We start from the raw sequence: 55,406 nt of genomic DNA on the forward strand, positions 1-55,406 counted from the left end.
CATGGCATGGCAGGCAGGCTACAGGCTTTTTGAAAAAAAAAAAAAAAAAAAAACATGGCATGGCACCAGAGGAAGTTCAAGAACGACTCCAACTGGGTCCACTGGTTGTAGGCGGCGCCGACGGGGACGCTGCCACGTCGACGGTCTCGATTACCTGGGGCATTGCTTCTCCTCGTGCGTTCTCGGTGCTGGGGCTCGGATCGCGCGTTCGATCCGAGAGCCCGGGTCCCGGATGGGGACGGCATGAGTCGATGTGCGGCTGCGCCACCGACAGGAACGCACAGCTCACCATCCCTCGGGGATCGAAAAGGTCCAGCATCCGCTGGACGAACGCGCGCGACCACGACGCGTAGACGCGCGACGCCTGCGCGGCATCCGGATCGCCAAGGTCGATGACGCTCTCGCGGGGAACGGCACGGAGAGGGCTGAAGAGGAGCGATCCCGTCTGTCACGCGGTTGAGCAGGCGCGCGTGCCGGGCCGCCACGGCCCGCCACGGCGCGGGGATGACGCTCCCCGCAGCGGGACCTCGGGGACGAGCACGCGGGCGCCCTCGGGCAGCCCCTGGCACAGGTCGTCGATGGCGAGGCTGCTGCCAGGCGCGCGGCGCCCTGCGGCGTCAGCCGGATGTCGCGACGCCGACCATCAGCAGGACGACGTCGACGCCGGCGAGCAGGGCGCGGTCGCGTACCGTGCCGGTGGCCGTGTGGATCGTGAGGTCGGCGAAGGGGCGCGTCGACCATCGACGCCGCGGCCCGTGCGCCGGGCGAGCTGACGCGAGAAGTGCCCCGCCATGCCGAGCTCGTGCGAGAGCACGCCGAACCCGACGGCCGTCGCCTCACCGATGACGAGGACGCGCTGCGGGGACTCGCCGGGGACGACGCCGGTTCCCGCGTCGCGGGGGAAGACGGTGCTGCGGAGGCCGCGCGGAGCGCCTGGTACTGCACGAAGATCGCGGGCCGGAGCACGGCCTGCACGACACGTCGGATGCGTCCCGTCATGATCCGCACCCCCGGCTCGTCGACGCGCCCAGCGTACCCGCGCTCAGACGCCGCGGGCGCGGAGGAACGGCATGGGGGAGGTGGCGACGCCGCCCTGCCGGATCTCGAAGTGCAGGTGGCAGCCGGCGGACAGGCCGGCGCTGCCGACGGCGCCGATCTGCTGGCCGGCCTGGACCGTCTGCCCGGTGCGCACCATGACGCCGTACGAGTACATGTGGCCGTAGACGCTGGTGATGCTGCCACCGTGGTTCAGGGTGATCGCGTTGCCGAAGCCGCTGGATCCGCCCGCGAACTGCACGGTGCCGGAGGCCGTGGCGTAGATGGGCGTCCCTGCATCCGGCGCCGAAGTCGTCGCCCGCGTGGAGGCGCCAGTAGCCGAGGATCGGGTGCAGGCGCATCCCGTACGACTGGTACGAGCCGTAGCTGCGGATGGGCATGGTCCAGCCGGATGCCGACGGCTGGCCGCCGGAGGACGGCGGGCGCGGCGCGTTCGCCGGCGGTCGCGCGGCGGCGTTCGCGGCGGCGGCGGCAGCCGCGGCAGCGGCACGGGCGTCGGCCTGGCGGCGCGCCTCCGCGGCCGCCTCCTCCTGCCGCTTCCGCTCGCCGATGGCGTAGCCCTCCTCGACGGAGATGTGGGAGTCGCGCAGGCGGCGAAGGCCTGCGCCTGCAGCTCGGAGCTGCGGGCCTGCTGCTCGGCGAGGGCCTGATCGGCGCGGGCCTGCGTGGCGACGCCTCCTGGAGCTTCGCCTCCGCGTCGGCGGCGAGGACCGCGAGCGCGTCCTTCGCGACCGAGGCCTGCTTGCCGAGCGACTCGGCGGTGCGGGCCGCCGTGACGGCGGCGGTGAACGCGGTGTCCTGGCGGTTGGCGAGCTTGGTGGCGGTGCCCATGCGGGACAGGAGCGCGTCGGCGTCCTCGCCGCCGCTCGTGAGCAGGCGGAGGGAGACGTCGCCTCCGCCCCCGCCGCTGCGGGCGAGCTGGGCGACGAGGCGGCCGACCTGGCGCTTGGCCGCGTCGGCATCGGCCTGGGCGCGCTCGGCCTTGGACTGCAGCGCCTGCAGCTCGCCGGTGGCCCGGTCGAGCTCGTCCACGGCGGCGGCGTGCTCGTCGGCGCGCTGGAGGGCCAGGGCGTTCGCGGCCTCGACCTCGGCGGCGCGGCCGGAGCACGAGGGAGGTGATGCGCGTGACCTGCTCGGCGGTGGCCTGCTCGCTCGAGCGGGCGGCCTGCACCTCCGACCAGGTGGGGTACTCCTCCGCGGCCTGCGCGGACGGGACCCCGAGCCCCAGGAGGAGGCCGGATGCGGCGAGCGCGGCGGCCAGTCGGAGGCGCGGCGCGGCGATCGCCCGCGGGCGTCCGGGGACGCGGCGGGGGGTGCGAGCGGTGCGGGAGATGGCGGGCCTCGTCGAGGTCGGTGGAGCGCGGATCCTCCGACGCTAACCGAAATCATCAGGAACACCACCATCGACTTTTGTTTCCGCAGGCGAGGAAACCCGGCCGTTCGCAGGTTCCCGGACGTAGCCTGGGCGCGCGCTCCACCCAGGCGCCGCGGCCCCGGCCGCACCCGACAGTCGCCCCGGCGACCCGCACGGACGGCGGCACGCGCATGGGCATCGACCCGAGAGCATCATCGAGGGCGCCGGCGTCTGGGGCCTGGTCGTCGTGTGCGCGATCGTCTTCGCGGAGAGCGGCCTGCTCGTCGGCTTCTTCCTGCCGGGCGACACGCTCCTCTTCTTCACGGGCGTCCTCACGTACACGGGCGCCATCGCACTCCCCATCCCGCTCGTCGTCCTCCTCGTGCTCGCCGCGGCGTTCCTCGGCGACCAGCTCGGCTTCGCGATCGGGAGGTCGGCCGGGCCTCGCGTCTTCGAGCGGAAGGACTCCGGGCTCTTCAGCCGGCGGAACGTGGATCGCACGCAGGGCTTCTTCGACCGGTTCGGCAGCTGGGCCGTGACGCTCGCGCGCTTCGTGCCCGTCGTCCGCACCTTCGCGCCCGTCGCCGCGGGCGTCGGCCGCATGCGCTACGCGCGCTTCGCGGCCTTCAACGCCCTCGGGGCCGCCGCCTGGACGGTCCTCGTGATCGGGCTCGGCTTCGGCCTCGCCGGCATCCCGGGCGTCGCCGACGTCGTGGGCCGCTACATGGACGTCGTCCTCGTGGCGATCGCGGCGATCAGCGTCGGCGGCATCCTCCTCACGCTGCTCCGTCAGCGTCGGCGGGCCGCCGCGCACGACGCCGACGGACGCCGCACCGGCGCGTGAGCGCCTCGCGGCGACCCTAGGATCGGGCGGCAGGACGACCGCCGTCCGGTCAGGAGCGCGCATGACGGTCATCGAGGCGCCGGGCGGCCGTGCTCAGGCACGCGGAGCGGGGATCGTGACCGCGGTCGTCGGCTTCGCCGGCACCTCCGCCGTGGTCCTCACCGGGCTCACCGCGGTCGGGGCGTCGCCCTCGCAGGCCGCGTCGGGGCTGCTGGCGCTGTGCGTCACGCAGGGGCTCGGCACGGTCCTCCTCGCCCATCGCTTCCGCCGGCCCATCACCCTGTCCTGGTCGACGCCGGGAGCGGCGCTCCTCATCGGCTCCGGCGCGGTCGAGGGCGGCTGGGCCGCGGCGGTGGGGGCGTTCGTCGTCTGCGGGATCCTCGTGCTCGCGACCGCCCTCTGGCCTCTGCTCGGGCGCCTGGTGCGCCTCATCCCCGCCAGCGTCGCCGCCGCGATGCTCGCCGGCGTGCTCCTCCCCCTGTGCGTCGCGACGGTCACGGCGGCCGTCGCGACGCCCCTCGTGGTGCTCCCGGTGGTGCTCGCGTGGCTCGCCGCCGCCCGCTGGGCGCCGCGCTGGGCGGCCCCGACGGCCCTGGCCGCCGCCCTCGTGGTGGTCGGCGTCGCGCTCGCCGTCGCCGGACCCGCGCCCGGGTCGACGCTCGACGCCGCGCACCTGCTGCCGCGGATCGAGCTGACGGCGCCCGTGTTCACGGTGACCGCGGCGGTCACGCTGGGGATCCCGCTGTTCGTCGTCACCATGGCGTCGCAGAACCTGCCGGGCGTCGCGGTGCTCGCGAGCTTCGGCTACGAGACGCCGTGGCGCGCCGCGATGGCGACCACCGCCGCCGCGACCCTCGTGAGCGCGCCCCTCGGCGGCCACGTCGTGAACCTCGCCGCGCTGTCCGCCGCGCTGTCGGCGGCGCCCTCCGCGCATCCGGATCCCGACGAGCGGTGGCGCGCGGCCAGCACGGCCGGGTGGACGAACCTCGTGCTGGGCCTCGCGTCGGCGGCGCTCGCGACTGTGATCGTCGCCGGACCCGCGGGCGTCGTCGCGGCCGCCGCCGGGCTCGCGCTCGCGCCCTCGCTCGCATCGAGCCTCGCGTCGGCGGTGCGGGATCCCGGCGCGCACCTGCCCGCGATCGCGACCTTCGTCGTGGCGGCCTCCGGGATCACCGTCGGTGGCCTGGGGCGGCCTTCTGCGCGCTCGTCGCGGGCGTGCTGGTGCACCTCGCCCTCCGACCGCGCCGGGCACCGCGTGCCAGACTCGATCGACACGAGGAGCGAGACCCCGCATGAGCCACGACCCCACCTCCGCGCCCGCGCCGGACTCCGCCGCCGCGCCCCGCGACACCGAGCTGCAGAGCACGACCTGGACCCTGGTGCTCGCGCTGAGCGCCGAGCAGGTCTCGGGCGACGGCACGCGGTCCGCCCGCCTGGCCGAGGCGCAGGGCGCGTTCGAGCGATCCGCCGCCCGCCGAGCACGTCGTCGTCCGCTGGACCCGCGAGGTCGGCCGCATGATGACGGAGGAGACGCGGCTCTGGACGCGGTGGGAGCTGTTCACGCCCACGGTGGCGACGCCGCTGAAGCTCTGGTCGGAGGGCTACGTCGACGAGGCGTGGTTCGCCGAGCGCCTCGAGGACGACCCGTTCGTGCCCGTCGTCATGAAGGCGCCCGAGGGCCGGGCGGGGGTCGGGGCGTGAAGGTCCTCGTCACCGGATCCCGCGGCAAGGTCGGCCGCGCCGCTGTCGAGGCGCTCGTCGCCGCCGGGCACGACGTCACGGGGGTCGACCTCGTGCGTCCCGTCTTCGACGCGGGCGTCGTCGTCCCCGGCCGCTACGTCATGGCGGACCTCACCGACCAGGGCGCCGCGTTCGCGGTCGTCGCCGGGATGGACGCCGTCGTGCACGTGGCCGCGATCCCCCAGCCCACCGGCAACCCCGCCCACGTGGTGCTGCAGACGAACCTCATGTCGACGTTCCACCTCATCGAGGCCGCCGTGCGCCTCGGCGTCCCGCGCTTCGTCAACATCTCCAGCGAGAGCATCGTCGGCAACTTCTTCCCCGAGCGGCCGTTCCTCCCCGACTACGCGCCCGTCGACGAGGACCACCCGCTGCACCCGCAGGACCCGTACGCCCTGTCGAAGGCCTTCGGCGAGCAGCTGATGGACGCCGCCGTGCGCCGCTCCGACATCCGCGTCGTCTCGCTCCGCCCGAGCACGGTGCACAACGACGACAACTACGCGACGAACCTCGGGCCCCAGGTGCGCGACGCGTCCGTGCTCACCGCGAACCTGTGGAGCTACATCGACGCGGACGACCTGGCCGATGCGGATCGTGCTGTCGGTCGCCTCCGACCTGCCGGGCCACGAGGTCTTCTACATCGCGGCGGCCGACAACGCGGGCGGCCACGACTTCGCCGCCGAGCTGCGCCGCCACTACGGCGACGCGATCGAGCTGCGGCCGCTGGAGCGCGTCGACTCGTCCGGCATCTCCACCGCGAAGGCGCGCCGCCTCCTCGGCTGGGAGCCCACGCGCAGCTGGCGCGACCACCTCGACGCGGACGGGAACGCCCTGCCGCGCTGAGCGCATCCCGGTCGGTGCCCGGTAGGACGGACCTCCTGTCGGGCGGGGGACCGTCATGCGGAATGCGGCCGATCGGCTCGCGCGCACCGCTCACCGACGGCTGCCGACCCTCCCCGCGACGGGACGCGGGGACGGCGACGCCGGGGTCAGCCCTGCCTCTGCCAGACCGAGCCGTTCACGCACCCCTTCCATACGGAGTCGACCTTCGCCGACCTCATCGTCGTGTCGAGGCGCGGCTGGGTGAGCGCCTCGATGGTGCAGCTCGGTACGACCCCGAAGGAGATGGTCCGGAGATCCCGGAGAAGCTGACGTAGTTGTCCCCGGCGTGCAGGGGCTCGCACTCGTTCCGGCCTGACGTCCAGTCGAAGAGGAGGATTCCCCGACCCGTCCGGGTCCCACCGTCCACAGAGCGCGGATGCCCCGACCTCGACCGTCCCGCCGGTCGGCATCGGGCCCGGGCCGCCGGCGCCGCACGGGAGGCCGCTCCCGGTCCTCGACGGGACCTCGCCGCGCCCCGCGCCGGTACGCTCACCAGGTGAGCAGCGCCGGGGATCCCATCGACCCGGGTCCCGTGCACCCCGGGTCCGCGGCCGGCACCACCCCGGCCGGCGTCGAGGCCGCGATCGCCGCCTCCCCGACCGTGCCGGTCGCCGCGTCGAGCACCCGCACGACCGCCACGGGCGCCGCGCTCCAGGTCGGGACCATCGTGAGCGTCAGCCTCGGATCGTCGCTCGCCGGGCTCGCCATCCCCGTCGTCGGCGCCGTGCTCGTCGTCGCCGCGCGCCAGGTGATCATGGCGGCGCTCGTGCTTCCCGTGGCCCGGCCCCGCATCCTCCGCATGACCCGCGCACAGCTCGTGCCCGCCGTACTGCTCGGCCTCTCGCTGTCCCTCATGAACCTCTCCTACTACGCGGCCGTCGACCGGCTCGGCCTGGGCATCGCGGCGACCATCGAGTTCCTCGGGCCCCTGTCCATCGCGCTCATCGCCGCACGCCGTCTGCTCGACGCCGTGTGCGCGCTCGTCGCCGCAGCGGGCGTCGTCGTGCTCACCGGGCTCGAAGGCCGGATCGACCCCTTCGGGCTGATCTGCGCAGCCACCGCCGCGGTGTCCTGGGCGGCGTACATCGTGTTCACCCGCCGGGTGGCGGAGCGCCTGACCGGGCTCTCGGGCATCGCCGTCGCGAGCCTCGTGAGCCTCGTCGTGCTCGTGCCGTGGGCGCTCGCCACGCTGGACGTCACCGCGCTCGACTGGCAGGTGGTCGGCCTGCTCGCCGCCATCGGGCTGCTCTCCTCGGCGGTGCCGTACTCGCTCGACACGGTGATCCTCCGCCGCATCACGCCGCGCCTGTTCGCCGTGCTCACGAGCCTCAGCCCGGTGGTGGCCGCCGTCCTCGGCGTCATCGTGCTGCAGGAGACGCTGACGCCCGTGCAGCTGGGGGCGATCGTGGTCGTCTGCACCGCGGCCGGCGTCGCCATCGCGACCCGGGCTCCGGCGGCTCCGGCAACTCCGGCGGCTCCGACTGCTCCGTGACGCGCACAGCCCCCGCGGCCGGTCCAGGACCGGGAAGCGGGGGCTGTCTCCTCGTCGGACGCGGACGCGGCCGCGGGGCGTCGCCGGAGGATCAGCTGACGCGGTGCACGCGCGGGTCCTTCGCGCCGTAGCCGGGAACGCGGTAGGGCCGTTCGTCAGGCCCAACGTTCCCCGTTGTGGACGGTGAAGGGCGACCGAGCGAAGGTGTAGCCCGTGATCCTGTCGGTGCAGTTGTTCACGAAGGTGATGGTCGCGCCGTAGGCCGTGCTCCTGTTGGTGATGGGCACCTTCCACGTGAGCGTGTTGTGGGCGGGCCATCTCACGTCCTTGCACGTCGTGACCCCGGTCGCCTTCGACGTGACGAGGGCGCCGCCGACGTCGCCCGTCTCGTCGCCGACGTAGAGGTCGATGGAGCCCACGCGGAGCGGGACCGCGGCGCTCACCTCGCCCGAGCCGTGGACCCCGGCCGCCTGCGCCGGCGATGCGGCCGCCATGGAGGCGAGGGAGAGGAGGACGGCGCCGACGGCGAGCGCGGTGCGCCGGCGCCAGCGCTTCGCGGAGGGTGCGGGGGTGGGGGACATGGGGACCTTCCGAGTCGGGACAGCAGGGTGCACATCCGTGCACGTGACCTGAACGATAGGTCTCCCACGTCAGATGGGGATCCCATCGTCCACAGCCGGACGAGCGGTGCGCCCTCGCTGTCGGCGTCAGCACCAGGCAGGTGCTCCGCATGGCGACGGCCCCCGCTGCCCGGCCCGTGGAGGGCGGGGAGCGGGGGCCGTCGCGGACGGATCCGGTCAGCCCCGCAAGCGATGCGACCCCGTGATGTTGCTGAAGTACGTCTCTCCCGCCGACGCGACCAGGAGGGGATCATCGACCGTCCTCAGCTTCGCTAACGGGGCAGAACAGCTGTTGACTACGCCGAAGTAGATGCTGGTGAAGCCGGAGGGGAACCGGACGGCGTTCCAGCCCGTGCTCGCCGGGATGCAGGACACCTGCCTGCCCGCGATAGTCATGATGCCGGTGTAGCCCAGTGAGGGAGCGATGTAGACGTCGATGCCGTCCCAGTGACCGGGGTGGAACGACCCCTCGGGCGCCGCCTGGGCGGGCGACGCCACGGCGACGGAGGACAGGGCGAGGAGAGCGGCACCCGCCACCGTGCTGACGCGACGGAGGCGGCGGCGGGCGCTGGTGCGGGGCACGGCAGATGACATGGGGACCTTCCTGATGGAGGACCGGCACGATCGTGGCGGACGCGGAGAGCGTAGGTGCACGCCGTCGCCACGGGCGGCGTCGCTGCACAGGCACCGGGAGGCGGCGTGGCCGGGCCGATCCCGACGCGGCTCCCGGCTCCCCGCCCCGGCACCCGAGGCGCCGATGCCGTCCGACCCGGGAGCGGCGTCAGCGCGCCCCCAGCTCCACGAGCACCTCGGCGAGCTGGCCGACGGCCCAGACGAGGTCCTCCTCCTCGACCACGATGGGCGGCGCGAGGCGGATCGTCGAGCCGTGCGTGTCCTTCGCGAGCACTCCGCGGTGGGCGAGCCGCTCGCACACGTCGCGGCCCGTGGCGAGCGCGCCGGGTCGATGTCGATGCCGGCCCACAAGCCCCGGCCGCGCACCTCGAGCACGCCGTGCCCGACGAGGTCCGCGAGGCGCGCGTGCAGCACCGCGCCGAGTCGACGGGCCCGCTCCTGCGGCTCGCCCGTCGCGAGCATGTCGACGACCGCGTGGCCGACGGCCGCGGCCAGGGGGTTGCCGCCGAACGTCGAGCCGTGCTGCCCCGGCTGGATGACGCCCAGCACGTCCGCGTCGCCGACGACTGCGGAGACGGGCACGATGCCGCCGCCGAGCGCCTTGCCGAGGAGGTACAGGTCGGGCACGACGCCCGCGTTGTCGCACTCGAACGTCGCGCCCGTGCGGCCGAGGCCCGACTGGATCTCGTCGGCGATGAACAGCACGCGCTCCCGCGTGCAGATCCGCCGCACGTCCGGGAGGAACGACTCGGGCGGGACGACGATGCCGGCCTCGCCCTGGATCGGCTCCACGAGGACGGCGACGGTGTCCTCGTCGATCGCGGCCTCGAGCGCCGCGGCGTCGCCGTAGGGGACGGTGACGAAGCCGGGCGTGAACGGACCGAAGTCGGCGCGCGCCTCCTCGTCGTCGCTGAAGCTCACGATGGTGGTGGTGCGGCCGTGGAAGTTCCCGGCCATCACGATGATCTTTGCGCGGCCCGCGGCCACGCCCTTCACGCGGTACCCCCAGGCGCGGGCGACCTTGATGCCGGACTCCACGGCCTCCGCGCCCGTGTTCATCGGCAGGACCATGTCCTTGCCGGCGAGCTCGGCGAGAGCTGTGACGAAGGGCCCCAGCTTGTCGTTGTGGAACGCGCGGCTCGTGAGCGTGATCCTCCCGAGCTGCTCGGTCGCGGCCCGCACGAGGTCCGGGTGGGAGTGGCCGAAGTTCACGGCCGAGTAGGCGGCGAGGCAGTCGAGGAGGCGCCGGCCGTCGAGGTCGGTGACCCAGGCGCCCTGGCCGGAGGCGACCACGACGGGCAGCGGGTGGTAGTTGTGCGCGGCGTGCGCCTCCTCGGCGTGGATCGCGCGGGATCCCGCGTCGGACGCGGCGGGGCGGTCGATGGTGTCGGTCATGTCCTCATCCGTCCCGGTCGTCACTGCCGCAGCTCGAGCGTGCAGCACTTCACGCCGCCCCCGCCGAGCAGCAGCTCGGACAGGTCGACGCCGATGGGCTCGTAGCCGCGCTCCCGCAGCGACGCCGCGAAGCCGACCGCCTTCTCGGCGATCACGACGTGGTAGCCGTCGCTGTAGGAGTTGAGGCCGAGGATCGACGCGTCGGTCGCGCTGACCTCCACGGCGTCCGGGTAGCGGCGCTCGATCTCGTCGAGGCTGGCCGAGTCGAACGCGCTCGGCAGGTAGGCGATGTTCTCGTCGTCGAGCACCGCGATCGCGGTGTCCAGGTGGTAGAACGACGGGTCGACGAGGCGCAGGGTGACGACCTCGCGGTCGAAGATCCGGGCCACCTCGGCGTGGCTGGTGCTGTCGCTGCGGAAGCCCGTGCCCGCGAGGATCGTGTCGCCCACGAGGAGGATGTCCCCCTCGCCCTCGTTGACCTGCTCGGGCACGCGCACGTCGAAGCCGGCGTCGCGGAACCAGTCCATGTAGGCCGGGCCCTCGGGCTGCCGCTCCGGGTGCTGGAAGCTCGCGCCGTAGGCGATGCCGTCCAGGGTGAAGCCGCCGTTGGCGGCGTAGACCATGTCCGGGAGGCCCGCGATGCCGTCGATGAGGTCGACCTGGAAGCCGAGCCCGACGTAGGCGTCGTGCAGCGTCTGCCACTGGCGCACGGCGAGCGAGGTGTCCGTCGGGACGGCGGGGTCCATCCAGGGGTTGATCCGGTAGACCACGTCGAAGTGGTCCGGACGGCACATGAGCACGCGGCGGGCGGACGGCGTGCGGCCGGTCCCGGTCGGGGTCTCGCGGGAGAGGGTGGAGGGCATGGTGCTCCTGCTTCGTGCGGCGCGCCTCGCGGCGCGGTCGTGGAGGCGGACGATGTCCCAGAGCCCCGAGGGGACGCCTTCCGGACAGCCTGGCAGGCGCATCACGCCCGTTCGAGGGATGCGGGCGCGGATTCCGCGCGTCAGGGCCCCGTCCGGCGCACGATCCCGCCGTAGGCTCGACGCATGGACAACCTCGACCACCGGATCATCGACCTCCTCCGCCAGAACGGCCGCGCCGGGTACGGCGACATCGGCGGGACGGTGGGCCTCTCGGCCAGCGCGGTGAAGCGCCGGGTCGACCGGCTGGTCGCCGACGGCGTGATCCGCGGCTTCACCATCCAGGTGGACCCGGCCGTCGACGGCCTGAGCACCGAGGCCTACGTGGAGCTGTTCTGCCGCGGGACGGTCGCCCCCGACGAGCTGCGCCGGATCCTGCAGGGCGTCCCCGAGGTGGTCGACGCGGGGACCGTCACGGGCGATGCGGACGCGATCGTCCGCATCCGCTCCCGCGACATCCCGAGCCTCGAGGACGCGCTCGAGAAGGTGCGCCTCGCTCCGAACGTCGACCACACCCGCAGTGCCATCGTGCTGTCGCGGCTGGTGAACCGGACGCTGGAGTAGCGGGCGTCGCCCTGCCGTCGGCTAGGCGAAGAGCGCGACCAGGATCACGACGAAGATGACCACGAAGAGCGCCGGGAGGGCGTAGCGCACGAGGTTCGTGAGGCCCTCGGCGGCGATGATCGCGCGGGCCGCGTGCGAGGCGGCGCCGGAGTCGCGGAGGTCGCGCGAGATCGCGATGGCCTGCGAGGTGACGGAGAACTGGATGGCGGCGCCCATCGCGCCCGTCGCCAGGAGGATGAGGGCGGCCGCGAGCCGCGTGCCGAGGTCGGCGTCGGCGAGGCCGGTGCGCAGCAGGAACACGGTGGCGGTCAGCAGGAAGACCGGGCCCAGCTGGCTCGTGATGAGCTGCTTGCGGGCACGGGACCACATGGTGATCAGCTCGAGCTCGGACATTCGGGGCCTCCCATCGGCGGCCGGTGCGCGCCTCTCTCCCCCATCCTCCCCTGCCGACGCCGCCGCATGCACGCGCCGCGCATGTCGCGCCGTGCGGCGGGAGGCCGGTGGATAGCCTCGGCGCATGGACCCCGAGCCCGGCTACCGCATCGACCCGGGCTCCGCGACCCCGCCCTACGAGCAGCTCCGGGCGGAGATCGCGCGGCGGGCGGTCGACGGCGAGCTGAGCGTGGGCGCGCGGCTGCCCACGGTGCGGGCGCTCGCGGAGCAGACCGGGGTCGCCGTCAACACCGTCGCCCGGGCGTACCGGGAGCTCGAGGGCGACGGGGTCATCGAGACGCGCGGGCGCGCGGGATCGTTCGTCGCCGCCCAGGACGACGTGCCCGCGTCGCTGCGGGCGGCCGCGGTCGCGTACGCGGGGCTCGCCGGACGGCTGGGCGTCCCCGCGGCGGAGGCACGGCGCGTGGTCGACGAGGCGCTCGCCGCCGGGCGGCCCACCGGGCGGCCCTCCGGCTGATCCGCCGACCGCCTCCCCGGCACCCTCCGGGCGACGACGCCGGGTCGCCGCGCGTCCACCTCCCGTTCACCCGGAGGCCCGACAGTACGGACGCCGCCCCCGCCGAACGGAGACCCCATGCCCGACCCCTCCCCGGAGGCGGCGACGCCCGAGGTCGCCGCCGCGCAGCGGGCGCTCGACCGGGCCGACGCGGTCACGCCGGCGCGCACGCTCGTCGACGTCCTCCGCGCCACGGTCGCCACGCACCCCGACGCGTCCGCCATCGAGGACGGCGACGGCGCCCTCAGCTACCGCGAGCTCATGGCGCGCGTCGTGCAGGTCGCGGCGTCGCTGCGCGCGGCGGGGGTCGCCACCGGGGACCGGGTCGGGATCCGCATGCCGTCCGGATCCCGCGACCTCGACGTCACCGTGCTCGGCGTGCTCGCGGCGGGCGCCGCCTACGTGCCCGTGGACGCCGACGACCCGGAGGAGCGCGCCCGTCTCGTGTTCGGGGAGGCGCGCGTCGCGGGCGTCGTGACGGGCACGGGCGAGTTCACGCCCCAGGTCCCGGACGCGGCGGACGCCGCGGCGCCCGCCGCGGCCCTCCGCGTGCTGCCGGCCGCCGCCGCGCACGCCTCCACGTCCGCGCTGCCGCTCGTCGCCCCGCCCGCCCCGGAGGACGACGCGTGGATCATCTTCACCTCGGGATCCACCGGCACCCCCAAGGGCGTCGCCGTCACCCACCGCTCGGCCGCCGCGTTCGTCGACGCCGAGGCACGCCTCTTCCTGCGCGACGAGCCGATCGGCCCCGGCGACCGCGTGCTCGCCGGCCTCTCGGTGGCGTTCGACGCCAGCTGCGAGGAGATGTGGCTCGCGCGGCGCCACGGCGCCTGCCTCGTGCCCGCGCCGCGGAGCCTCGTGCGGAGCGGCATGGACCTCGGGCCGTGGCTCATCACGCACGGCGTCACCGTCGTGTCCACCGTGCCGACGCTCGCCGCGCTGTGGCCCGCGGAGTCGCTCGAGAACGTGCGCCTCCTCATCTTCGGCGGCGAGGCCTGCCCGCCGGAGCTCGCCGAGCGCCTCGCCACCGACGGGCGCGAGGTCTGGAACACCTACGGCCCGACCGAGGCCACCGTCGTCGCGTGCGCCGCGCCGCTCGGCGGCCCGGGCCCCGTGCGCATCGGCCTGCCGCTCGACGGCTGGACGCTCGCCGTCGTCGACGCGGACGGCGCGCGCGTGCCCGAGGGCGGGGTGGGCGAGCTGATCATCGGCGGCGTCGGGCTCGCGCGGTACCTGGATCCGGCGAAGGACGCGGAGAAGTACGCCCCCTTCCCCGCGCTCGGCTGGGACCGCGCCTACCGCTCGGGCGACCTCGTGCGCTTCGAGGAGGCGGGCCTCGTCTTCCAGGGGCGCGCCGACGACCAGGTGAAGGTCGGCGGCCGCCGCATCGAGCTGGGCGAGATCGAGGCGGCGCTGCAGGCGCTCGACGACGTTCACGGCGCCGCGGTCGCCGTGCGCACCACGGGCGCGGGCAACCCGGTGCTCGTCGGCTACGTCGTGCCGCGCGATGCGACGGCCTTCTCCCGCGAGGATGCCGTCCGTCGCCTCCGCGCCGCCCTCCCGGCCGCCCTCGTGCCGCTCCTCGGCGTCGTCGACGCCCTGCCCACCCGCACCTCCGGCAAGGTCGACCGCGCCGCCCTCCCCTGGCCGCTGCCCGGGGCGACGGGCGACGAGGGCGCCGGCCTCGACGCCGAGCTGCGGCCGCTCGCGGAGATGTGGTCGGCGGCGCTCGGCACGCCGGTGGCGAGCGCCGACGCGGACTTCTTCGACCTGGGCGGCGGATCGCTCTCGGCGGCCCTCCTCGTGGCCCGGATCCGCACGCTCGACCCGGAGTTCACCGTCGCCGACGTCTACGCGCATCCGCGCCTCGGCGCCATGCACGCGGCCATCGCGGGACGCGCGCCGCGGGCCGAGCGCACCCGGCCGCGCGTGGACGTGCGGCCGACGCCGCGGCGCGCGCAGTGGATCCAGACCCTCCTCGGCGTCCCGCTCCTCGCGCTCCAGAGCCTCCGCTGGCTCGCGCTCCTGCTCACGGGCTCCGCCCTGCTGCACCCGCTGGGCGGCTTCGACGCACTGCCCGTGGTGTCATGGTGGCTGCTCGCGCCCGGGCTCCTCGTGTTCGCGACGCCCTTCGGCCGCATGGCGATCGCCGCGGCCGCCGCCCGCCTCCTCCTCCGGGGCCTCGAGCCCGGCGACCACCCGCGCGGCGGCCGGTGGCACCTGCGGATCTGGCTGGCCGAGCAGGTCGCGCAGCAGATCGGCGCGGTCGGGCTGGCCGGCGCGCCGTGGATCGCGTACTACGCCCGCGCTCTCGGCGCCCGCATCGCCGACGACGTGGACCTGCACACGCTCCCGCCGGTCACGGGCATGCTCCGCATCGGCCGCGGCGCCTCCGTCGAGCCCGAGGTCGACCTGTCCGGGTACTGGATCGACGGCGACACCGTGCGCGTCGGCGCGATCCGCATCGGGGCCGGATCGACGGTCGGCACGCGCTCGACGCTCCTGCCGGGCACCCGCATCGGGAAGGGCGCGGAGATCGCGCCCGGGTCCGCCGTGTTCGGGCGCGTCCCCGCCGGCCAGCGCTGGGCCGGCTCCCCCGCCGCGCGCGAGGGCCGGGCCCTGCGTCTGGTGGCCCGAGCACCGGCCGCCGCGGAACACGCGCTGGGTCGCGGCGTACGGGGTCGCCTCGGTGGCGACCGCGCTCGTGCCGGTGGTCGGCTTCGCGGCCGGCGGTGGGATCCTCGCGGCCGCGATCCGCGGGTCCGCCGACCTCGCGGACGTCGGGTGGCGGGGCCTCGGCGCGCTCGTGCCCGCCGTGCTCCTCACCGGCCTGGTGCTGGCGCTCCTGGTCGTCGCCGCGGTGCGCCTCCTCGGCCTCGGCGTGACCGAGGGCGTGCACGCCGTGCGGAGCCGCGTGGGCTGGCAGCTGTGGTCGACAGAGCGCCTGCTCGACCTCGCGCGGACGCTGCTGTTCCCCCTCTACGCGGGTCTCTTCACGCCCGTCTGGCTGCGGCTCCTCGGCGCCCGCGTCGGCAAGGACGTGGAGGCCTCGACCGTGCTCCTCATCCCCGCCATGACGACGATCCGCGACGGCGCCTTCCTCGCGGACGACACGCTCGTGGCCGGCTACGAGCTCGGCGGCGGGTGGATGCGCGTCGCCCGCGCGGAGATCGGCCAGCGGGCGTTCCTCGGCAACTCGGGTATGGCGGGCCCCGGCCACCGGGTGCCGAAGGACGGCCTCGTCGCCGTGCTCTCGGCGGCGCCCACGAAGTCGAAGGCCGGGGTCGTCGTGGCTCGGCTCCCCGCCCGTCCGGCTCCGGCGCACGGTCGCCGCCGCCGACGACTCCCGCACGTTCCGCCCGCCCGCCCGCCTCCGGGTCGCCCGGATCCTGTGGGAGCTGCTGCGGGTCGTGCCCGTGATCGTCACCTGCGCGATCGGCTGGGCCGTGCTCGTGACGCTGGCCGCGCTGACGGCGGCGTGGGGCCCGCTCGTCGCGTTTCTGCTCGGCGGCGTCGTGCTGCTCGCGGCCGGGGCGGTCGCGGCGGGCGTCTCGACGGCGGCCAAGTGGATCCTCATCGGCCGCGTCCGCGCGGCGGAGCACCCGCTGTGGTCGTCGTTCGTGTGGCGCAGCGAGGTGTCGGACGTCTTCACCGAGATGGTCGCGGCGCCGTGGTTCGCGTCGTCCGCGGCCGGGACGCCGGCGCTCGTCTGGTGGCTGCGGAGCCTCGGCGCGCGCATCGGGTCCGGGGTCTGGTGCGACTCGCACTGGCTGCCGGAGGCGGACCTCGTGACGCTCGGCCGTGCATCCACGATCAACCGCGGGTGCGTCGTGCAGACGCATCTGTTCCATGATCGGATCATGAGCATGGACACCGTCACCCTCGACGCCGGTGCGACCCTCGGGCCGCACAGCGTCATCCTCCCCGCGGCGCGCATCGCCCGCGAGGCGACCGTCGGCCCCGCGAGCCTCGTGATGCGCGGGGAGCTGGTGCCGGAGTCGAGCCGCTGGAGCGGCAACCCCATCGGCCCGTGGCGCGAGGTGACGCTCGGGCGGTACCTTCCCGCCGAGGCGGCGGCCGGCGCGGCGACCGCCGGTCGCCGGTGAGGGCCGCGGCGGGCCCGTCCTCCGGCGACGACTACACCCCCGAGGTCGGATCCTCCGCGTACGCGGTCGACCGCTACGACCTCGACCTCGACTACCGCGTCGCCCGCAACCGGTTGAAGGCGCGCGCCGTCATCACGGCCGTGGCCCGCGAGCCGCTCCCCCGGTTCGAGCTCGACCTCACGGGCCTCCGCGCGGGCGACGTGCGCGTCGACGGCCGCCGAGAGACCCGGCACGTGCAGCGCGGCGGGCGCCTCGTCGTCACCCCGGCCGAGCCCATCGCCGCGGGCGCGTCCTTCACGGTCGAGGTCGCCTACTCCGGCGAGCCCGGGCCGCGCCGCACCGTCTGGGGCGACCTCGGCTGGGAGGAGCTCGGCGACGGCGTGCTCGTCGCGTCGCAGCCGAGCGGGGCCTCCACCTGGTTCCCCTGCAACGACCGGCCGGATGACCGGGCCGCGTTCCGGATCCGCGTCGCCTGCGAGGTCGACTACTCCGTCATCGCGAGCGGCCGGCTCCTCTCCCGCGTCGAGCGCTCCGGTCGCGCCACCTGGACCTACGCGCAGGACGCGCCGACCGCGCCCTACCTCGCGACCGTGCAGATCGGCCGGTACACCGAGCGGCGGGTGCCCGCCGGATCGACCGAGGCCGCGCTCGCGTACCCGCGTCCGCGGGAGGCGCGCGTGCTGCAGGACCTCGCGGAGGTGCCGCGCATGATGGCGTTCTTCGAGACGCTGTTCGGGCCGTACCCGTTCGACGAGTACCGGGTCGTGGTCACCGACGACGAGCTGGAGATCCCGCTGGAGGCGCAGGCCATGGCCGTGCTCGGCTCGAACCACGCCGACGGCACGGGCGCGTCGGAGCGGCTCGTCGCGCACGAGCTCGCGCACCAGTGGTTCGGCAACCGCGTGGGCCTCGCATCCTGGCGCCACATCTGGCTCAACGAGGGCTTCGCCTGCTACGCCGAGTGGCTGTGGTCGGAGGAGTCCGGCGGGCCGACGGCCGACCACCTGGCACGCCAGCACCACGCGCGCCTCGAGCGCGACGGCACGCAGCTCGGCATCGGGGATCCCGGGCCCGAGTCGATGTTCGACGACGTCGTCTACAAGCGCGGCGCCCTCGCGGTGCACGCGCTGCGGCTGACGCTCGGCGAGCGAGGGTGGCGGGACCTGATGCTCCGCTGGACGGATCCCGAATGGACTGCGCCGCGCACGACCGCCGACCTCGTGGTCGCGGCCGGCGACGCGGGCGCGCTGCTCCGCGCATGGCTGGCGGACGGGCCGCTGCCGGCGCTGCCACGGATCGGGCGGCGCTGAGGCGGCAATCGGATCAGAACCCGAACCCGCCATCGACGTTATACTCGAGTTCGATGTATAACGACGATGGCCGCCCTGCGAGCCTCTCGCTCAGTCCGTACACGCCGGGCTCCATCCCCGCGGGCCTGCCCGGCCGAGCGGAGAAGCTGCAGCAGTTCCGGGAAGCCGCTCAGCGGGTGAGCGCAGACGGTCAGTTCGTCCCTCGCGTCCAGGTCGACCATGGTCCTCGGGGCATCGGCAAGACCTCGCTCCTCCGGGAGGCGCAGCGCATCTTCGGCGGCTACGGGGTCCGGACCGTGTTGATCACCGCCGATCCGAACGAGGACCTGGTGCACTCGCTGCTCGGCGAGCTCAAGCAGGTCGTGGAAGCGGCACCCGTCTTCGTCGGACTGCGCTCGAGTCCATCGACTCGGCGACGGTGACAGTGGGTGCGCCCGGGATCGCGCAGGTGGGCGTGACCCTCACCGCTCCCGGGAGGACGCGTACCGCGGCCTCCGCGAAGGGGCTCCAGCTCGCCCTCCGTGCCGCCCTCGCCTCGGTCGTGCACGACGGTGACGCCGGGATCGTCATCCTGATCGACGAGATCCAAGAATCGGATCCCGAGGAGCCTGCGGACCATCGCCTACGCATGGCAGGAGATGAACCCCCTCCGGCCCTTCGATCCCGAGCAGCCCCGGACCGCGCTCTTCGCCGTGGGCCTCCCCGGCGCGCCCACGAAGATCAACAGGGCGGTGACGTTCAGCGAGCGCTTCCGGTTCCAGCCGATGCACGGGCTGTCCGCTGCCGGTGCGCGGGAGGCGCTCGAGGGTCACGGCCGCGGCGGCCGGAGTCCGATGGGACGCAGCCGCGATCGACCGCGGAGCCGCCGAATCGGGCGGGTACCCGTACAAGGTCCAGTTGATCGGAGACGCGTGTTGGCGAGCTGCCGCCCACCGGCTGGACCGTGAGGGGCTCGCGCCGGACGACGTGATCACGCTCGCCGACCTGCGAGAGGCGCTGCCCGCCGTGGAGTCGGAGATGCGCACGCTCTTCACCGCCCGATGGCGTGGGGCGAGCCCCCGGCAACAGGACATGCTGGTCGCCATCGCGCGGCTCGGCGGAGAGGACGTGAAGCGGGCGTCCCTCGCCGATGCGCTCGGCACCACCACGAGGGCCATCTCGGTCCCCCGGCAGAAGCTCCTGGACAAGGGCCTCGTCGACGCGAACAAGCACGGGCACCTGTCGTTCACGGTCCCCGGGTTCACGGAGTTCGTCATCGACCAGGCGGAGAACGAATGACGCGCGCATCCCGATGAGACGAGCGCGCCCTCGAGACGCCCGGTCGTCGGAGGGCGGTGGGCGCGCGCCGCTCGGGATCACCGGCATCCTGTTGGGCCAGCGCTGCCACCCGATCCGCCCCGAGCTCCAGGTCCCGCACCCGGTAGCGCGCCTCCTCTCCGTCGATCCACGCGGTCACCCCCGTCGCTTCGGCCTCGAAGCGGACGAGCGCCGGATCGACGAGCAGCCCGCGACCGTCGGCCTTGAGCACGGCCTCGATCCGCACCCACCGCGCCAGCGTCGTGCCGGGCGGCGCCTCCCGGCCGCGCTGCTCCGCGTCGATCCCGATCGGCCCGCGCCCGCTCACCGCGACGACGACCGCGTCGCCCGCGTGCGCGACGCTCGCGTGCAGGGCGTCGAGGGCGCGGGATCCGCCGAGCACCGGCCGCCCGTGCGGCCCGCCGCAGGTCGCGCACCGGGCGCGCACGGTGACGTCGGCGGCGTCGGCGCCCACCAGCTCCGCGGCGAGCGCCCGGAGCGCGTCCCGTCCGGCGGCGGTGCGGGCGGCCCGGTCGGCCGTCGCGTCCACGTGCACGGCCGCGACCCGGACCGCGCCGTCCCCGGGCCTCACGACGCTCCAGCGCGGGTGGTCCGCGCCGAGGTCTCGTCCATCCGCCCATCGTGACAGGAGGGAGGACGTTCGCGTGCTGTCCACCCGGCCGCCTTCCGCCGTGACGCCCGCGCGTGCCACAGTCGGGCATGGTCAGGTGGATCAGGAACTCCGTCATCGGTCTCGTGGTGGTCGCCCTGCTCGGCGGGGCGCTCGTGCTCGCCGGCTGGACGGTCTCGGAGACGCACTTCGCGCGGCCCGACGCGGGCTTCGACCGGGAGGTGGCGCGCCTGGAGGCGCTGCCCGGCGCGCGGGTGACCTCCAGCGAACGCTGGGTGGAGGCGCCCACGTTCTCCGAGCCGCAGGCGCGCGTGGACGTCGAGGTCGCCGCGGCGGACCTCCCGGGCATGCTGGCCGCCACCTGCGCCGCCGAGTACCCCGGCCCGGTCGCGTGGTCGCTGGTCGTCGACGCCGGTGCGTCCACCACGGTGATCGTGAACGACGACATCCCCGCCACGGGCTCCCGCTGCCTCGACGTCGGCTTCGACGTCGCCGGCATCGTCGAGGCGGCCGGTGCCCTCGTCCCGGGCGTCGACCTGCAGCCGGTCCTCCGGGAGGACGGCAGCCTCGCGCTCGTCGCGGTCGACCTCGAGGGCCGCGACATCGCCGGCTCCCTCCCGCTCGTCGCGCACGCCGACGACCTGCGCGACGCCGCCGGCCTCGACGCGGACCGGACCGTGCAGATCGACACCATGGCCCTGGGGATCGCGATCGGGCCGGGCGAGCACGATCGCTGGCGGGCGCTGGTCGACGGGCTCGTCACCGAGGACGGGGTGACCCAGCTCTCCGCCGACGATGCGGACTCGCAGACGGACGGCGTCGCGAAGGTGCAGGTCGCCGTGCCCGCCGCGGCGCACGACGCGGTCGAGGCGCGGATCCGGGCGTCGGGGCTGCCCGTCGCCGATCACCCCGTGCGGTTCCTGCCCGATGACGGACGGGAGACGACGGAGGGCTAGCCCGCGTCGCGGGACGGGTCGACCCCTGCCGCGCAGCGCCGCGTCAGCCCAGCTCGCGCACCAGCCACTCGTCCGTCTCGGTCGCCTGCCGCGTGCGGCCGGCATCGTCCACGTACTCGTACGCGCTCGTCGTCACCTCACCCGTGCCGCGGTACCCCAGGCGCTCGTACAGCGCCCGGGCGCGCGGGTTGTCGAGCGCGACCCCGACCGCGAGGAGGCCGCGCGAGCGCGCGGACCTCGACCCCCGTCCGCACCTAGATGACCGCCTCGCTCCAGTCGTCCGGGTTGCCGAAGCGGTGCGCGGTGATGCTGATGGCCTGCTCGCGCAGGAAGGTCAGCATCTCCACGCGACCGGCCGCGGTCACCTCGTCGGCGAAGACGGCCACGTCGGGCGTGCCGCGGAGCGCGTCCGAGAGCGCCCGCGCCTCGACGAGGCGCGAGCCGCGGGCGGCGACGAGGCGCACGCGCTCCGTCGCGATGCCGGAGGAGGAGACGCGGGCGAGCCACGCGTCGTCGGTCTCGATGGTCACGTGCACGCTCGGCAGGTCGTCGAGCACCTGGCCGAGGCCCGCGGGCAGGATCCCCGGCACCGACACGTGCATCTCCGCGCGCGCCAGCCGCCCCGCCGCGAGCACCCTCAGGAGCTCCGCGAGCGAGCCCGACTCGGTGAGCCGCACCGTGACCGGCAGCGGACGGTAGCGGAACAGGTTGCGCTCCACGCCGAGGTCGCTGGGGTCCTTCACCTGCCCGAACTCCTCGTGCCACGCCACCGCGTCGCTGAGCGCCGACCGGCGGACCAGGTCGAAGTCCTCGTAGCGGATGGCGGGCTGCGCCGACTCGATGAGCTCGGTGACCCGCGGCGACAGGCCGCGCAGGTGCAGGGAGCTCGAGTGCCGGCCCGCGTCGGAGACCCAGGAGCCGAGGCCCATGAGGTAGTTCGGGCCGCCCGCCTTGGTGCCGGATCCGACCGAGGAGCGCTTCCAGCCGCCGAACGGCTGGCGCTGCACGATGGCGCCCGTGATCCCGCGGTTGACGTACAGGTTCCCCGCCTCGACGGTCTCGAGCCACTGCTCGAGCTCCCGCGCGTCGAGGCTGTGCAGCCCCGCGGTGAGGCCGTACGGGATGGCGTTCTGGAAGCGGATGGCCTCCGCGAGGTTCCGCGCGCGCATGACGCCGAGCACGGGCCCGAAGAACTCGGTGAGGTGGAAGTACGACCCCGGCTGCACGCGGTCGCGCACGCCCGGGGACCACAGGCGGCCGGTCTCGTCCATCTGCTCGGGCTCGACGAGCCACCTCTCCCCGACGCCCAGCTGGGTGAGGGCGTGCTTGAGCTTGCCCGCGGCGGGCTCGATGATCGGGCCCATCTGCGTGGTGGGATCCGACGGGTATCCGACGCGCAGCGACGACACCGCGTCGGTCAGCTGCGTGAGGAACCGGCGCGACCTCCCGACCGAGCCCACGAGGATCACGAGGCTCGCCGCCGAGCACTTCTGGCCGGCGTGGCCGAACGCGCTCCTCACGACGTCGGCCGCGGCCAGGTCGAGGTCGGCGCTGGGCGTGACGATGATGGCGTTCTTGCCGCTGGTCTCCGCGAGGAGCGGGAGGTCGCTCTTCCAGGAGCGGAAGACCTCGGCGGTCTCGTAGCCGCCGGTGAGGATCACGCGGTCGACGGCCGGGTGGGAGATGAGGTGCTCGCCGAACTCGGCCTCGCCCGCGTCGACGAGCGCGAGCAGCTCGCGCGGCACGCCGGCCTCGCGGAGCGCCTCGACGAGCACCGCGCCGGAGCGGCGGGCCTGCCCGGCGGGCTTCACGACCACGCCGCTGCCGGCGGCGAGGGCCGCGAGCATGCTGCCGGCGGGGATGGCGACGGGGAAGTTCCACGGCGGCGCGACGACGGTGACGCGCGACGGCACGAACCGGGCGCCCTGCACGCGGTCGAGGTCGCGGGCGCGCTCGGCGTAGTAGTGGGCGAAGTCCACGGCCTCGCTGACCTCGGGGTCGGCCTCGGCGATGGTCTTGCCGGTCTCGGACGCCATGACCTCGATGAGGCGCGCGCGGTTGCGCTCGAGGGCGACGCCCACGCGGTGCAGGAGCGCCGCGCGCTGTTCGCTGGGACGGGCGCCCCACGCGGCGGCGGCCGTGCGCACGCCGTCGATGACGTCGTCCAGCTGGTCGGTCGAGCCGATGCGCGCGGCGTCGATGGTCGCGACGCCGAGCTGCGAGGCGGCCACGCGCGACAGGATCTCCCGGCCCCAGGCGCGGTTCGTCGGCAGGGCCGGATCCGTGTCGGCCGCGTTGCGGAACGGCGTCGGGGAGGCGTCGGGGTCCCCCAGCGCCGCGGGCGTCAGCAGGGAGCCGCGCGTGAAGCCCTGCACCACGTTGGTGAGCTGCGGGTCGACCTCGTCCTCCGGCTCCTCGGGCGTCTCCGGCTCGGCGAGCGGATCCACGTCGTCGAGCTCGGGCGGGAAGCGCCGGTCCTGCGTGCGGTTCGGCGCCGGGATCGCGTCGTCGACGCCCGCGAGAGACGCCCGGAACCGCGACTCCTCGCGCGCGAACAGCTCGCTCGACGTGCTCAGCTCGAACACCGCCGACATGAAGTTCTCCTGGCTGGCGTTCTCCTCCAGGCGGCGGATGAGGTACGAGATGGCCACGTCGAACTCGGTCGGGTGCACGACGGGCGTGTAGAGGAGGAGGCCGCCGACCGTGCGCTTCACGGCCTCGGCCTGGCCGGTCGCCATGCCGAGCAGCATCTCGAACTCGATCCGGTCGGTAACGCCCCGCTCCTCGGCGAGGAGCCACGCGTACGCGACGTCGAAGAGGTTGTGGCCGGCGACGCCGACCTTCACGGCGTCGGCCGCGGCGGGCTGGAGCGCGTGCTCGAGCATGCGCTTGTAGTGCGTGTCGGTCTGCTCCTTCGTGGCCCAGGTGGCGACCGGCCAGTCGTGCATCCGCCCTTCGACCTGCTCCATCGCGAGGTTCGCGCCCTTGACGATGCGGACCTTGATGGGCGCCCCGCCCGCCGCGCGCCGCTCCTGGGCCCACGACGCTGAGGCGCTGCAGCCCGGCCAGCGCGTCGGGCAGGTACGCCTGCAGCACGATCCCGGCCTCGAGGTCCTTCAGCTGCGGCTGGTCGAGCACGCGCGTGAAGACCTCGATGGTGAGGTCGAGGTCCTTGTACTCCTCCATGTCGAGGTTGATGAACTTCGGCGCCGCGGCCTCCGCCGCCAGCTCGTACAGCGGGGTCAGCCGCTCGACGACCTTGTCGACGGCCTCATCGAAGGCCCACATCGACAGCTGCGACACGACCGACGACACCTTGATGGAGACGTAGTCCACGTCGTCGCGGGCGAGCAGCTCGCGGGTGCCGGCCAGGCGGCGCGCGGCCTCCTGCTCGCCCAGCACGGCCTCGCCGAGGAGGTTCAGGTTGAGGCGGGATCCGCCGGCGCGCAGCTTCTCGATGGCCGGGCCGAGCTTGTCGCTCGTCGCGTCGACGATGAGGTGGCCGACCATCTCGCGGAGCACGCGGCGCGCGACGGGCACGACCACCTGCGGGAGGACGGGCCCGAGGATCCCGCCCGCGCGGATCGCGCCCTGCATGTACCAGGGGAGGAAGCCGGGGGTCTTCGAGGTGAGCGCGGCGAGGCTGTTGCCGGCGACCGGCAGGTCCTCCGGGCGGACGACCCGGTCGACGAAGCCGATGGTGAAGTCGAGCCCGTGCTCGTCCTTGAGGACGCCCGCGAGCCGCTCCGCCGACGGGTCCGCCGGGTGCGTCGCGGCCTCGGCGAGCCACGTGCGCACGAGGGCGACGGCCCGGTCGGCGAGGTCCTCGCGGTCGGGGGCGATCACGGGGACGGCGGCGGTCCCGGGGGCGGATGCGGTCTCGGCGGTCATGCGGGCCTCTTCGTCTCGTCTCGTGCGGGGCCGACCTCGTCGGCGGTCGCGCTCCACGCGCGCCCTCCCAGTGTGCGACCATGCTCCCATCGGATGCGCTGAACGTTTCCGATGATCATCGTGCGGCCCTGCCGATGATTCCACGCATCGGCCGGAACGGCGGGAGGCGCACGTGCTCGAGATGCGGCGCCTGCGCCTCCTCCGCGAGCTGAAGCTCCGCGGCACCATCGGCGCGGTCGCCGACGCGCTCTCCTTCAGCCCCTCGTCGGTGTCGCAGCAGCTCTCGCAGCTGGAGCGCGAGGCCGGGGTCACGCTGCTGCGCCGGGTCGGCCGACGGGTGGTGCTCACGCCGCAGGCGGAGATCCTCGTGGAGCACACGACCGCGCTCCTCGAGCGGCTGGAGCGCGCCGAGACCGAGGTCAACGCGTCGCTCGCGAACGTCTCCGGCACCATCCGCATGGCCGCGTTCCAGTCGGCGCTCCTGGCGCTCGTGCCACCGGCGCTCACGATCCTCCGCGACGACTACCCCGACCTCCGGGTCGAGATCACCATGCGGGAGCCCGAGTCGGGCCTCCACGACGTGTGGGCGCGCGACCACGACCTCGTCATCGCCGAGCAGTACCCCGCGCACGCGGCGCCGCGGCCCGCCGACCTCGACCGCGAGGAGCTGTGCGTGGACCCGCTCCGCTTGGGCCTCCCGCCCGGCCGGGATGACATCCGCTCGGTCTCGGACGCCCGGCGGCTGCCGTGGGTCATGGAGCCTGCGGGCACGGCGTCGCGCCACTTCGCCGAGCAGGTGTGCCGCGTCGCGGGGTTCGAGCCCGACGTGCGCTACGTCACGGCCGACCTGCAGGCCCACATCGACCTCGTGCGCGCCGGTCACGCCGCGTCGGTGCTGCCGGACCTGGTGTGGGCGGGTCGCGAGCCCGACGTGCGGCTCGTCGGCCTGCCCGGCTCGCCGCGCCGGACGGTGTTCACGTCGTCGCGCGTCGGCAGCCTCGACCGGCCCGGGATCCGCGCGTGCCGCGACGCCCTCGCCCGCGCAGTGGAGGTCATGGGGCACGGAGCGGGCTGAGAGGGCGGCGGGCGGTCGCGCGGCTGCGCGGCGAGGTGGCGACGCGGCTACTCGGCGGGCGGCCCGTCGCCGGCCGGACCGGTGCCGGAGCCCGCGGCGTCGGCGGGCCGGCGCCGACCGGTGACGACGATGAGGACCACGGCGGCCGCCGCGAGCACGACGATCCCGATGCCCACGCCCACGATGACGCCGAGGTACGGCGCGACGCCCGCCTCCTGCGCGGCTGCGGTGCCGGCGTCCGCCGTGGACGGATCCGCGGCGCCGGCGTCGGAGCCCGCGGCCGGCGCGGAGGACGACGCACCGGATCCGGCCGCCCCGCCCGGTGACGCCCCGCAGTCCGGTCCGGCCTCGGTCCCTGCGGACGCGACCGCACCCGCGGGCGCCCGGTACGTGAACGCGATGGAGTCGGAGACGGGGTGCCCGTCCGCGGAGACCACGCGCCGACGTGACCCGGTACTCGCCGGATCCGCCGAGCGCGACGGGCACCGAGACCACGCGCCCGGCGTTGACGGCGCACCCGGTCTCGAAGCGGGTGCCGGCGCCGTCGGGCCCGGTCACCTGCACGACCGACGAGCCGCCCGAGGCGGGGGCCGAGCCGTCGGATGCGTCCCCGCCCGCGCCGAGGTCGAGGATCACGTCGCTGAAGGTCAGCGCGACCTCCGTCGGCGGCGCGTCCACCGTCGAGCCGGCCGCGGGCGAGCTCGACACGAGGTAGTCGTGGGCCGAGGCCGGCGACGCCCCGTCGGGTCCGCTCCCCTGCGCCAGCCCGGCGACCGCCAGCGCGGCCGTCGCGAGCGCGGCACCGGCGAGGCCCGCCGCCACCCGGCGGAGCACGCCGTGCCGCGTCGGGGACGGCGCCCGGCGAGGACGCCGGGCGGTCGGGTGCCCGGGCGTCACGCCCGGTCACCGCTCTCGCGGCGCACGCGGGTGAGCGCGAACACGGCCACCACGACGGCGACGGCGCCGAGGGCGAGCCCGCCAACGCCGAGTCCCACCGCGACCGCGCTGGTCGTGGCGCTCGAGTCCGGGGCCGCGACCACGGTTGCGTCCGGCGCGGCGGTCGTCGTCATGGCGCTCATCGCGTCGGCGGGCGGCATGTCGTCCACGTAGAGCACGGGCGCGGGGTGCTCCGGCTCCTCGCCGGAGGCCGGGGTCGTCTCGTCCCAGTCCACGACGGATCCGTCCGAGTAGCCCTGGTGGGCCGGGAGCACGATGCTGCCGGTGTCGGGCACGGGTCCCACCGAGACGGTGAAGCGCTGGAACTCGCCGGCCGCGAGGCCCACGCCGTCGTCGGCGGTCCACGTGACCTCGATGGGCGCGTCGGTGATGGTCGCGTCGTCCGTCTGCACGGGCGCGTCGAGCGCCTCCGTGGTGACGGCGGCGGTCCAGCCGGGCACCGGCTCGGTGGACAGGCTCGAGAAGGGGGTGTCCTGCGGGAGGTCGACCGTGACGCGCGTCGTCGTGGCGGTCGCGGACTCGGTCGGGACCGTGAACGTCAGCGTGCTGTAGCCGCCGGCTGCCGCCTGGTCGGGCGAGACGCGGACGTGGGCGGAGGCCGCGAGCGGCGCGGCGACGGCGAGCGCGACGCCGCCGACGAGCGCGGCGGCCGAGCGGACCGCGCGGCGGCGGCGGGAGGGGGCGGAGGAGGTCATGGGATGTCCTGTTCCGGACCGCGCGGAGGCGGCCCCGGGTGCGGACGCGGCGGGGCCGGCGTCCGGGGGATGAGGGAGTGGAGGGGGCGGGCGCTGCACGGGGCGTCGCGTCCGCGGCACGAGCGGGCTCGCGCGGGGGCCGGATCCGACCGGCGCGTCAGGCCGCCGCGAGGGCGGCGACGAGGAGCCGCGCGCGCGGCGGGCCGCGGTACTGCAGTCGGCCGAGCCGGGCGCAGAGGTCGCGCAGCGAGCGTGGCGCGGGGGTCGTCGGGACGAGCCCCGTGGCGAGCGCACCGTCCGGCCGGACGAACGGGATCACGATGGCGCGCACGACGCGGAGCGCCGAGGCCGCGAGGAGCGCGCGGAGGGACGCCTCTCCGTGACGGAGCGCGAGCACGGTCACGACGAGGGCCGCGCCGTGCGAGAGCAGCATGCCGGCATCGAGCCCGATCGGGGCGCCGGCCCCGCCGGACGCGGCCGCGGGGAGGCCCGGGAGCGCGAGCGCCGACGCGCCGTGGCCCATGCTCGCGTGCGGATCCGCCGCGACGGCCGATCCGCCCGCGTCGGCCGCCGTGAACAGGCCGTGGAAGAGGAGCTGGCTCACGCCGACCGCGGCGACGAGCCGCCACAGCACGGTGCGCGTGCCGGCGAGCGCGACGGCCGCGAGCGAGGCGAGCGCGAGGCCGAACGCCACGACGCCCCACGACGGGGCGGCGCCGCCGCCGGCCTCGTGGAAGAGCGCGGCCACGAACGTGGCGGTGGTGGATGCGGCGAGCCCCCGGATCACGCGCTGGACGCGCGGCGGTATCGAGGACGGGACGGGCATCGTCGGCAGTGTAGACGAGCGGCCCGGGAGGACGCGGCGATGCCGCCCGGCGGCGATCCCCGCCCCTTGCCCGGGGCCTCGACCGCGCGGGATGATCGTCGAGCGGACCGCCCCTCCGCGGAGAGGCCGTCGCCATGCCGCGCACGCACGCGCACCGGATGCACGCCGTCGTCGCGATCGCGGCCGCCACCGTCGTCGGGGCGGGCACCCTCGCGGTCGCCACCGCCTCGCGCACGGAGGATCGCCCGGCTATCCGCGCGGCCGCGGCAGACGCTCCGGCGGCCGCCCCCGCGGCCGAGCGCGACGAGATCGATCGTCAGGTCCTCCAGCGCCGGGTGTTCGCCCTGCGCTCCGACCGCGCCTACGTCGAGGCGGTCGCGGCGTCACCCGACTCGGTGACCAGCGACTGGACCGGCCTCCGCCTCGCGCCCGCCGAGGCCGCGGAGTTCGCGCGCCAGGAGACGCTCGCCCCCAAGCTCGAGGCGATGCGCGCCGTGCTGACCCCGCTCGGCGCATCGGGCGGCGTGTGGTTCGAGAACCCGGTGGCCGAGCCGCAGGTGATGGTCGTGGCGATCGTCGGCGAGGTCGGCGCCGACGTCCGGCAGCGCATCGTCGACATAGCGGGTGCCGATCCGATGCGGTTCGCGACCGTCGAGCGCACGGAGCGGCAGCTCATGGACGTCGCGGACGCCCTCGCCGAGAGCCCCGCCGGACGCGCCGGCTGGCTGACGGGCTGGGGGCCGGACACCATCGGGAACCGCGTCGGCGTCTCCATCGACCCGGGGGCGCCCGCGACCGTGGAGGCCGACCTCGTGGCGTCCTTCGGCGACTTCCTCACGTTCACCCGCGAGGGCCCGGCGACCGGGGGCTGACGGCAGCCGCGGCCGGCCGGTCAGGCGGCGCGGTCGTCGGCCAGCGCGCCCGTGAGGCGGCCGACCACGTCGTCGAGCGCGTCGCGCAGCGCCTCCAGCTCGGCGACCGTCAGGCCGGTGCGCGCCGCCGCCTGCGCGGGCACGTCGAGCGCGCGCTCGCGCAGCTCCTGCCCGCGCGCGGTGAGCGACACCACCACGACGCGCTCGTCGACGGTGCTCCGCGCGCGGTCGACGAACCCGGCGGCCTGCAGGCGCTTGAGCAGCGGGGTGAGCGTCGCGGGCTCGAGCTGCAGGGTGGATCCGAGGTCCGAGATGGAGCGCTCGTCGCGCTCCCGAGAGCGCGAGCATGACGAGGTACTGCGGGTGGGTGAGCCCGAGCGGCTCGAGGATCGGCCGGTAGACGGCCACCACCGTGCGGGCGGCCACGACCGCCTGGAAGCAGACCTGGCTCTCGAGCGCCAGGGGATCCGTCGTCGTCATCGCGTCCTCCTCGACCGTGTCCTGCGTGCTGTCCGGTGCACCTGATCGATGCTACGCACGTGGGGCGCGGGGCCGGCGGCACGAGCCGCCGCCCCGCACGCCGGATCAGCCGGCGAAGACGAGCTCCACGTTGATGTCGTCCGGATCCTGCACCGAGAGGATCGACATGCCGGAGATGTCGGTCACCTCGCCGTGGGCGATGCCCCGCTCGGCGAAGAGCGCGGCCGCCTTCACGAGCTCGTCCCGCGAGGGGACCGCGAGGCTCACGTGGTCGAGGCCGCGGACGGCGGGGTCGAACTGGCCGCCGTCGCCCTCCACCGGACGCAGGCCGAGGAGCTGGTCGCCGACGCCGTAGACGACGCCGCCGAAGAAGACGGACGGGTCCTGGAGGACGGCCGGGTCGCTCGGGTCGCCCTCGCTGACGATGGCGGGGGTGAGCCCCAGGACGCCCTCGTAGAAGGCGCGCGAGCGGGCGAGGTCGGAGACGGAGATGCGCACGTGGTGCACGCCGGTGATGCTGTCGAGGGGAGCGGTGGTCGCGTCGGTGTCGGTCATGCATCCGACGCTAGGACGATCCTCTCGACCGTCACCGGGCCGTTCGGATTGCGACCACGGCTCCCAGCCGACATCCAGGACGGCCGCGGTCGCCGGTGGGCGCGCAGCCTGTCTCCCCCGGGGGGGGGGATCAGTCGTGCAGGTCGATGCCCCAGGCGCCCGACCACTCGGATCCGGGCTCCAGCGTGATGAGCCCGTCGCCCGAGTTGAACGCGTCGGCGGGCGCCGTCATCGGCTCCACCGCGACCGCCCAGACGTGCCCGTCGGCCGCCGGGTACCACGGCGTCACGAACACCTGCCAGTAGGTGAACTCGCCGTCGGCCCAGATCTCGGTGCGGCGGCCGTCGGGCGCCTGCACGCCGTGGCGCGTCACCCCGTCGACCACGCGGGCGTCGGCCCAGGCGTCGTCGAGCTTCGCGTCGCGCACGCGGACGCCGCCGCGCAGGTCGTAGCGGGTGCCCTCGACCGGGGTCTGCACGCCCGTGGGGTTCAGGCGCACCGGGTCCACCTCGATGTGCGTGGGCGCGTCGATGACGACCTCGAGGTCCTCGGTGGGCACGTCGCCGACGCGGAGGAAGGGGTGCGTGCCGACGGCGACGGGAGCGTCCTCGGAGCCGACGTTCGCGGATCCCGTGGGTGACGCGGACGCCCTGCCCGGTGAGCTCGTACCGCACGGTCGTCTCGAGGGCGAACGGGTAGCCGCGCTGCGGGTGGACGTCGGCCGACAGCGTGACGGACACGTCGTCGCGGTCCACCAGGCGGTAGGGCGCGTGCTCCAGGAGCCCGTGGATCGCGTTCTCGCGGTCCACCTCGGTGATGTCGAGCTGGTGGATCACGCCGTCCTGCTCCCAGATGCCGTCACGGATCCGGTTGGGCCACGGCGCGAGCACGATGCCGCTGCAGAAGGGCGGCTGCTGCGACTCGGGGTAGGACTGCACGAGGTCCGTGCCGTCGACCTGGAGCACGCGCAGCGCGGCGCCGACCTCCGCGATCACCATGCGCTGGGAGCGGCCGTCCACCTCCGCGATGAGCTCGTGCTGCTGTCCGGTGGGATTGCGGGGGGCGTACGACGCGTCTTCGGGCACCCGTCGAGCCTATCCGCACCCGGCGCTGTGGCGCCTCCCAGGGCGGGCGGCACGCCGCTCCCTAGGATCGGGCGCATGGTCCGGCATGAGAACGAGAAGATCCGCGCGATCCGCGAGAAGGCCCGCATCGAGAGGGCCTTCGACGACCGCCGCCGCAAGCGCCGCCGGCTCATCGCCCAGTTCTCGGTCGCGGGCGGCCTCGTCGTCGTCATCGCGGCGATCGCCGGCGGCGTCTCTACCTCCTCGGGCAGTCCCAGGCGGCGAGCGCCGCGGGCCCCGTCGCCGACGCGACCGCGCCGCTGTCGACGGGCGACGAGGTGCGCGTCGCGTCCGACGGCACCGGCGTGAGCGTCGGCGCGGCCGACGCCCCCGTGACCCTCGACGTCTTCGAGGACTACTCGTGCCCGCACTGCGCCCAGTACGAGTCGGAGACGGGCCCCCTGCTCGACCGGCTCGCGGCCACGGGCCAGGTGCGCGTCGTCTACCACCCCATCCAGATCGTCACGAAGTACGGCCAGGTCGCGGGCAGCGCGGCGGCCTGCGTCCTCGCGGAGGAGCCCGAGAGGTGGCCGGCCGTGCACTCGGCCCTGTTCGACAACCACTCCACGGTCACCGACTCGTGGACCCACGCCGACTTCGTCACCTGGCTCACCACGCTCGACGTCACCTCGGAGCCGGTGCGCACGTGCGTGGCCGAGGGCCGGTACTCCTCGTGGATCACCGGGAACACCTCGGACGCGAGCGCCGCGGGCGTCACGGGCACGCCGACCCTGCGCATCCAGGGCGACATCGTCCCGACCGTCGCGGGCCAGGACCTGGTGGACGCCCTGTCGGGTGCGGGCGCGCAGCTCCCCGAGGGCATCGCGGCCGACAGCTGACCTGCCGCAGGCCCCGCCCGCCGGTCAGTGCCCCCGGTGGTCCTGCACCGTCATGCGCGGGCCGAAGCGCGGCTTCCGGAACCCGCTCGCCTCGATGAGCCGCATCACCCGCTGGCGCTGACCGCGCCACGGCTCGAGCAGCTCGAGCATCCCGTCGTCGTCGACCGGGTGGCCGGCCAGCGCCCACCCCACGGTGTCGTGCACGTGGTAGTCGCCGACGCTGACCGAGTCCGGGTCCCCGTGGGAGCGCTGGGTCGTCTCGGCGGCCGTCCAGATCCCGACGCCCGGGACGGACCGCAGCCGCCGCGTGATCTCGTCGCTCCCCCGGCCGAGCGCCAGGGTCCGCTCGAGGCCGGCGGCGCTGGTCGCGACGGCGATGAGGGTGCGCGACCGCTTCGGGTCCACGCCCACGCGGTGCCACTCCCACGACGGGATGAGGCGCCAGCGCTCGGGCGACGGCAGCACGCGCATGCCGACGGGAACGGGGCCGGGGGCGGGCTCGCCGTGCGCGAGGATCAGCTGCCGCCACGCCCGCCGCGCCTCGAGGCCCGTGACCTTCTGCTCGAGAACGGCGGACGCCATCGCCTCGAAGACGTGGTTCGTCCGCATCAGCCGCAGGGCCGGGAGGCGCCGGTGCGCGTCGCGGAGGAGCGGGTGCGCCGAGACGTCGAGGTCGGACCAGTCGTCGCCCTCGCCGAGGAGCTCGGGCACGCCCTGGATGACCCACTCCGCGCCGGGCCCCCAGGCGCGCGCGTCGACGCCGCCGTCCGCGCGCGGGTCGAGCCGGAGCGACGCGGACCCGAGGGGCGTGCGCGCCGTGCGCCAGAGGCCGACGCGGCGGGAGCCGGGCGGCGCCGGATCCCAGCGGCAGGTCGGATCGACGACGCCGCGGAACAGGGGCCGCAGCACGAGCCGGAGGTCGACCTCGCGATCCGGGACGTAGGCCGTCCGCGCGTCGGAAGGGGTCGTCCCCGTGCCGCCTCCGTCCATCCCCTCAGGGTACGCACGGCCGCCGACCCTCCTCCTCGACGGGCGGCACGCGTAGCGTCGACCCCATGACCGACATCCAGGACGACCAGGCCGACCGCGAGCGCGTCGCCGAGCTCATCAAGGGGGCGCGCATCGCGCTCCTCACCACCGTCAACGCCCACGGGCAGCTCGTGAGCCGCCCGCTCGCCAGCCAGGAGCGCGACTTCGACGGCGACCTGTGGTTCTTCACGCAGGACCCCAGCGACAAGACCACCGAGATCCGCGCGAACGACCAGGTCAACGTGTCCCTGCAGACCGGCGACGGCTTCCTCTCCATCGCCGGCACCGCCGAGATCACCCGCGACCGCGCGCGCATCGACGAGCTGTGGTCCGCGGGCGCCGAGGCGTGGTTCGAGGGCGGCAAGGAGGACCCGTCCGTGGCCCTCGTGCGCGTGCATGCCGACGCCGCCGAGTACTGGTACCAGGACACCCCCAAGCCCGTCGCGCTGATCAAGTACGCGAAGGCCGTCGTCACGGGCGAGCGCCCGAAGGACGTCGGGGAGCACGGCACCGTCGAGCTCTGATCCGTCGAGCTCCGATCCGTCGCGGTCAGCCGCCCGCGGCGTCGCGGACCGCGGCGGCCGTGCCGTCCACCACCAGGTCGGCGCGGCCCCGGGTCGCCTCGACGAGGCGGGCGTTGGCGCCGTCGACCTCCCGCGCCCAGGCCTCCGCCGCAGCCGGCGTGCGCCCGCCCGCCGTGTGCCGGTCGACGAGGCGCGAGGCGCGCTCCGCGTCCGGGGTCGCGCAGAACCAGGCCTCGTCGAGCTCCGCGGCGACGAGCGTCCACGGCTCCTCGTCCACCAGGAGGTAGTTGCCCTCGAGGACGACGAGGCGCGTCCCGGGCTCCACCGCGATCGCGCCGGTGACGCCCTCGTCGACGGCCCGGTCGAACGACGGCGCGTAGACCGGGTGGTCCGCCTCGGCGCGGAGGCGCCGCACGAGGGCGAGGACGCCCCACCCGTCGAAGGTGTCGACGGCGCCCTTGCGCTCGTGCCGGCCCAGCCGGTCGAGCGTCGCGTTGGCGAGGTGGAAGCCGTCCATGGGCACGTCCGCCGCCGTGCCGCTCCCCGCGAGCGCGTCGACGCGCGCGACGAGCGCCTGCGCGAGCGTCGTCTTCCCGGCGCCGGGGCTGCCCGCGATCCCGAGCACCGCGCGACGGCCGTCCCGGACGAGCCCGAGGGCCCGGTGCGCGAGGGCGTCGAGGTCGTCGAGGCGGTCCGGGCCGACGCGCGGAGCCGGTCCGGGGTGCCGGGGCCCATCCGGCGCGGTGTCCATCCACCCAGTCTCGCGGACGCGTGCCCCATGATGGACGTGTGCGCATCGGAATCCTCACCTCAGGCGGAGACTGCCCCGGACTCAACGCGGTGATCCGCGGGGCGGTGCTCAAGGGAACGACCATCCACAAGCAGGAGTTCGTGGGCTTCCGCGACGGCTGGCGGGGCGTCGTCGACGGCGACGTCATGCCGCTCGCGCGCCGCGACATCCAGGGCATCGGCAAGCAGGGCGGCACGATCCTCGGCACCAGCCGCACGAACCCGTTCGAGGGCGACGGCGGCGTCGAGAGGATCCAGGAGAACCTCGACCGGCTGGGCATCGACGCGATCCTCGCCATCGGCGGCGAGGGCACGCTGGCCGCCGCGAAGCGCCTCACCGACGCGGGGCTCAAGATCGTCGGCGTCCCCAAGACGGTCGACAACGACCTCGACGCCACCGACTACACGTTCGGCTTCGACACCGCGGTGCAGATCGCGACCGACGCCATGGACCGCCTCCGCACCACGGGCGACTCGCACAGCCGCTGCATGGTGGCCGAGGTCATGGGCCGCCACGTCGGATGGATCGCCCTGCACTCCGGCATGGCCGCGGGCGCCCACGCGATCCTCATCCCCGAGCAGAAGACGAGCATGGACGAGATCGTGGCGTGGGTCCGCTCGGCCTACGACCGCGGGCGCGCGCCGCTCGTCGTCGTCGCCGAGGGGTTCGTGCCCGAGCACGCGGCCGACGCGCACGGCGAGCGCGGCCTCGACGCCTTCGGCCGTCCCCGCCTCGGCGGGATCGGCGAGCAGCTCGCCCCGATCATCGAGGAGCGCACGGGCATCGAGACCCGCGCCACGACCCTCGGCCACATCCAGCGCGGCGGGACCCCGTCCTCCTACGACCGCGTGCTCGCGACGCGCCTCGGCCTCGCCGCGGTCGACAGCGTCCGCGACGGCCACTGGGGCCGCATGGTCGCGCTCCGCGGCACCGACATCGTGCACGTCGGCTTCGAGGAGGCCCTCGGCCGCCTGAAGACCGTGCCGCAGCACCGCTACGACGAGGCCGCGATCCTCTTCGGCTGATCCGGAGGGCCGCCGCCGCTCGCGCGCGCCACGCCCCGGGCGTAGCGTGACGGCATGACGTACCGCGCGCTCGTGGCCGAGCAGACCGTCGCCGACGACGGCACGACGGGCATCGAGGTCGCCCTGCGCGACCTCCCCGACGAGCGGGCGACGGGCGGTGCGGACGGGCCGGGCGACGGCGAGGTCCTCCTCGACGTCCTGTTCTCGAGCATCAACTACAAGGACGGCATGCTGCTCGGCGGCCGTCCGGGCATCGCCCGAACCAGCCCGCTCGTGGCCGGGATCGACGCCGTCGGCACGGTCGCGGCGAGCGGATCCGACGCCTTCTCCCCCGGCGACCTGGTGGTCCTGAACGGCGCCGGCCTCGGGGAGAGCCGCGACGGCGGACTCGCCGAGCGCGTGCGGGTCCCCGCCGACGCGCTGGTGCCCGTGCCCGACGGGCTCGACGCGCGGCGCGCCGCCGCCATCGGCACCGCGGGCTTCACCGCGATGCTCTCGGTGCTCGCCCTGGAGCGCGGCGGCGTCGAGCCCGGGGCGGGAGACGTGCTGGTGACGGGCGCGGGCGGCGGGGTCGGATCCGTGGCGATCGCCCTCCTCGCCCGCCTCGGCCACCGCGTCGTCGCCAGCACCGGCCGCGTCGACGAGCTCGGCGACCGGTTGCGGGCGCTCGGCGCGGCGGACGTGATCGACCGCGCGGAGCTCGGCGAGCCGGGGAAGCCGCTGCAGCGCATCCGCTGGGCCGGGGCCGTGGACAGCGTGGGCAGCGCGACGCTCGTCAACGTGCTCGCGCAGACCCGGTGGGGCGGGGTGGTCACGGCCGCCGGCCTCGCGCAGGGGCCCGACCTGCCGGGCACCGTGCTGCCGTTCATCCTCCGTGCCGTGACGCTCGCCGGGATCAACTCGGTGGACGCGCCCGCCGCGCTCCGCCGCGAGGCCTGGTCGCGGCTCGCCACCGACCTCGACCCGGCGCTCCTCGACGCGATCACGACGACGGTGCCGCTCGGGGAGGCGGTCGCCGCCGGCGAGCGGATCCTCGCGGGGGCCTCGAGCGGACGCGTCGTCGTCGACGTCCGCGCCTGACGGGCGATCCGCCGCCGTCCTCGCGCTCGCGCTCGCGCTCGCGGGAGGCACCGCCCGCGCTAGCCTGGGCGCGATGCGGCACGCTGCCGCCGGAGTGAGGGAACATGACCGCGGTCGCCGCCACCGGAACCATCTTCGTCGGACTGGCGGCCCTGCTGCACGTGTTCTTCTTCCTGCTCGAGAGCGTCTGGTTCGAGCGGCCGTTCGCCTGGGGGCGCTTCGGCGTCGAGGACCAGGAGAAGGCCCGCATCATCAAGCCCTGGGCCTACAACCAGGGCTTCTACAACCTGTTCCTCGCCCTCGGCGCGGGCCTCGGCCTCATCCTCTACTTCGTCGGCAACGTGCCCGCCGGCCTCACGCTCGTGCTCTTCACGACCGCGTGCATGGTGCTCGCCTCGATCATCATCGCCAGCACGGGCAAGAAGTACCTGCTCCCGGCGCTCATCCAGGGCGTGCCGCCGCTGCTCGGCCTCGTGTTCTTCGCCGCCGCCTCCTGAGCCTCGGCCGACGGTCCCCGTCACGGGCGCGGCACGCCCTTCCGCCGGGGCCGCGGATGAGGTTAGGCTCACCTACATCATGACCGTCGTCCCCCTCACCGAGGCCCTCCGCGACCGCGCACGACCGCGCGCCGAGAGCCAGGACGCGGACGAGTTCATGACCGCGCTCGTCACCGGTCGCGGCTGCCGCGACGACTACGTGGCCCTCGTCGCCCAGCACTACTTCATCTACCGCGCCATCGAGGCGGCGACGCAGCGCATGGCGGCGGATCCCGTCGCCGCGCGCTTCATCGATCCGCACCTCACGCGACTCCCGGCCATCGAGGCCGACCTCGACTTCCTGGTCGGCGCCGACTGGCGGGAGGTGGTCCGGCCGCTCGCCAGCACGGCGGCCTACGTCGAGCGGATCGAGACGGTCGCCTCGGTCTGGGTCGGCGGATTCGTCGCGCACCACTACACGCGCTACCTCGGGGACCTGTCCGGCGGGCGCCTGCTGCGCACGCTGCTGCAGCGCCAGTTCGGCTTCGACACCAACGGCGTGGGCCTCTACCTGTTCGCTGAGATCGCCGAGCCGCGACGGTTCTGCAGCACCTACCGCGAGGCCCTCGACCAGGTGCCGTGGGACGACGCCGAGCGCGCCCGCGTCGTCGCCGAGGTCGAGCACGCGTACCGGCTCACGACCGACGTGTTCGCCGAGCTCGCCCGCGGGCGGGCGACGGCACCGCTGCGTCGCGCCTGACCGTCCGGATCCCGTCCCTCCCGCGCCGTCCCCTGGGCGGCCGCCCCGCAGCCCGGTCGGGCGTCCGGGGCCGGGAATAGGCTCCGGACATGGACGGCTACGACCTCGACTTCCTGCCCATCCCGCTCCCGCTGCCCGAGGCCCCGGCCGACGCGCGGCCCGTGCGGCTCGACTACCTCCACTTCACGGTGCTCATGGACACCGACCGGCGGCTCGCCGCGCTCACGGCCGTGAACATCGACGGCGGCCGCCTCGTGGACGTGGAGCGCACGGACGACTGGCACCTGGATCCGCGCCTGCCGGAGGACCAGCAGTGCGGCCCGGAGCTGTACGCGCGCAACGACATCGACCGCGGCCACCTGGTGCGCCGTCGGGATCCCGTGTGGGGCGACATCGCGGAGGCCGCCCGGGCGAGCGCCGACACCTTCGCGTACACGAACGCCGCCCCGCAGGCGGCCGAGTTCAACCAGTCGAAGGAGCTGTGGCTCGGGCTCGAGGACTACGTGCTGGAGAACGCGGACCTCGGCGACCGCCGCATGACGGTGCTCACCGGCCCGGTCCTCTCGGACGACGACCCCGTGTACCGCGGCGTCCGGATCCCGCTGATGTTCTGGAAGATCGCGGCCTGGGTCGCGGACGACGGACTCGCGGCCACCGGGTACCTGCTCGACCAGGCCCCGCAGCTCGGCGACCTCGACCGGACGACGGCGACCGCGGACGCCCCCGAGCTCGGGCCGTACCGCACCTACCAGGTGGCGGTGGCGGAGATCGGCGCGCTCACGGGCTTCGACGTGGCGCAGCTCGCGGAGGCCGACCGCCTCGGCGTCCCGGCGACCGCCCGCCCGGGGACGCCCGCGGACGGGCGCGACGGCTGGGTGGAGCTGGAGCGCTTCGCGGCCATCACGCTCTGACCGCGGACTCGGCGGGGCCCCGTCGAGCGGGAGCTGTGGAGGTGCCCGACGACGCGGGGCCGCTCCCTGCGACGCTGTCGCATCCCCGTGCCCCGACGAGAGAGCCCCATGCCATCACCTGCCCCACGCCGCCGCCGGTCGCCGGGGGCGGCTGCCCTCGTCGTCGCCCTCGTCCTCCTGTCCGTCTGCGCGGGAGGGGCGCCTGCCAGCGCGCTCTCCCCGCTCCGCCTCCGGTTCCCCGTGATGGCCGGCACCAAGCTCGTCTCCGCATCGGGCAGCGCCTGCACGGCCGGAGCGGTGCTCCAGTACACGAGCCTGTACACGCGCATCAGCCAGGCCGCCGCAGCGACCCGGTACGTCCTCACCGCCAAGCACTGCGCGAGCATGCGGGAGAGCGTGCGGCTGGGGAGCGGCGTCGACGGCTACGTGTCCTGGCAGTCGCCGGACACCGACCTCGAGCTCATCACCGTCCCGCCGGGCTCGTCCCGCTCGGAGTCGTGCGGCCCGACGGGCTCGGGACCGATCCGCTGCAGCATCGTCGTCCAGTACTACCCGCGCGCGACCGGACGCGTCGTCCTCCCCTCCTCCACCAACGGACGCGACATCACCCCCGCGGTCACGCGGTACGCCGAGCCGCCCGGCGGTGAGCTCGCCTTCTGCCGGAGCGGGGCGGCATCCGGGGCGGACTGCACCATGCGGACGACGCGGACGCCGAGTCCCGTGCTGTTCGGGCTGCCCGGTGCCGCCTCGGCGACGCCCTCATCGGGGAATCCGAGCATCCCCGGCGACTCCGGGGCGCCCTTGGTCAGCCCGTCGAACGGGTTCACGGACGTCACCGTCTACGGCATCCTCCACGGCGGCCTGTCCTACGGCGGCGCATGGCAGAACCACTACGTCAGGATGAGCAGGTTCTTCGAGGAGACGAGCGGCTACTCCCTGGCTCCCGCCCGCTGATCCCCGGGCGGCCTACGCCGGCGGGGTGGCGTCGGCGGCCGCGCGGGCGGCGGCGGGCAGCGCGCGGATCACGCGCTCGAGCGACGCCTCGTCCATGGCGGCCGACACGAACCACGCCTCGAAGACCGACGGCGGCAGGCTGACGCCCTGGTCGAGCATCGCGTGGAAGAAGGCCGGGTAGCGCCAGGTCTCCTGCGCCTGCACGGTCGCGTAGTCGACGATCCCGCGCTCGGGCGGGGTGCCGAACGTGAAGCTGAAGAGGCTGCCCGCGCGCTGCACGGAGTACGCGAGGCCCGCCCGGTCGAAGGCGAGCTCGACGGCGTAGACGAGGATGTCGGCGGCGATGTCGAGCGCGCGGTAGACGTCGGCGTCGGCGAGGCGCAGCGTCGTGAGGCCCGCGGCGACCGCGACCGGGTTCCCGGAGAGCGTGCCGGCCTGGTAGACGGGACCGAGGGGCGCGAGGTGGTCCATCACGTCCGCGCGGCCGCCGAGCGCCGCGACGGGCAGGCCGCCGCCGATGACCTTGCCGTAGGTGACGAGGTCGGGCGTCCACGCGTCCGGGTGGTCGGCCGCGAGCCCGGCGTTGTCGAGGCCCCAGTAGCCGGCCGGGTGCACGCGGAAGCCGGTGAGCACCTCGTCGGAGATGAGGAGCGACCCGTTGTCGTGGGTGAGGCGCGCGAGCTCCGCGGTGAAGCCGGGCAGCGGTGGCACGACGCCCATGTTCGCGGCGGCGGCCTCCGTGATCACAGCGGCGATGCGGGGGCCGTGCTCGGCGAGGACCGCGCGGACGGCGTCGAGGTCGTTGTACGGCACCACGATGGTCTGCGCCGCGATGGCCTCCGGGATGCCCGCGGAGCCCGGGAGCGCGAGGGTGGCGACGCCCGAGCCCGCCTCCGCGAGGAGGCTGTCGGAGTGGCCGTGGTAGTGGCCCGAGAACTTCACCAGCAGGTCGCGGCCGGTGAAGCCGCGGGCGAGGCGGATCGCGGTCATGGTGGCCTCGGTGCCCGTGGACACGAGGCGGAGCTTCTCGATGGGGCGGCGGTCCGGGGATCCGTCGACGCCGGCGACGCGCACGCGCTCGGTGACGAGCTCGGCGAGCTCCGTCTCCGCGGGGGTGGTGGCGCCGAAGCCGAGGCCGAGGGCGGCCGCGTCCTGGACCGCCCGCACCACCTCCGGGCGGGCGTGGCCGAGGATCGCCGGACCCCACGAGTTGACGAGGTCGACGTACTCCACGCCGTCGGCGTCGGTCACGTACGGACCCGACGCCCGCACCATCATGCGCGGCGTGCCGCCGACGGATCCGAACGCGCGGACGGGCGAGTTGACGCCGCCGGGGATGACGTCGCGTGCGCGGTCGAAGAGGTCCTGGGAGTGGGTCACGGTGAGTCCTTCGGTGCGCGGTGGGGTCGCGCTCGGTTCGGGCGGCGGAGGGGGGTCCGGCGCCGGGTGCTGTTCTCGGGCGGGTGCGGGCTCAGCGCCGCGCGAGGCGCTCGGCGAGCTCGACGGCCCAGTAGGTGAGGATCGCGTCGGCGCCGGCCCGCTTGATGCCGAGGACGCTCTCCTCGATGGCGCGCTCGCGGTCGATCCAGCCGTTCTGCGCGGCGGCCTCGATCATCGCGTACTCGCCGGAGATCTGGTAGGCCCAGACGGGCACGCTGCTCGACGCGGCGACGTCGGCGAGGATGTCGAGGTAGCTCATGGCGGGCTTCACCATGACGACGTCGGCGCCCTCCTCGATGTCGAGCTCGACCTCGCGCAGCGCCTCGCGGCGGTTGCCGTTGTCCATCTGGTACGTGCGGCGGTCGCCGACGAGCTGCGAGTCCACCGCGTCGCGGAACGGGCCGTAGAAGGCGCTGGCGTACTTGGCCGCGTAGGCGAGGATCGCGACGTCGTGGTGCCCGGCGTCGTCGAGGGCCTCGCGGACCGCGCCGACCTGGCCGTCCATCATGCCGCTGAGGCCCAGCAGGTGGGATCCGGCCTCCGCCTGGGCGAGGCCCATGGCGCGGTAGCGGTCGAGCGTGCGGTCGTTGTCGACCACGCCGTGGGCGTCGAGGACGCCGCAGTGGCCGTGGTCGGTGAACTCGTCCAGGCACAGGTCGGTCTGCACGACGAGCGCGTCGCCGACCTCCTCGACGGCGACCCGGGTGGCGACGTTGAGGATGCCGTCGGGATCGCTGGCGCCCGTGCCCTCCGCGTCGCGGACCGCGGGCACGCCGAACAGCATCACGCCGCCGATGCCCGACTCCGCGGCCTCGACGAGCGCGCGGCGCAGGCTGTCGAGCGAGTGCTGGGAGACGCCCGGCATGGAGGAGATGGGCTGCGCCTCCGCCAGGCCCTCGCGCACGAACATCGGCAGCACGAGGTCGGCGGCGTGCAGGCGCGTCTCCGCGGTCAGGCGGCGCATGGCGGGCGACGTGCGGAGGCGGCGCGGACGGTAGTACGGGGACGTCATTCGGTGGTGCTCCGATCGAGGAGGTCGGCGAGGCCGGCGATGGCGGCGCTGTCGGTGCGCGGCTCCTCCTGGCGGGAGATGTCGACGAGGGACTGGATGAGCGACGCGGCGGAGCGCTCGGGCGCGACCACATCGACGCGGACGCCGGAGCGGCGCGCGTCCTTCGCGGTGCGCGGGCCGATGCACGCGATGAGCACGCCCTCGGGCACGTCGCCCAGCTGCTCGTGGACCTGCTCCGCGACGCTGCCCGAGGTGACGAGGATCGCGCGGACGCGGCCCGAGGCGACGTCCTCCCGGATCCGGTCGCTGACGGGGACGCCGACCGTGCGGTAGGCGACGACCGAGCGCACGTCGTGGCCGCGGGCGATGAGCCCGTCGGTGAGCGTCGGCTTCGCGATCTCCGACCGCAGCGTGAGCACGCGGCGGCGCGGGGACCCGGCGGCCATCTCGGTCCACTCCTCGAGGAGGGCGGTGGCGGAGGAGTCGATGGACGGCACGAAGTCGACCGTGTAGCCGGCAGCCACGAGGGCTGCGGCGGTGGTCTCGCCGACCGCGGCGATGCGGGTGCCCTCCGGCACGGAGGCGCGGTGGGACGACAGCACGTCGACCGTGGTGGCGCTCGTGACGGTGAGCCAGTCGAAGGTGCCGCCGGCGAGGTCGGCGAGGGCCTGCTCGAGGCCCGGGGCGTCCTGCGTGGCCGCGAAGTTGATCATCGGCGCGACGACGGGCGTGGCCCCCTGGGCGCGGAGGTCGTAGGCGACGCCGTCGCCCCACGGCCCGCCGCGCGGCACGAGCACGCGCCAGCCCTTCAGGGGCTTCTGGTCCGTCGAGGTCATCGGGTCCCTCCCAGCGGCGCGAGGCCGGCCGCTCCGGCGTCGAGGAGCTCGCGGGACACGGGTCCCGAGAGCGTGGCGGCGTAGGCGCCGAGCTGGGCGACCTCCACCCCCGAGGTGTCGAGCTCGGTGCTCGCGGCCATGCGCTGCGTGCCGTCCGGCCGGTAGACGACGGCGGTGAGGGCGAGCCGCCCGCTGGTGACGGAGGCGAACGCGCCGATGGGCGCGGCGCAGCCCGCCTCGAGGGCGGCGAGGACGCCGCGCTCGGCGAGGACGGCGGCGTGCGTGAACGGGTCGTCGACGGCCTCGACCGCGCGGCCCACCTCGGAGTGCGTCTCCGCGTCCTCCGCCCGGATCTCGAGCGCGAGCGCGCCCTGGCCGGGAGCCGTGGGCCAGCGGTCGAGCTCGAGGTGCTCGGTGGCGGCGTCGATGCGGTCGATGCGCTCGAGGCCCGCGGCCGCGAGGATCACGGCGTCGAGGTCCCCGGCGCTCACGCGCGAGAGCCGCGTGTCGATGTTGCCGCGGATGTCGACCACCTCGAGGTCGGGGCGCTCGGCGAGGATCTGGGCGCGACGGCGCGGGGAGCCGGTGCCCACGCGCGCGCCGCGCGGCAGGGTCGCGAGGGTGAGGCCGTCGCGCGCGCACACGACGTCGCGCGGGTCCTCGCGCGCGGGCACGGACGCGACCGTGAGGCCCGCGTAGGGCGCCGTCGGCAGGTCCTTCAGGGAGTGGACCACGAGGTCGCACTCGCCGCGGAGGAGCGACTCGCGGAGGGCGCTCGCGAACACGCCCGTGCCGCCGAGGGTCGCCAGGGACTCGCGCGACGTGTCGCCGTGCGTGGTGACCGGGACGAGCTCGACCTCGAGTCCCGACGCGCCGGAGATCTCCGCGGCGATCGCGCGCGTCTGGGCCAGGGCGAGCGCGCTGCCCCGGGTCCCGATGCGCAGCGTCGTCCGCGGGGTCGGCGTCGTGGGACCGTCCGTCACGGTGCCAGCCCGGAGACGGCGGGCTTGAACCCCAGCCGCACGTTCTCGCAGCAGCCGGTGCGGCAGACGTGCGTACCAGGGCCCGAGGTCGGTCATGTGGGGGCGGTCGGCGGCCGCCATGCCGTCGCGGCGCTCCAGCACGAGGTCGATGAGGCCGTCGACGTACGCGGCGTGCACGCCCGGCGTGGGCACGCGCACCGAGTACAGGCCGTTCTCGGCCGCGGACTCGGTGGCCTCGTTGTCGAGGTCCCACTTGACCTCCATGTGGTCGCTCACGAAGCCGAGCGGCACGATCACGACGGCGCGGCGGCCCTTCGCGGGCAGCTCGCCGATGGCGTCGTTCACGTCGGGCTCGAGCCACGGCATGGACGGCGGGCCGGACCGCGACTGGTACACCAGCTGCCACGGCACGTCCTGGTCGATGCCGAGCTCCTTCCGCACCTCGTGCATGACGACCTCGGCGACGGCGAGGTGCTGCGCCGCGTAGGCGCCGTCCTGGTCGAAGCCGCGCTCCGCGGGGCCGGACTTGGCGGCGTCCGACGACGGGATGGAGTGGGTGCTGAACATGATCTCGACGTCGGTCGCGAGGTCGACCGGCGCGCCCTCGGCCTCGAAGTGGGCGACGACGTCGCGGATCCCGTCGCGCGTGCCCTCGATGAACGGCGTGACGAAGCCCGGGTGGTCGAAGAACTGGCGGACCTTGTCGATGCGGACGACGCCCTGGAGTCCCGTGTCCTCGAGCGCGTCCGCGAAGTCCTCGCGGTACTGGCGGCACGACGAGTACGAGCTGTACGCGCTCGTGGCGACGGCGATGAGCTGGCGGTAGCCCTTCTCCTCGGCCTCGCGCAGCGCGTCGTTGAGGTACGGGCCCCAGTTCCGGTTGCCCCAGAGCACGGGCAGGTCGATGCCCCGCTCGGCGAGGCGCGCCTCGAGGGCCGCCTTCAGCTCGCGGTTCTGCTCGTTGATGGGGCTGATGCCGCCGAACGCGCGGTAGTGGTGCGCGACCTCCTCGAGGCGCTCCTCGGGGATGCCGCGCCCGGAGGTCACGTTGCGGAGGAACGGGATGACGTCGTCCTGGCCCTCGGGGCCGCCGAACGACGCCAGGAGGATCGCGTCGTAGGCGACGGCCTCCTCGACGTGCGCGGGGCCGTGCTGCGCGGCGGGGCTCGCGGCGGAGACGAGGGCGCCCGGCTCGCGCGGGGCGTCGGTGGCGGGGGCGGGCTTGCGGCCCAGGTTCACTGCGGCCATTACTGGAGGACCTCCACGAGCTCGGCGGTGGTGATGCGGCGGCCCGTGTAGAACGGGACCTCCTCGCGCACGTGACGTCGCGCATCGGTGTTGCGCAGGTCGCGCATCATGTCGACCAGGTCGATGAGCTCGTTCGACTCGAGCGGGAGGATCCACTCGTAGTCGCCGAGGCCGAACGACGAGACCGTGTTCGCGACGACGCTGCGGAAGGCCGCACCCTGGCGGCCGTGCTGCGCGAGCATTCGGCCGCGCTCCTCGGGCGGGAGCAGGTACCACTCGTAGGACCGCACGAACGGATACACGCACAGCCAGTCGCGCGGCTCCTCGCCCCGGAGGAAGCCGGGCACGTGGGCGCGGTTGAACTCGGCGTCGCGGTGGACGCCCGCGGCGCTCCAGGAGGGGATGAGCGCGCGGATGAGGCGCGCACGGCGGATCTCGCGGAAGGCCCATTGCAGGGTCTCCATCTGCGGGCCGTGGATCCAGACCATGAGGTCGGCGTCGGCGCGCATGCCGGAGACGTCGTAGAACCCGCGGACGGTGACGCCCTCGCGCTCGACGATCGCGACGATGCCGTCGAGCTCGTCGACGGCGCCGGGGACCTCGCGGCCGTCGAGGTCGTCGGGGCGCTGCGGGTCGCGGCGGAGGACGGCCCAGAGGGCGTAGCCGGTGGGGCCGGCCTCGGGGGTCGACGTGTCACCGGGACGCGCCTCAGCGGAGGGGTCGATCGGGGGGACCTGCGATGCCGCCGACTCGGCGGACGGGATGCTCATGCCCCCATGGTACGTCGCGTGGGGACCCCGTCCCGCATCGGCCGGACGGCCGTCAGATCATTCCCCGGCTACCGGGCGTCGCGGCCGGTCAGCGCCAGCAGCCGCACCTGCAGAGGCGCGTCCTCCGCGACCGGCACGGGCGACGCGAAGAGGCCGCTCGCCTCGAGGGTGTCCTTCTGGGGAGCGAACACGGTCCATGTGGCGCGCACGAGCTCGTCGTCGATGCGCTCGTCCGCGCCCGTCGCCCGCGCGAGGTCCCAGCCGTGGATGACGACGTCCGACAGCTGCTCGCGCAGGTACTCGCGCGCCGGCACGCGGTCGGTGGAGAGCACCACGGGGCGCTCCGGGTCGACGCCCTGCCACGCGGCCAGGGCCTCCCTGGAGTAGCGGCCCCACTCGGCCACCAGGTCGTCGTCGAGCTCGCGGATGAGCGCCTGCCCCGTCTCGGCGGTGTGGCCGGCGAGGAGGAGCGGCACCCACTGCTGCTCCTCGATGACGTGGGACACGAGCTCGCGGACGTCCCACTCGACGTCGGGGGTCGGGGCCGTCCAGTCGGTGACCGCGCCGAGCCGGTCGGCGAAGCCGCTGTGCGCGCGGCGGATGAGGTCGTGCCAGTCGAGGTCGGTGTCCATGGTCGCGCTCCCGTCGGTGGTGTCCCGGGGGAACGTCCCGGGCGGGCGCGCGCATTCCCGCGCGCGGCCGCGTGCGTCGGGCCGGGCGCGGCCGCGCGCGTCAGGCCGGGGGCTGCCGCGCGGCGGAGAACTGGTGGCGCGGCGCGCGCAGGGCCCGGAACGGATCCGTCCCCGCGAGCCCCTGCAGCCCGGGCGCGAGGACCCCGAGGACGCCCACGACCGTCACGACGACCACCAGCACCCGCGGCCATCCCGACCCCACGGAGTGCACGACGGCCATGGGCTCCAGCAGGTTGACGCCGACGAGGAAGACCGTCGCGGACACCGCGAGCGACATGGCCGCGCCGTCGGCGATGCCGACCACGGCGAGGATGACGAGCACCCACAGGCCGTACCAGGGGTACACCACGGGCGACATCGCGACCACGCACGCGAAGGCCAGCGCGAGGCGGGCCTCGCCGGAGAGCGTGCGGGTCGTGAGGATGCACCAGGCCGCGCCCGCGAACCCGAGCAGGATGCCCGCGGTCTTGATGCCGCCCTCGACGGCGCCCCCGGGGCCGCCGAGGGCCTCGACGAGCGGGCCGACGGCACCCGCGGCGATGCCGAACGGCATGAACCAGGAGACCACGGAGACGGGGCTGGACAGGGCGGAGATCCAGCCGAGCCCGACGCCGAGCAGCTCGCCGGCGAGCGCGAGGAGGCCCATCGTCGCGACCGCGGAGGCGATCCAGGCGGCCCAGACGCGCGGATCGCGCGTGGGCGGGCGGAGGCCCGGCACCGCGCCAACGGAACCGTCGACGGCGACGCCGGCCGGCGCCCGGTCGTCGACGCGGCGCGCGCGCATCTCGGCGTGGACGATGGCGATGATCGGCAGCGCGAGCAGCGCGATGGGCTTCACCGCCACGGCGCCCGTCACCAGGAGGACGCCGAGCACCGGCCGCGAGTCGATGGCCGCCAGGAGTCCCGCGACGAGGAGGCCCAGCATGAGGGCGTCGTTGTGGGCGGCCATCACGAAGTTGAAGGCGACGAGCGGGCTCGCGGCGAGGAACCACACCGTCCAGGACCGGGTCGATGCGGCGTCGCCGCGCGATGCGCAGGCCGCACGCGACCATGAGGACGACGCCGAGGACGGCGACCCCGCGCGCGGCGAGCACCGCGACCTCGACGCCCAGCGCCTCGTCGATCCCGCCGATGACGCGCTCGACGGCGAGGAAGAGCGGGCCGTAGGGCGCCGGGTTGTGGGCCCACAGCGGGTCGACGCCCGTGCTCCGCCAGTCGTCGAGCACCGCGGGGCCGTGCTCGTACGGGGAGAGCCCCGCGGCGAGCACGCGGCCCTGCGCGATGTAGGAGTAGACGTCGCGGCTGAACAGCGGAGCGCTCGGCAGCAGCGGGACGGACCAGAGCACCGCGAGGCGCAGCGTGGCCCGGAGGCCCGCGGCGCCGAGGCGCGGGAGCAGCGCCCCGAGCAGCAGCCAGCCGGCGGTGAGCATGACGCCGCCGACGACCACCGCGACGGATCCGATGCCCGTCGCGAGGGCGGAGACGCGGAGCGCGCCGATGACCGGCATCCGGCTGAGCCCCGACTCGGCAGGCGTGTGCCCCACCACGAAGGACGCGAGGAGGAGGGCCAGCGAGCCGGCGAGCCCGACGGCGCCCGGGAGCAGCAGCGGATGCGCCCCGAGGTCGCCGGGCTCCGGCGCCGTACGGCGTCGCGGGCGCCGGGGCTCCCCCTCGGTCACGACGAGCGCCTCGTGCGGCGGGTCAGCGGCGCGCGGCGCGGGCCACGGCCCAGACCACGCCGCCGACGACGACCACCGCGCCGACGCCCACGGCGACGAGGAGCAGCGGGTCCTCGTCGGCCGTGCGGCGGATGCGGCGGCGGAGGTCGGCGATGCCGTCCCGGGCACGACGGCGGACGTTCAGCTTCCCCTCGAGGGCGTCGAGCGTGGCGGAGATCTCCTCGCGCGTGTGCTGGATGTCGAGCTTCAGCTCGGTGCGGGACCGGGGTCCCGTGGGGCGGGGGCGGTCGAGTGGTCAGTACTTGCCCGTCCCCTTCACCGCGTCGACGTCCTCCTTGAGGCTGTCGACGGTCTCCTCGGGCGTCGGCGGGACGCCCTTCTTGATCCAGCGGATGCCGAGCAGCGCCAGCACCGCCGTGATCAGGAGGAACACGCCCGCGACGATGAGCGCGGACAGCCACGGCGAGAACGCCTCGGACAGGCCGAGGATCGCGGCGGCGACGAGCACCAGGAACGCGATGAACGCGAAGAACAGCGCCACGACGAGGAAGCCGGCACCGATCCCCGCGTGCTTGAGCTTGGAGACGAGCTCGTTCTTGAACGACTCGATCTCGTCCTTGATCAGCTGGACGATGAGCGTCGGCAGGTCGGCGACGAGCCGGACGAGCGAGCGCTTGCTCTTCGGATTGAGATCCTGATCCGTCATGCGGGTTTCCCTCCTGGGGATGGGCGGGCGGGTCAGCGGGTGGTGCCGGAGCCGTTCGGCTCGGGCGATGCGGGGTCCATGGTCGGGTACTGCGAGGTGGAGGCGCTCGACGGCGTGGAGCCGTTCGCGGCGTCCTTCTTGCCGCCCGTGACGGTGCCGACGACCTTCTTGGCGCCGCCGACGACCGCGTGCGCGACGTCGGGGGTGTGGTCCTTCACGAAGCCGGCCGCGTTGTCGACCTGGCGCTGGACCTTCGGGTCGTCCCAGACCTTCTTGGCGTTCGTGCGGATCTGCTCGTAGCGCTTGCGGCCGGCGCGGGCGCCGAGCACGTAACCGACACCGGCTCCGGCGACGAAGAGAAGCTTGCCTTTCATGGGAGATCTCCGATCGTTGAGGGGGCACGTGCAGCACACGCCCGTTCAGCGTATCCCTCCGGCGCACCCGCGTGGTCGGGCCGGGCGGCGCGGGCGCTGCCCGGCCAGGGGCCGTGCGCAGGGTGCGTCAGCGGGCGAGGACGCGGGCGGCGGCGGCCTGCGCGTCGGCCACCACCGACGCGAGGCCGGTGCCCGCGACGGCCGATCCGGTGATCTCGAGCCCCGGGTGCTCGGCGGCCTCGTCGCGCACCGCCTGCACGCGCTCGCGGTGCCCGGAGGCGGCGAACGGGAGGGCGTTGGTCCAGCGCACGCGGGCGGATCCGGTGACGCGGCCCGCGAGCGGGGCGCCGAGGAGCGCGGACGCGTCGCGCACGGCGATCGCGGTCAGCTCGTCGTCCGGGATGCCCGCCGTGTCGTCGTCGCCGCCCGCGCGCCCGGTAGGAGAGGCGGAGGACGTGCCGGTCGCCCGCGAGCTCGCGCAGCCACGGCCACTTTGCGGTGGCGTGCGTGAGGGCCTTGGCGCGGATCCCCGGCGCGTCGGCCGCGACCAGCACGCCGGTGCCGCGCGGCGCCGCGTCGAGCTCGGGCGCGCGCACGACCAGGGTGACGAGCTCCACGGAGGACGGCGCGGGCCAGCCCTCCGTGACGGCGCGCGGCGCGAGGCCCGAGAACAGCCGGACGAGGGCCGGGGCGGGGATCGCGAGCACCACGCCGGCGGCGTCGATGCCGCGGCCGTCCGCGAGGTCGACGTGCCAGTCGTCGTGCGCGGCCGCGCCCTCGTGCGAGCGGTGCCGGTGCACGGACGAGACGGCGAGCGACGTGCGGACGTCGACGCCGAGGCGCTCGAGGTCGGCGACGAGCGCGTCGACCAGCAGGTGCACCCCGCCCACGATGCCGCTCACGGCGGATCCGGCGGGCGAGGCGGCGCGCATGGACGCGACCGCGCGCCCGAGCGAGCCCTGCTCGGCGAGGCCCTGGCGGAGGCCGGGGGCGACCGCGTCGGCGTCGACCTCGTCGGGGTGGGCGCTGTGCACGCCCGAGACGATGGGGGCGACGAGCCGGTCGACGACCCGGTCGCCCATGCGGGCCCGCACCAGGCCGCCGAGCGTGCGCTCCCGCGCCCCGACCGCGGCGGGGAGGAGCAGGTCGGCCTTCGCGCGGATTGCGCCCGCGCGCCCGATGGCGGTGGCGATCGTGGGGTCGAACGGGTGCGCGGGGATCCCGAGGAGGCCCGTGCGCGGCAGCTGGATGGCGCGCTCGGCCAGCTGGACCCAGGCCCCGTCCGGGTTCGGCTGCACGATGCGGTCGGCGAGGCCGAGCTCGGCGAGGAACGCGGCGACCGTGCCGCGGCGGGTGGCGAAGCTCTCCGCGCCGCTGTCGAGCCGCAGGCCGTCGACCACGTGGGATCCGACGGTGCCGCCCAGCGCGGGCGAGGCCTCGACGAGGATCACGCGGCGGCCGGCCAGCGCGCAGGCGCGCGCAGCGACGAGACCGCCCACCCCGCCGCCGATGACGACGACGTCGGTCGGGTCGACCTCTCCCGCCTCCTGTCGCGGATCGCTACTCACGGACGAGGTCCACGATGCGCGTGAGCACGGTCGGGTCGGTCTCCGGCGGGACGCCGTGGCCGAGGTTCAGGATGTGCGCCGGGGCCGCCTTCCCGCGCTCCAGCACCTCGCGGACGTGCGCCCCGAGGACCGGCCACGGGGCCGCGAGCAGCGCCGGGTCGACGTTCCCCTGCACGGGCACCGAGCCGCCGAGCCGGCGGGACGCCTCGTCGAGCGGGATGCGCCAGTCGACGCCGACCGCGTCGACGCCCACGTCGTGCATGGCGCCGAGGAGCTCGCCCGTGCCCACGCCGAAGTGCACGAGCGGCACCGTGCGGCCGTCCGCCGCCGTGACGGTGCGCACGTGGTCGAGCGCGAGGGCCGACGCGGGGGCGACGCGCTCGGTGTAGTCGGCGAGCGACAGGCCGCCGGCCCAGGAGTCGAAGAGCTGCGCCGCGGACGCGCCCGCCATGACCTGCGCGTGCAGGAAGACGCCGGTGATCCGGGCGCACCAGCGCATGAGGGCGTCCCAGGCGTCGGGATCCGCGTGCATGAGGCCGCGGGCCGCGATGTGGTCCTTGCTCGGCCCGCCCTCCACCAGGTACGCGGCGAGCGTGAACGGCGCGCCGGCGAAGCCGATGAGCGGGGTGTCGCCGAGCTCGGCAACCGTGCGGGCCACCGCCTGGCGGATCAGGCTCCAGGGCGGCCGGGTCGAGCGACGGGAGGGCGGCGACGTCGGCCGCGGTGCGGACGGGGTGCTCGAGCACCGGACCGCGCCCCGCGACGATGTCGACCCCGACGCCCGCGAGCTTCAGGGGGATGACGATGTCGCTGAAGAAGATGCCCGCGTCGACGTGGTGGCGGCGCACCGGCTGCAGCGTGATCTCGCTGGCCATCTCCGGGTCCAGGCACGCGTCGAGCATGCGGGTGCCGACGCGCAGCTCCCGGTACTCGGGCAGCGATCGGCCGGCCTGGCGCATGAACCACACGGGCGCGCGCTCTCCGCGGTGGCCGCGGTACGCCTCGACGAGCAGCGACGACGCGGTGCGGGTGTTGAGCGGGTGCTCCGCGGGGAGCGGGACGGCGGCGGACGCGGGCGACGAGGAGGGGGCGGTGGGCGTGATCACGGGGAAGATCATCGCATCCCCCGCCTGCGCGGCCGCTCGGCCGGGAGGCAGGGCAGGGCACCCTCACCGGCCGCGACCACACGGCGGGGAGGTTTACCATGGGGTGTGCTCATATGTCTGACGGCGAGTCATCACAACGCCAGCTTCGAGGTCCTCGAGAAGCTGTGCCGTGCCGCACCCTCCGTCGCCGGCACGCTCATGGAGCGCAACGACTTCATCGCGGGAGCCGTGGTCCTCGCCACCTGCAACCGCTTCGAGGCGTACCTCGACGTCGAGGAGCCCCTCACCGCCGCCCGCGCCCTGGCCGTCGAGGCCACGGTCGACGTGGTCAGCGGCGCCAGCGGGATCGCGCGCGACGACGTCCGCGGCAGCGTCGACGTCAAGTGCGGCGACGCCGTCGCCGAGCATCTCTTCGCGGTCTCCTCCGGACCGAGTCCGTCGTCGTCGGCGAGGGCGAGATCGCCGGGCAGGTCCGCCGGGCCCTCGAGGGCGCCCGCAGCGGCGGCACCACGAGCAGCAGGTCTCGAGCGCCTCTTCCAGACCGCGTCCAACACCTCCCGCGGGGTCAAGACCCGCACGGGCCTGCAGAGCGCCGGGCGCTCCATGGTCCGCCTCGCGCTCGACCTCGCCGAGAGCCGCATCGCGGACTGGTCCGCGACCCGCGTCCTGCTCGTCGGCACCGGCGCCTACGCAGGGGCGAGCCTCGCGGCCCTGCGCGACCGCGGCGTGCACGACGTGCACGTCTACTCGCCGTCCGGCCGCGCCCGGAAGTTCGCCGGGCCCCACGGGATCCCCGCGGTCGAGGGCCGCGACCTCCTCCGCGCCCTCGCCGCCTCCGACGTGGTCGTCACCTGCAGCACCGCGCCCACCGCCGTGCTCGCCGCGCACCACATGCAGGCCGCCGCCGCCGTGCTGCCGGGGACGGCCGCCGCCGCCTGGTCATCGACCTCGGGCTCCCCCGCAACGTCGACCCCGACGTCGTCACCGTCGAGGGCGTCGAGCTCCTCGACCTCGAGACCATCAGCCTCCACGCCCCGCTCCGCGACCTCACCGCCACGGACGACGCGCGCGAGATCGTCAGCACCGCGGCGGCCGAGTTCCGCGCCGCGAGCGCCGAGGACGAGGTGGCCCCGGCCGTGGTCGCCCTCCGCACCCACATCTTCGACGTGCTCGAGGGCGAGCTCGAGCGCGTCCGGCGCCGGGGCGACGCGTCGGAGGCGACCGAGAGGGCCCTGCGCCACCTCGTGAGCGTGCTCGTGCACCAGCCCTCCGTCCGCGCCCGCGAGCTCGCGCGCCAGGGCGAGGGCGCCCGCGTGGTCGACGCCGTGCAGGCCCTGTTCGGCCTCGACGTGGAGATGCCCGCCGCCGTCTCCTCCCCCGTCGCCGTGGCGCTCCCGCGCACGGCCGAGGCCGGCTCCGCATCGTGAGGCCCCGCGTCCTCCGCGGTCCGCGCCTCGACGTGCCGCTCAGGATGACCGCCCCCGTGCGCACCGAGCGCCTGGTGATCCGGCCCTACACGGCCGACGACCTCGACGACTACGCCGACATCCAGCGTCGCCCCGACGTCGTCGAGGATCATGCTCTGTCGCCGCTCCGCGACCGCGAGGCCTCGCGTCGGCACCTCGCCCAGCGGCGCCGGCGGACCCGGCTCGAGCAGAGCCACGACTTCCCTCGGGCTCGCCCGTCGAGCTGCCCGACGAGCCGAGCCTGAGACCCCCACGCGCCGCGTCCGGCCGCGTCATCGGCGACGTGTCGCTCCTCCTCCGCAACGCCGCGTCCCGGCAGGTCGAGGCCGGCTGGGTCATGAACCCGGACTTCGGCGGCCGCGGCTACGCCACCGAGGCGAGCCGGGCCGTGCTCGACCTCGCCTTCCAGCGCGCCGGGGCGCAGCGCCGCGTCGTGGCGCAGCTCGACGCCCGCAACGCCTCGTCGGCGCGCATGGCCGAGCGCCTCGGCATGCGCCGCGAGGGGTGCTTCCGCGAGGAGCACCTCGTGAAGGGCGAGTGGGTCGACAGCCTCGACTACGCCGTGCTGGCCGACGAGTGGGCGGCGACGCCGCCCGCCACCTGACCCCGGAGCCCCCGGTGGACGGCGACCTCCCCGCGCTCGACCCGGTCGAGGTGCGCGGCCCCGTCCGCGCGTCGCGGCTCCTGCTGCGGCCGTTCACCCCGGACGACGTCGTCGCCCTCGACGCCTACGCCGCCTCCCCGGGCGCGCGTCCGCACCTGGCCGGATCCGCCGCCGACCCCGCGCGCATGCTCGCCGAGCGACTGCGCTGGACCCGCCTCGCGGGCGGTCGGCGACCGGCTGGCGCTCGCGATCGAGCTGCCCGCCCAGGGTCCCCGCCCGGCGCGCGTCGTCGGCGAGGTGCACCTCCTGCTGCGCGATCCCGGAGCCCGGCAGGCCGAGCTCGGCGTGGTCCTCCACGACGACGCGCGCGGCGCGGGCCTCGCGACGGAGGCGGCCGGTCGGATCCTGGAGCTCGCGTTCGCCGAGGCGGGCGTGCACCGCGTCGCCTGCCGCGTCGACGCCGCGGACACGACCGCCCTGGCCCTCGCCGCCCGCCTCGGCATGCGGCGGGAGGCGCTCCTGGTCCACGACAGGTGGGAGCGCGGGGCTTGGGCCGATACCGTGGTCGTGGCCCTGCTCGACGTGGAGCGGGCGGCTCGCACGAGCCTCGACGGACCGTAGGAGGACCGCGTGACCACGACGCCCGACCCCGCCCGACGCGTCGTCAGTCCCCGTCATCGACGACGACGACGATGACGACCTCGACGACGGCGACGCCCCCGGTCCCGCTCACCGGGCCACCGCCGCCGCTCCCCGACCAGCGCCCCCTGCGCGTGGCCGCGCTCGCCCTCGTGCGCGACCGGCGGGTGCTCATGGTGCGGCGTCGAGGGACAGGACGTGCTCTACCTCCCGGGAGGGAGGATCAGAGCCCGGCGAGGGCGCCCAGGCAGGCGCTCGTGCGCGAGGCGGCCGAGGAGGTCGGGCTCGACGTCGACCCCGCCACCATCGAGGACCTGTTCACGGCGCTCGCCGACGCGCACGGCGCTCACGCCGGTCGCCTCGTCGGCATGACGGTCTACCGCGCCGGAGGCGCGGGAGGGCACCCGGCAGGAGCCCGTGGCGTCGGGCGAGGTGGCCGAGGTGGAGCTCGTCGGATCCGCGGACGCGCACCGATGCCCGCCCGCGGGGCAGGCAGGCCCTGGAGCGCCTCGTGGCGCTCCGGCTCATCGACTGACGGCGTCCGTCGTCCCGGTCGCGGCACATCGCCGCCGGCACGTCCGCGCCGGACGCGCCGGGCGAGTCGGTAGGCGCCGGTCGCGGCGGACAGCTCGGCCGTGCGGGTCGCGCCCGCACCTTGCGGCGCTGGTCGAC

Annotated in this window: 51 protein-coding genes and 14 pseudogenes (1 of these 65 running past the window's edge); 30 read left to right on the forward strand and 35 right to left on the reverse strand. The window is 75.0% G+C overall.

Annotation, left to right across the window (positions count from 1 at the left end; all coding sequences use genetic code 11):
* The coding region (locus tag ACZ411_RS14900) for a hypothetical protein (RefSeq protein WP_464171382.1) at window positions 1–353 on the forward strand (353 nt) is incomplete at its 5' end.
* Window positions 354–1,042: 689 nt separating this feature from the next.
* Here ACZ411_RS14900 and ACZ411_RS14905 read toward each other — a convergent pair.
* Together ACZ411_RS14905 and ACZ411_RS14910 are read right to left on the reverse strand one after the other, a co-directional pair.
* Window positions 1,043–1,297, reverse strand: a complete 255-nt coding sequence (locus ACZ411_RS14905) for a murein hydrolase activator EnvC family protein (protein ID WP_464171383.1) — start codon at window positions 1,295–1,297, stop codon at window positions 1,043–1,045.
* Complete coding sequence (locus ACZ411_RS14910) at window positions 1,249–2,088, reverse strand: hypothetical protein (protein WP_464171384.1); 840 nt, start codon at window positions 2,086–2,088, stop codon at window positions 1,249–1,251. Before ACZ411_RS14910 ends, ACZ411_RS14905 begins: the two co-directional genes overlap by 49 nt.
* A 569-nt stretch (window positions 2,089–2,657) precedes the next feature.
* Here ACZ411_RS14910 and ACZ411_RS14915 point away from each other — a divergent pair.
* The 5 genes from ACZ411_RS14915 to ACZ411_RS14935 all read left to right on the forward strand — a co-directional run bounded on the left by ACZ411_RS14915 (window position 2,658) and on the right by ACZ411_RS14935 (window position 7,368).
* Complete coding sequence (locus tag ACZ411_RS14915) at window positions 2,658–3,254, forward strand: DedA family protein (protein ID WP_464171385.1); 597 nt, start codon at window positions 2,658–2,660, stop codon at window positions 3,252–3,254.
* 61 nt (window positions 3,255–3,315) lie between these two features.
* The gene (locus ACZ411_RS14920; protein WP_464171386.1) at window positions 3,316–4,773 is read left to right on the forward strand and encodes a benzoate/H(+) symporter BenE family transporter; all 1,458 of its coding nucleotides are present in this window, start codon (window positions 3,316–3,318) and stop codon (window positions 4,771–4,773) included.
* On the forward strand, window positions 4,770–4,955 hold the full coding sequence (locus ACZ411_RS14925) for a hypothetical protein (RefSeq protein WP_464171387.1): 186 nt from the start codon (window positions 4,770–4,772) through the stop codon (window positions 4,953–4,955). The genes ACZ411_RS14920 and ACZ411_RS14925 overlap by 4 nt, the downstream gene beginning before the upstream one ends.
* Window positions 4,952–6,151 carry an NAD-dependent epimerase/dehydratase family protein gene (locus ACZ411_RS14930; protein ID WP_464171388.1) on the forward strand — a complete coding sequence of 400 codons (1,200 nt, stop codon included), beginning with the start codon at window positions 4,952–4,954 and terminating at the stop codon, window positions 6,149–6,151. Before ACZ411_RS14925 ends, ACZ411_RS14930 begins: the two co-directional genes overlap by 4 nt.
* 221 nt (window positions 6,152–6,372) lie before the next feature.
* Window positions 6,373–7,368, forward strand: coding sequence for an EamA family transporter (locus ACZ411_RS14935; RefSeq protein WP_464171389.1), 996 nt, complete (start codon window positions 6,373–6,375; stop codon window positions 7,366–7,368).
* Between the two features lie 155 nt (window positions 7,369–7,523).
* Here the strand turns inward: ACZ411_RS14935 and ACZ411_RS14940 are convergent, their stop codons facing one another.
* From ACZ411_RS14940 to ddaH, 4 genes and pseudogenes are all read right to left on the reverse strand, one after another.
* Window positions 7,524–7,949 carry a hypothetical protein gene (locus tag ACZ411_RS14940; RefSeq protein WP_464171390.1) on the reverse strand — a complete coding sequence of 142 codons (426 nt, stop codon included), beginning with the start codon at window positions 7,947–7,949 and terminating at the stop codon, window positions 7,524–7,526.
* A 216-nt stretch (window positions 7,950–8,165) separates the two neighbouring features.
* Window positions 8,166–8,582: a hypothetical protein gene (locus ACZ411_RS14945; RefSeq protein WP_464171391.1), complete on the reverse strand. Its 417-nt coding sequence runs from the start codon at window positions 8,580–8,582 to the stop codon at window positions 8,166–8,168.
* A 187-nt stretch (window positions 8,583–8,769) separates the two neighbouring features.
* Window positions 8,770–10,016 (reverse strand): annotated as a pseudogene (gene rocD / locus ACZ411_RS14950) (ornithine--oxo-acid transaminase).
* Between the two features lie 20 nt (window positions 10,017–10,036).
* On the reverse strand, window positions 10,037–10,879 hold the full coding sequence (ddaH, locus tag ACZ411_RS14955) for a dimethylargininase (RefSeq protein WP_094115070.1): 843 nt from the start codon (window positions 10,877–10,879) through the stop codon (window positions 10,037–10,039).
* A gap of 183 nt (window positions 10,880–11,062) precedes the next feature.
* Here ddaH and ACZ411_RS14960 point away from each other — a divergent pair, with 183 nt between their 5' ends.
* Window positions 11,063–11,500, forward strand: a complete 438-nt coding sequence (locus tag ACZ411_RS14960) for an Lrp/AsnC family transcriptional regulator (RefSeq protein WP_011931848.1) — start codon at window positions 11,063–11,065, stop codon at window positions 11,498–11,500.
* Between the two features lie 21 nt (window positions 11,501–11,521).
* On the opposite strand, the gene ACZ411_RS14965 is transcribed toward ACZ411_RS14960, so the two are convergent.
* Complete coding sequence (locus ACZ411_RS14965) at window positions 11,522–11,893, reverse strand: hypothetical protein (RefSeq protein WP_104289555.1); 372 nt, start codon at window positions 11,891–11,893, stop codon at window positions 11,522–11,524.
* A gap of 124 nt (window positions 11,894–12,017) precedes the next feature.
* Between ACZ411_RS14965 and ACZ411_RS14970 the strand changes: the two genes are divergently transcribed.
* The 5 genes and pseudogenes from ACZ411_RS14970 (at window position 12,018) to ACZ411_RS14990 (ending at window position 19,143) form a co-directional block, all read left to right on the forward strand.
* Entirely contained in the window at window positions 12,018–12,410 is a 393-nt protein-coding gene (locus ACZ411_RS14970; protein ID WP_464171402.1) for a GntR family transcriptional regulator, read from the forward strand.
* A 117-nt stretch (window positions 12,411–12,527) separates the two neighbouring features.
* Window positions 12,528–16,555: pseudogene (locus ACZ411_RS14975) on the forward strand (Pls/PosA family non-ribosomal peptide synthetase).
* Window positions 16,552–17,865, forward strand: a complete 1,314-nt coding sequence (locus ACZ411_RS14980; RefSeq protein WP_464171404.1) for a M1 family metallopeptidase — start codon at window positions 16,552–16,554, stop codon at window positions 17,863–17,865. The pseudogene ACZ411_RS14975 and the gene ACZ411_RS14980 overlap by 4 nt, the downstream one beginning before the upstream one ends.
* 53 nt (window positions 17,866–17,918) lie before the next feature.
* Window positions 17,919–18,287, forward strand: a complete 369-nt coding sequence (locus ACZ411_RS14985; RefSeq protein ID WP_464171406.1) for an ATP-binding protein — start codon at window positions 17,919–17,921, stop codon at window positions 18,285–18,287.
* A 475-nt stretch (window positions 18,288–18,762) separates the two neighbouring features.
* Complete coding sequence (locus tag ACZ411_RS14990) at window positions 18,763–19,143, forward strand: helix-turn-helix domain-containing protein (protein ID WP_464171408.1); 381 nt, start codon at window positions 18,763–18,765, stop codon at window positions 19,141–19,143.
* Here the strand turns inward: ACZ411_RS14990 and ACZ411_RS14995 are convergent.
* Window positions 19,118–19,753, reverse strand: a complete 636-nt coding sequence (locus tag ACZ411_RS14995; RefSeq protein WP_464171410.1) for a 4'-phosphopantetheinyl transferase family protein — start codon at window positions 19,751–19,753, stop codon at window positions 19,118–19,120. The genes ACZ411_RS14990 and ACZ411_RS14995 overlap by 26 nt on opposite strands.
* Window positions 19,754–19,881: 128 nt before the next feature.
* Here ACZ411_RS14995 and ACZ411_RS15000 point away from each other — a divergent pair, with 128 nt between their 5' ends.
* Complete coding sequence (locus ACZ411_RS15000) at window positions 19,882–20,748, forward strand: hypothetical protein (protein ID WP_464171412.1); 867 nt, start codon at window positions 19,882–19,884, stop codon at window positions 20,746–20,748.
* Window positions 20,749–21,002: 254 nt separating this feature from the next.
* Here ACZ411_RS15000 and ACZ411_RS15005 read toward each other — a convergent pair whose 3' ends face one another.
* Complete coding sequence (locus ACZ411_RS15005) at window positions 21,003–23,753, reverse strand: proline dehydrogenase family protein (protein ID WP_464171513.1); 2,751 nt, start codon at window positions 23,751–23,753, stop codon at window positions 21,003–21,005.
* Between the two features lie 103 nt (window positions 23,754–23,856).
* Window positions 23,857–24,867: pseudogene (locus ACZ411_RS15010) on the reverse strand (proline dehydrogenase family protein); the annotation flags it as partial.
* Here ACZ411_RS15010 and ACZ411_RS15015 point away from each other — a divergent pair.
* Entirely contained in the window at window positions 24,812–25,714 is a 903-nt protein-coding gene (locus ACZ411_RS15015) for a LysR substrate-binding domain-containing protein (RefSeq protein ID WP_094115062.1), read from the forward strand. The pseudogene ACZ411_RS15010 and the gene ACZ411_RS15015 overlap by 56 nt on opposite strands.
* Window positions 25,715–25,761: 47 nt before the next feature.
* Here ACZ411_RS15015 and ACZ411_RS15020 read toward each other — a convergent pair whose 3' ends face one another.
* From ACZ411_RS15020 to ACZ411_RS15035, 4 genes and pseudogenes are all read right to left on the reverse strand, one after another.
* On the reverse strand, window positions 25,762–26,151 hold the full coding sequence (locus ACZ411_RS15020) for a hypothetical protein (RefSeq protein WP_464171414.1): 390 nt from the start codon (window positions 26,149–26,151) through the stop codon (window positions 25,762–25,764).
* A gap of 67 nt (window positions 26,152–26,218) precedes the next feature.
* Window positions 26,219–26,611 (reverse strand): annotated as a pseudogene (locus ACZ411_RS15025) (copper resistance CopC family protein); the annotation flags it as partial.
* The gene (locus ACZ411_RS15030; RefSeq protein WP_104289565.1) at window positions 26,608–27,366 is read right to left on the reverse strand and encodes a YcnI family copper-binding membrane protein; all 759 of its coding nucleotides are present in this window, start codon (window positions 27,364–27,366) and stop codon (window positions 26,608–26,610) included. The pseudogene ACZ411_RS15025 and the gene ACZ411_RS15030, both read right to left, overlap by 4 nt.
* 157 nt (window positions 27,367–27,523) lie before the next feature.
* Window positions 27,524–28,192: a hypothetical protein gene (locus ACZ411_RS15035; RefSeq protein WP_464171417.1), complete on the reverse strand. Its 669-nt coding sequence runs from the start codon at window positions 28,190–28,192 to the stop codon at window positions 27,524–27,526.
* Window positions 28,193–28,326: 134 nt separating this feature from the next.
* On the opposite strand from ACZ411_RS15035, the gene ACZ411_RS15040 reads away from it, so the two are divergent.
* On the forward strand, window positions 28,327–29,064 hold the full coding sequence (locus tag ACZ411_RS15040; protein WP_464171419.1) for an alpha-lytic protease prodomain-containing protein: 738 nt from the start codon (window positions 28,327–28,329) through the stop codon (window positions 29,062–29,064).
* Window positions 29,065–29,084: 20 nt separating this feature from the next.
* Here the strand turns inward: ACZ411_RS15040 and ACZ411_RS15045 are convergent.
* The 4 genes and pseudogenes from ACZ411_RS15045 to ACZ411_RS15060 all read right to left on the reverse strand — a co-directional run.
* Window positions 29,085–29,544 (reverse strand): annotated as a pseudogene (locus tag ACZ411_RS15045) (MarR family winged helix-turn-helix transcriptional regulator).
* Between the two features lie 105 nt (window positions 29,545–29,649).
* Window positions 29,650–30,099 (reverse strand): VOC family protein, encoded by a 450-nt coding sequence (locus ACZ411_RS15050; RefSeq protein ID WP_104343978.1) that lies wholly within the window; start codon window positions 30,097–30,099, stop codon window positions 29,650–29,652.
* A 130-nt stretch (window positions 30,100–30,229) separates the two neighbouring features.
* Window positions 30,230–30,661, reverse strand: a pseudogene (locus tag ACZ411_RS15055) (aldose epimerase family protein); the annotation flags it as partial.
* Window positions 30,662–30,785: 124 nt separating this feature from the next.
* Window positions 30,786–31,097: pseudogene (locus tag ACZ411_RS15060) on the reverse strand (aldose epimerase family protein); the annotation flags it as partial.
* A gap of 162 nt (window positions 31,098–31,259) precedes the next feature.
* Between ACZ411_RS15060 and ACZ411_RS15065 the strand changes: the two are divergent.
* Together ACZ411_RS15065 and ACZ411_RS15070 are read left to right on the forward strand one after the other, a co-directional pair.
* Window positions 31,260–31,532 carry a hypothetical protein gene (locus ACZ411_RS15065; protein ID WP_464171421.1) on the forward strand — a complete coding sequence of 91 codons (273 nt, stop codon included), beginning with the start codon at window positions 31,260–31,262 and terminating at the stop codon, window positions 31,530–31,532.
* Window positions 31,502–32,062 (forward strand): DsbA family protein, encoded by a 561-nt coding sequence (locus tag ACZ411_RS15070; RefSeq protein ID WP_464171424.1) that lies wholly within the window; start codon window positions 31,502–31,504, stop codon window positions 32,060–32,062. The genes ACZ411_RS15065 and ACZ411_RS15070 overlap by 31 nt, the downstream gene beginning before the upstream one ends.
* Window positions 32,063–32,086: 24 nt before the next feature.
* Here ACZ411_RS15070 and ACZ411_RS15075 read toward each other — a convergent pair whose 3' ends face one another.
* A complete protein-coding gene (locus tag ACZ411_RS15075; protein ID WP_464171426.1) occupies window positions 32,087–33,052 on the reverse strand; it encodes a DNA-3-methyladenine glycosylase family protein in 966 nt (321 codons plus the stop codon).
* A gap of 65 nt (window positions 33,053–33,117) precedes the next feature.
* Between ACZ411_RS15075 and ACZ411_RS15080 the strand changes: the two genes are divergently transcribed.
* Window positions 33,118–33,615, forward strand: coding sequence for a pyridoxamine 5'-phosphate oxidase family protein (locus ACZ411_RS15080; protein WP_104289572.1), 498 nt, complete (start codon window positions 33,118–33,120; stop codon window positions 33,613–33,615).
* A 25-nt stretch (window positions 33,616–33,640) separates the two neighbouring features.
* Here ACZ411_RS15080 and ACZ411_RS15085 read toward each other — a convergent pair whose 3' ends face one another.
* A complete protein-coding gene (locus tag ACZ411_RS15085) occupies window positions 33,641–34,366 on the reverse strand; it encodes a nucleoside/nucleotide kinase family protein (protein ID WP_464171428.1) in 726 nt (241 codons plus the stop codon).
* A gap of 38 nt (window positions 34,367–34,404) precedes the next feature.
* On the opposite strand from ACZ411_RS15085, the gene ACZ411_RS15090 reads away from it, so the two are divergent.
* From ACZ411_RS15090 to ACZ411_RS15115, 6 genes are all read left to right on the forward strand, one after another.
* Window positions 34,405–35,430 (forward strand): 6-phosphofructokinase, encoded by a 1,026-nt coding sequence (locus tag ACZ411_RS15090; RefSeq protein WP_094115051.1) that lies wholly within the window; start codon window positions 34,405–34,407, stop codon window positions 35,428–35,430.
* A 54-nt stretch (window positions 35,431–35,484) separates the two neighbouring features.
* Window positions 35,485–36,510, forward strand: coding sequence for an MDR family oxidoreductase (locus ACZ411_RS15095; protein WP_464171431.1), 1,026 nt, complete (start codon window positions 35,485–35,487; stop codon window positions 36,508–36,510).
* Window positions 36,511–36,614: 104 nt separating this feature from the next.
* Window positions 36,615–37,007 (forward strand): DUF1304 domain-containing protein, encoded by a 393-nt coding sequence (locus ACZ411_RS15100; RefSeq protein WP_104289575.1) that lies wholly within the window; start codon window positions 36,615–36,617, stop codon window positions 37,005–37,007.
* 79 nt (window positions 37,008–37,086) lie between these two features.
* Complete coding sequence (locus ACZ411_RS15105) at window positions 37,087–37,746, forward strand: biliverdin-producing heme oxygenase (RefSeq protein ID WP_464171433.1); 660 nt, start codon at window positions 37,087–37,089, stop codon at window positions 37,744–37,746.
* Between the two features lie 89 nt (window positions 37,747–37,835).
* Window positions 37,836–38,657 carry a DNA/RNA non-specific endonuclease gene (locus tag ACZ411_RS15110; protein WP_464171435.1) on the forward strand — a complete coding sequence of 274 codons (822 nt, stop codon included), beginning with the start codon at window positions 37,836–37,838 and terminating at the stop codon, window positions 38,655–38,657.
* Between the two features lie 108 nt (window positions 38,658–38,765).
* Window positions 38,766–39,611 (forward strand): chymotrypsin family serine protease, encoded by an 846-nt coding sequence (locus ACZ411_RS15115; protein ID WP_464171437.1) that lies wholly within the window; start codon window positions 38,766–38,768, stop codon window positions 39,609–39,611.
* Between the two features lie 12 nt (window positions 39,612–39,623).
* Here ACZ411_RS15115 and hemL read toward each other — a convergent pair whose 3' ends face one another.
* The 14 genes and pseudogenes from hemL to hemE all read right to left on the reverse strand — a co-directional run bounded on the left by hemL (window position 39,624) and on the right by hemE (window position 52,037).
* Window positions 39,624–40,991 (reverse strand): glutamate-1-semialdehyde 2,1-aminomutase, encoded by a 1,368-nt coding sequence (gene hemL / locus ACZ411_RS15120; protein ID WP_104289579.1) that lies wholly within the window; start codon window positions 40,989–40,991, stop codon window positions 39,624–39,626.
* Between the two features lie 91 nt (window positions 40,992–41,082).
* Window positions 41,083–42,063 carry a porphobilinogen synthase gene (gene hemB, locus ACZ411_RS15125; RefSeq protein ID WP_464171440.1) on the reverse strand — a complete coding sequence of 327 codons (981 nt, stop codon included), beginning with the start codon at window positions 42,061–42,063 and terminating at the stop codon, window positions 41,083–41,085.
* Entirely contained in the window at window positions 42,060–42,899 is an 840-nt protein-coding gene (locus tag ACZ411_RS15130) for a uroporphyrinogen-III synthase (protein ID WP_104289581.1), read from the reverse strand. The genes hemB and ACZ411_RS15130 overlap by 4 nt, the downstream gene beginning before the upstream one ends.
* The gene (gene hemC, locus ACZ411_RS15135) at window positions 42,896–43,882 is read right to left on the reverse strand and encodes a hydroxymethylbilane synthase (RefSeq protein ID WP_464171442.1); all 987 of its coding nucleotides are present in this window, start codon (window positions 43,880–43,882) and stop codon (window positions 42,896–42,898) included. Before hemC ends, ACZ411_RS15130 begins: the two co-directional genes overlap by 4 nt.
* Window positions 43,879–45,130, reverse strand: a pseudogene (locus ACZ411_RS15140) (ferrochelatase). The gene hemC and the pseudogene ACZ411_RS15140 overlap by 4 nt, the downstream one beginning before the upstream one ends.
* Window positions 45,130–45,900, reverse strand: coding sequence for a hydrogen peroxide-dependent heme synthase (hemQ, locus tag ACZ411_RS15145; RefSeq protein ID WP_464171444.1), 771 nt, complete (start codon window positions 45,898–45,900; stop codon window positions 45,130–45,132). Before hemQ ends, ACZ411_RS15140 begins: the two are co-directional and overlap by 1 nt.
* 68 nt (window positions 45,901–45,968) lie before the next feature.
* The gene (locus ACZ411_RS15150) at window positions 45,969–46,532 is read right to left on the reverse strand and encodes a TIGR03086 family metal-binding protein (protein ID WP_094115040.1); all 564 of its coding nucleotides are present in this window, start codon (window positions 46,530–46,532) and stop codon (window positions 45,969–45,971) included.
* A gap of 100 nt (window positions 46,533–46,632) precedes the next feature.
* Window positions 46,633–47,586 (reverse strand): hypothetical protein, encoded by a 954-nt coding sequence (locus tag ACZ411_RS15155; protein ID WP_464171447.1) that lies wholly within the window; start codon window positions 47,584–47,586, stop codon window positions 46,633–46,635.
* A gap of 70 nt (window positions 47,587–47,656) precedes the next feature.
* A pseudogene (gene mptB, locus ACZ411_RS15160) lies at window positions 47,657–48,271 on the reverse strand (polyprenol phosphomannose-dependent alpha 1,6 mannosyltransferase MptB); the annotation flags it as partial.
* Between the two features lie 22 nt (window positions 48,272–48,293).
* A pseudogene (locus ACZ411_RS15165) lies at window positions 48,294–48,527 on the reverse strand (DUF3618 domain-containing protein); the annotation flags it as partial.
* Between the two features lie 39 nt (window positions 48,528–48,566).
* Window positions 48,567–48,977 (reverse strand): phage holin family protein, encoded by a 411-nt coding sequence (locus tag ACZ411_RS15170; protein WP_464171449.1) that lies wholly within the window; start codon window positions 48,975–48,977, stop codon window positions 48,567–48,569.
* 32 nt (window positions 48,978–49,009) lie between these two features.
* A complete protein-coding gene (locus ACZ411_RS15175) occupies window positions 49,010–49,351 on the reverse strand; it encodes a hypothetical protein (protein WP_094115036.1) in 342 nt (113 codons plus the stop codon).
* Between the two features lie 127 nt (window positions 49,352–49,478).
* Window positions 49,479–50,919 (reverse strand): annotated as a pseudogene (hemG, locus tag ACZ411_RS15180) (protoporphyrinogen oxidase).
* Window positions 50,912–52,037 (reverse strand): annotated as a pseudogene (gene hemE, locus ACZ411_RS15185) (uroporphyrinogen decarboxylase). The pseudogenes hemG and hemE overlap by 8 nt, the downstream one beginning before the upstream one ends.
* Window positions 52,038–52,130: 93 nt before the next feature.
* Here hemE and ACZ411_RS15190 point away from each other — a divergent pair.
* The 6 genes and pseudogenes from ACZ411_RS15190 to ACZ411_RS15215 form a co-directional block, all read left to right on the forward strand.
* Window positions 52,131–52,871 (forward strand): annotated as a pseudogene (locus ACZ411_RS15190) (glutamyl-tRNA reductase); the annotation flags it as partial.
* A gap of 278 nt (window positions 52,872–53,149) precedes the next feature.
* Entirely contained in the window at window positions 53,150–53,452 is a 303-nt protein-coding gene (locus tag ACZ411_RS15195) for a hypothetical protein (protein ID WP_464171451.1), read from the forward strand.
* A 44-nt stretch (window positions 53,453–53,496) separates the two neighbouring features.
* Window positions 53,497–53,736, forward strand: coding sequence for a hypothetical protein (locus ACZ411_RS15200; protein WP_464171453.1), 240 nt, complete (start codon window positions 53,497–53,499; stop codon window positions 53,734–53,736).
* A gap of 38 nt (window positions 53,737–53,774) precedes the next feature.
* Complete coding sequence (locus ACZ411_RS15205; protein WP_464171455.1) at window positions 53,775–54,095, forward strand: GNAT family N-acetyltransferase; 321 nt, start codon at window positions 53,775–53,777, stop codon at window positions 54,093–54,095.
* A 255-nt stretch (window positions 54,096–54,350) separates the two neighbouring features.
* Window positions 54,351–54,716 (forward strand): GNAT family N-acetyltransferase, encoded by a 366-nt coding sequence (locus ACZ411_RS15210; RefSeq protein WP_464171515.1) that lies wholly within the window; start codon window positions 54,351–54,353, stop codon window positions 54,714–54,716.
* Between the two features lie 191 nt (window positions 54,717–54,907).
* Window positions 54,908–54,973 (forward strand): annotated as a pseudogene (locus ACZ411_RS15215) (hypothetical protein); the annotation flags it as partial.
* Between the two features lie 79 nt (window positions 54,974–55,052).
* Here the strand turns inward: ACZ411_RS15215 and ACZ411_RS15220 are convergent.
* Window positions 55,053–55,406, reverse strand: partial view of a hypothetical protein gene (locus ACZ411_RS15220; RefSeq protein WP_464171526.1) — the 3' portion only. Its footprint extends 189 nt past the window's final position; 354 of the gene's 543 nt are visible here — the last part of the coding sequence; its start codon lies beyond the right edge, outside the window; the stop codon is at window positions 55,053–55,055.

The sequence above is a fragment of the Clavibacter sp. AC415 genome (assembly GCF_979252985.1).

Bases quoted from the DNA above. Each gene is read 5' to 3' on its own strand.
- ACZ411_RS15035 (WP_464171417.1), bottom strand. From the start codon at position 28,192: ATGCCCGTCCCGTCCTCGATACCGCCGCGCGTCCAGCGCGTGATCCGG.
- hemQ (WP_464171444.1), bottom strand. From the start codon at position 45,900: ATGAGCATCCCGTCCGCCGAGTCGGCGGCATCGCAGGTCCCCCCGATC.
- ACZ411_RS15000 (WP_464171412.1), top strand. From the start codon at position 19,882: ATGGTCAGGTGGATCAGGAACTCCGTCATCGGTCTCGTGGTGGTCGCC.
- ACZ411_RS14960 (WP_011931848.1), top strand. From the start codon at position 11,063: ATGGACAACCTCGACCACCGGATCATCGACCTCCTCCGCCAGAACGGC.
- ACZ411_RS15050 (WP_104343978.1), bottom strand. From the start codon at position 30,099: ATGACCGACACCGACGCGACCACCGCTCCCCTCGACAGCATCACCGGC.
- ACZ411_RS14965 (WP_104289555.1), bottom strand. From the start codon at position 11,893: ATGTCCGAGCTCGAGCTGATCACCATGTGGTCCCGTGCCCGCAAGCAG.
- ACZ411_RS15100 (WP_104289575.1), top strand. From the start codon at position 36,615: ATGACCGCGGTCGCCGCCACCGGAACCATCTTCGTCGGACTGGCGGCC.
- ACZ411_RS15080 (WP_104289572.1), top strand. From the start codon at position 33,118: ATGACCGACATCCAGGACGACCAGGCCGACCGCGAGCGCGTCGCCGAG.
- ACZ411_RS15105 (WP_464171433.1), top strand. From the start codon at position 37,087: ATGACCGTCGTCCCCCTCACCGAGGCCCTCCGCGACCGCGCACGACCG.
- ACZ411_RS15170 (WP_464171449.1), bottom strand. From the start codon at position 48,977: ATGACGGATCAGGATCTCAATCCGAAGAGCAAGCGCTCGCTCGTCCGG.
- ACZ411_RS15110 (WP_464171435.1), top strand. From the start codon at position 37,836: ATGGACGGCTACGACCTCGACTTCCTGCCCATCCCGCTCCCGCTGCCC.
- ACZ411_RS15075 (WP_464171426.1), bottom strand. From the start codon at position 33,052: ATGGACGGAGGCGGCACGGGGACGACCCCTTCCGACGCGCGGACGGCC.
- ACZ411_RS15115 (WP_464171437.1), top strand. From the start codon at position 38,766: ATGCCATCACCTGCCCCACGCCGCCGCCGGTCGCCGGGGGCGGCTGCC.
- ACZ411_RS15085 (WP_464171428.1), bottom strand. From the start codon at position 34,366: ATGGACACCGCGCCGGATGGGCCCCGGCACCCCGGACCGGCTCCGCGC.
- ACZ411_RS15040 (WP_464171419.1), top strand. From the start codon at position 28,327: ATGCCGCGCACGCACGCGCACCGGATGCACGCCGTCGTCGCGATCGCG.
- ACZ411_RS15175 (WP_094115036.1), bottom strand. From the start codon at position 49,351: ATGAAAGGCAAGCTTCTCTTCGTCGCCGGAGCCGGTGTCGGTTACGTG.
- ddaH (WP_094115070.1), bottom strand. From the start codon at position 10,879: ATGCCCTCCACCCTCTCCCGCGAGACCCCGACCGGGACCGGCCGCACG.
- ACZ411_RS15130 (WP_104289581.1), bottom strand. From the start codon at position 42,899: ATGACCTCGACGGACCAGAAGCCCCTGAAGGGCTGGCGCGTGCTCGTG.
- ACZ411_RS14925 (WP_464171387.1), top strand. From the start codon at position 4,770: ATGATGACGGAGGAGACGCGGCTCTGGACGCGGTGGGAGCTGTTCACG.
- ACZ411_RS14970 (WP_464171402.1), top strand. From the start codon at position 12,018: ATGGACCCCGAGCCCGGCTACCGCATCGACCCGGGCTCCGCGACCCCG.
- ACZ411_RS14940 (WP_464171390.1), bottom strand. From the start codon at position 7,949: ATGTCCCCCACCCCCGCACCCTCCGCGAAGCGCTGGCGCCGGCGCACC.
- ACZ411_RS15200 (WP_464171453.1), top strand. From the start codon at position 53,497: ATGACCGCCCCCGTGCGCACCGAGCGCCTGGTGATCCGGCCCTACACG.
- ACZ411_RS14945 (WP_464171391.1), bottom strand. From the start codon at position 8,582: ATGTCATCTGCCGTGCCCCGCACCAGCGCCCGCCGCCGCCTCCGTCGC.
- ACZ411_RS15095 (WP_464171431.1), top strand. From the start codon at position 35,485: ATGACGTACCGCGCGCTCGTGGCCGAGCAGACCGTCGCCGACGACGGC.
- ACZ411_RS15030 (WP_104289565.1), bottom strand. From the start codon at position 27,366: ATGACCTCCTCCGCCCCCTCCCGCCGCCGCCGCGCGGTCCGCTCGGCC.
- ACZ411_RS15065 (WP_464171421.1), top strand. From the start codon at position 31,260: ATGGTCCGGCATGAGAACGAGAAGATCCGCGCGATCCGCGAGAAGGCC.
- ACZ411_RS15150 (WP_094115040.1), bottom strand. From the start codon at position 46,532: ATGGACACCGACCTCGACTGGCACGACCTCATCCGCCGCGCGCACAGC.
- ACZ411_RS14985 (WP_464171406.1), top strand. From the start codon at position 17,919: ATGTATAACGACGATGGCCGCCCTGCGAGCCTCTCGCTCAGTCCGTAC.
- ACZ411_RS14920 (WP_464171386.1), top strand. From the start codon at position 3,316: ATGACGGTCATCGAGGCGCCGGGCGGCCGTGCTCAGGCACGCGGAGCG.
- hemB (WP_464171440.1), bottom strand. From the start codon at position 42,063: ATGACGTCCCCGTACTACCGTCCGCGCCGCCTCCGCACGTCGCCCGCC.